Origin of the sequence: Winogradskyella immobilis, assembly GCF_021887715.1 — a bacterium.
GTDB classification, from domain to species: Bacteria; Bacteroidota; Bacteroidia; order Flavobacteriales; family Flavobacteriaceae; genus Winogradskyella; species Winogradskyella immobilis.
Genome location: NZ_JAIQXX010000001.1, coordinates 230,687 through 288,357, shown reverse-complemented (window position 1 = coordinate 288,357; position 57,671 = coordinate 230,687). Strand labels below are relative to the sequence as shown.

Below are 57,671 nucleotides of genomic sequence, written 5' to 3'. Positions count from 1 at the left end.
TATCTTCTTCTAAGGCATGAACTACTTTCTTGGCTTCAGTATTAGAAATTTCGTTTTGTTGATCAATATCAAAACCAGTGGCTATAATTGTTACAGAAATGGATTCTTGCAACGATTCATCCTCACCAACACCCATAATTATATTGGCTCCAAAACCTGCTTCAGTTTGTATATGATCATTAATTTCACCTATTTCATCAATAGTAATTTCTTGAGAACCAGAAACGATAAGCAACAATACGTTTTTGGCACCAGTAATTTTATTATCATTTAATAATGGTGAATCTAAGGCTTTCATAATAGCATCTTGTGCTCTAGCTTGCCCTGATGATGTCGCAGAACCCATAATTGCAGTACCACTATTACTTAATACTGTTTTTGCATCACGTAAATCAATATTTTGTGTATAATGATGCGTAATTACTTCTGCTATACCACGGGATGCTGTTGACAACACTTCATCGGCTTTAGAAAAACCTGCTTTAAAACCTAGATTACCATAAACTTCTCTAAGTTTATTATTATTGATTACGACTAACGAATCTACATGTTGACGCAAATTCTCCACTCCTTTTTGCGCTTGTTCATTACGCATTTTTCCTTCGAACTGAAAAGGCATAGTCACAATTCCAACAGTAAGTATATCTAACTCTCTTGCCATTTTAGCAATAATTGGAGCGGCACCAGTTCCTGTACCTCCACCCATACCAGCAGTGATAAAAATCATTTTGGTATTGGTATCTAGCATACGACGAATGTCTTCTAGACTTTCTACGGCAGATTGTTCGCCTACTTCTGGATTTGCACCAGCACCAAGCCCTTCTGTTAAGTGAACTCCTAATTGAATTTTATTAGGTACTCCGCTATTTTGAAGTGCTTGTGCATCTGTATTACAAATGACAAAGTCAACACCTTTAATGCCTTGTTGAAACATATGATTAATGGCATTACTTCCTCCACCTCCAACACCAATAACTTTAATAACATTGGATTGGTTTTTTGGCAAGTCGAAAGAAATGTTCCCAAATTCGTTGTTGTTGCTCATATTAACTTTATTATGGGGTTATATTTTTGGTTAATTAATTATTATTTATTCTGCGTTATCTAAAAAATCTTTAACTCGTTCCGTTAACTTATCTAAAAAGGAACGTCTCTCTTTTTGAGGAGGATTAACGATAGTTTCTGTCTCTGCATTTTCAGTTTCTACAGTTTTAATCTCTTCTTCCAATTCTTCTGCTTCAGCTGATTTTCTATCTTGTCGTTTTAACCCATCCATTACTAAACCTACAGCCGTAGCAAATAATGGACTCGCTATATCTTCATCACTTCCTCCAGCTAAATGCTCATTTGGATAACCTATTCTGGTATCCATACCTGTTATGTATTCTACTAATTGCTTTAAGTGTTTTAGTTGACTGCCTCCACCTGTTAAAACAATACCCGCAATTAATTTTTTCTTTTGTTCTTCATGTCCGTAGTTTTTGATCTCTACATAGACTTGTTCTATAATTTCTACAACACGTGCATGAATAATTTTAGACAGGTTTTTAAGTGTAATCTCTTTAGGATCTCTACCTCTTAATCCTGGTATGGATACAATCTCGTTATCTTTATTTTCTCCTGGCCAAGCTGAACCAAATTTCATTTTTAATAACTCAGCCTGCTTTTCAATAATAGAACAGCCTTCTTTAATATCTTCCGTAATTACATTTCCTCCAAAAGGAATCACAGCTGTATGACGAATAATACCATCTTTAAATACGGCTAAATCTGTGGTTCCACCACCAATATCTATCAATGCTACACCAGCTTCTTTCTCTTCTTGGCTTAATACTGCATTTGCAGATGCTAAAGGCTCTAACGTAATTCCTTCTAGATCTAAACCTGAGCTTTTGACACAACGCCCAATATTTCTAATTGAAGACACTTGACCAACTACAACATGAAAATTGGCTTCAAGCCGACCGCCATACATACCAATCGGTTCCTTTATTTCTGCTTGCCCATCGACTTTAAATTCTTGCGGAAGTACATGAATAATCTCTTCACCTGGCAACATAACTAATTTATGGACCTGGTTGATTAAGCGGTCTATATCGTTTTCATCAATAACTAATTCAGAGTTTTCTCTAGTGATATAATCACTATGCTGTAAACTTCTTATATGTTGACCTGCAATACCTACAGTAACATCTTCAATTTTTTCTGAAGCTTCTGTTTCTGCTTCTTGTACAGCTTGCTGTATAGATTGAATGGTTTGTGTAATATTGTTAACTACTCCACGATGTACACCAAGGCTTTTAGATTTACCAACACCTAAAATCTCTAGTTTTCCGTATTCGTTTTTACGACCGATCATAGCCACAATCTTTGTGGTTCCTATATCTAATCCTACCGAAATATTATGCTTTTCCATAATTTACTTTTTGGTGCATATCACTTGGTTATCAAACCTTAAGTTTACACTGCTATACGTGTTAATCGTTTTATCTTTTATGGCCTTTTGATAAAAAGCTTTAAAGTTGTTTATCTTTTTTTTAAGCTGATTTAAATGTCCTAATTGAACATTAAAATCATACTTTCTCAATTTCAATTCTATACTTCTATCATCATTTTGATGAATTTCTATAACATGTTTTTTTAAAAAGTCATCTTCATTAATAGTCTTAGCCATTTTAAATACAGTTTCTAATTTATTTTTATAAACTGTACCAGTTACCAGAGGCACTCTTGCCGAATAATTTGTTGACAAAGGCATAAACGAACCTTCATCATCAATATAATACGATGCATTAGTATGTACTCTTGCTATAGGTTTTTTTTGTTCAATTTCTGCTGAAAGCGTACCATCTATTGACATGTAGACTTCAGCCTTCTTCACCATTGCATTAGAATTCAGGGCAGATTCTAATAAACTCAAATCTATAATATCTTTGTTCTTATTTTTAAGACCTTCTTGATTTTGTATTAACAATTTACTAACATTCTCATGTGTTATAAATAAATTGTCTGTCCCCATAAATTTTACATTAGGGTCGCCTATAAGTCTTCGCTTGTTTTTTGTATTTGTAAACGCATACAAAAACACGACTAACATTAGTAAAACAACTACTTTTATATATCCGTAATTAACTTGCAATACTTAACGCTTTTTTGATTTTTTTAGCTTCTTCTCCTATGTCTCCGGCACCTATAGTGATTATAATTTTAGTATCGATTTCTTTTAATTTAGTTATTAATTCCGTTTTACTTACTAATTGTTTATTTTCATTAGAAATTTTATCTAATAACCACTGAGAATTCACTCCTTCAATCGGTAGTTCTCTAGCTGGGTAGATGTCTAATAGCATAACTTCATCGAATTGCGAAAGTGCTTCAGCAAATCCTTCAACAAAATCTTTCGTTCTTGTAAATAAATGTGGCTGAAAAATAGCCAAGACTTTATCATTAGGATACATTTCTCTTACAGCTTGATGCACTGCATTAATTTCCTCTGGATGATGCGCATAGTCATCAATAAAAATCAATTCATCTGTTTTAATTTGGTAAGTAAATCGTCGTTTAACACCTTTATAAGATGCTAAAGCGTTGGCGAGCTGCGGCTGAGGGAGACCATATTCTACAGACATCGCCAAGGCTATTAATGCATTCGACAAATTATGTCTACCAGGCAGGTTAAATTGAAAGTTTTTAAGAATAGTTTTTGGTGTTTTTACATCGAAAATATAAGTACCATTTTCTATTCTAATATTTTTAGCAGTATAGTCTGAATCGTCTTCTATACCGTAAGTTATTCCCTGTATTGGCAAACCATTTTTAACAAATAGTTTCCCGTTAGGTTTTATTTTTTTTGAAAATTCTTCAAAAGTTTTAATTAATTCTGAAGCATCTCCATAGATATCTAAATGATCTGCATCCATAGATGTAATGCAAGCAAAATCTGGAGATAAGGTTAAAAATGAGCGATCAAATTCGTCAGCTTCAACAACGGAAACTTCAGTGCCATTGATAATTAAATTAGAATTGTAATTCTCACTAATTCCTCCTAAAAATGCTGTCATATCTACATTACATTTATTAAGAAGATGCCCTAATATACTTGTTGTTGTTGTTTTTCCGTGCGTACCAGCAATGGCAAAACAAAAAGTATCTTGTGTAATATCTCCAAGAATTTCTGATCGTTTTTGTATTTTAAAATTGTGGGTTTTAAAATAATTTAACTGTATGTGTGATTCGGGAATTGCTGGTGTATAAACAACTGTAGTCGTTTCAACATTTTTATACAACTCAGGAATAGTATCTATAGTATCTTCATAACAGATCGCAATCCCTAAGTCTTCTAATACATTTGTAATACCTGAAGGTGTTTTATCATAACCTGCTATTGTATTTCCTTTAGCCACAAAATAACGCGCTAATGCACTCATACCGATACCACCGATACCTATAAAGTAAATATTATTTTTTGTGTCAGTCATTTATTTTTAAAAGTTTTTCAACTTCGTCTACGATATCTTTTGTTGCATTAATTAATGCTAATTTCTTTATGTTTTTACGCAGTGTGCTTTGTTTTTCTTCAGATTCTAATACTTCTAAAAAAGTGGCATCAAATACTGTATCTAAATCTTTTTCTTTTATAAGTACCGCTGCACCTTTATCTACTATCGCTTGAGCATTTTTAGTTTGATGATCTTCAGCTACATTTGGTGATGGTATAAAAAACACAGGTTTACCAACAACACATAACTCAGAAACTGAACTTGCACCTGCTCTAGATATTATAAAATCTGCAGATGCATACGCCATGTCCATAGTGTTTAAAAATGCATGTACTTGAACATTTTCTAGAGCATTGTACTGCTTGTATTGATCGTAATAAAGTTTTCCACATTGCCATATAAGCTGCACATTATTTGCTTTAAAAAAATCAAGTTTTTCTTCTATTAGCATATTAATGCGTCTTGCTCCTAAACTACCGCCTAAAACTAAAAGTGTATGCTTACTATGTATAAGTCCAAATGTATCTTTAGCTTCAATATGTTTATTCTCTGTTTCTAATAGATCTTTACGAATTGGGTTACCCGTTAAAACAATTTTCTCTTTTGGGAAGAAACGCTCTAAACCTTCATACGCTACACAAATAGTATCTGCTTTTTTACTCAATAATTTATTAGTAATACCAGGGTAAGAGTTCTGTTCTTGTATAAGTGTTGGCACTTTTTTTGAATTTGCCACTTGTAACAATGGACCACTAGCAAAACCACCTGTACCTATCACCACATTAGGCTTAAAGGTTTTAATAATCTTTTGAGAGCGCATTAAACTCATAATAAGCTTAAACGGAAACATCATGTTTTTTAACGTCAATTTCCTTTGAAATCCTGAAATCCAAAGTCCTTCTATTTTATAACCTGCTTCAGGAACTTTGTCCATTTCCATACGATCATTAGCGCCAACAAAAAGAAAATCTGAACCCGGATAGCGTAATTTAATCTCATTGGCTATAGCAATAGCTGGATAAATATGACCTCCTGTTCCACCACCTGATAATATAATTTTATAGTTACTCATTATTGGGCTTCAGATAAAATTTCTAGAGGACTATCTTCCTCAAATTCTCTTCCTTTTATTTCTTCGCGCTTAGCGCTGACACTTAAAATAATTCCTATAGCAAGACATGTCATCCAAATAGAGGTTCCTCCGCTACTAATTAAAGGCAATGTTTGCCCTGTAACAGGAAACAGCTCTACCGCAACTGCCATATTAATTAAAGCTTGAAAAACAATTGGCAAACCTACTCCTAACACTAATAATTTTCCGAAAATAGTATCTGATTTTTGAGATACAATGACCAATCTAAATAGCAACCAAGAATACATAATCAGCAAAAACAAACCGCCAATAAGCCCATACTCTTCTACTATAATTGCAAAAATAAAATCCGAGGAAGATTGTGGTAATGCATTTTTCTGCATACTCTTTCCTGGCCCTAAACCATTGACTCCTCCTGAAGCTATTGCAATTTTTGCTAACTCTATTTGGTAATCTTCTTCTGAATCCTCACCATTAGAGAAATTTAAAATTCTATTTTCCCAAGTCGTTACTTTAACGTTTAATGCTCCTGTAGTAGATTTAGCGATTAAAACGAAAAACACCAAACCGACAATACCCATAAGAATTATTAAACCTAAATACCTCACTGGGTAACCTCCTATAAAAGCTAACATCATTACCATTGAAAAGATAATAGCTGTTGTTGAAAAATTTGACGGAAGAATAAGACCTAATACAATAAATACTGGAATCCAAAGTGGTAATATGGTTTCTTTAAAACTAACCTGTTTATCTTTAATCTTTGATAAATACCTCGCTACATAAACCATTATAACTACTGAAGCTAGAGTCGAAGTTTGAAAAGACATATTAACCAACGGAATTCTAATCCAACGGTTAGCATTTGCACCACCAATTGTATTCCCCTGAAGTGCTGTTAGTATAAGCAATACAAATACAATTGGTAACATTACCATTGATAAACCTCTAAAATATTTATAGGGTACTTTATGTACTCCATACATAATTGAGAAGCCAAGAAATAAATGCATAAAGTGTTTTACAAAATAAGTGAATGTATTACCTGAACCGCCAGTATATGCCAAATTACTAGCTGCAGAATACACAGGTAAAAATGAAAAAATAGCCAATAACGCTGCTATTGCCCATATTAACCGATCCCCTTTTATTTGTTGAAACAATGTTTGCACTTACTTAACTATATGTATTATAAATTGCGTACTGCATCTTTAAATTGACGTCCTCTATCTTCATAATTCTCAAACAAATCAAAACTTGCACATGCTGGCGACAACAACACATTGTCACCTGCCGAAGCTACCTTATATGCTACTTTAACTGCTTCGCTCATAAACTGAGTTTCAATAATAACATCAACCATATTACCAAAAGCATTCATTAATTTTTCATTATTAACACCCAGACAAATAATCGCTTTTACTTTTTCATTTACAAAAGGAAATAATTCTTTATAATCATTGCCTTTATCTTCACCTCCTACAATCCAAACAGTAGGTGCATCCATGCTTTCTAAAGCAAAATAAGTTGCGTTAACATTAGTAGCTTTTGAATCGTTTATGTATTGCACTTTATTAATACGAAGTACATTTTCTAATCGATGTTCTACTCCTTGAAAGTTTTCTAAACTTTCCCGGATGGTTTGCTTTCTAATTTTAAGCAAATGCGCAACGGTAGATGCCGCCATGGCATTCTTTATATTGTGTTTTCCGTCTAGTGCGAGTTTTTTTATTGGCATAGTTATTTGATTATTATCAATTGTTATTATTATTGTTTCTTTATTTATATAAGCTCCATTCTCAATACGTTTAGTTAATGAAAATGGTAGTTTTTTTGATTGAATAGGATGCGTATTCATCCTATTTTCTATAACAGGATCATCGGCATCATAGATGAAATAATCATCCTTTGTTTGATTCTCTACGATTCTGAATTTTGAAGCTATATAATTGTCAAAGTTGTAATCGTAGCGATCTAAATGATCTGGTGTAATATTGGTTAAAACAGCAATATGTGGTTGAAAATTTTTAATACCATCTAATTGAAAACTGCTAATCTCCAATACATAGTTTTGGTGGTTATGATCTAGCATTTGTTTTGCAAAACTGTCTCCGATATTACCTGCCAATCCAACATCTAAATCTTGTTTAAGTAAATGATGTGTTAAACTTGCTGTAGTTGTTTTACCATTGCTTCCTGTTATTCCTATAAGTGTTGCATTAGTATACTTTGATGCAAATTCAATTTCTGAAATAACCGAAATACCTTTTTCTATTAATTTCTTAACTAGTGTTACATAATCTGGTATTCCTGGACTTTTCATCACCAAATCGGCATTCAGAATTTTTGATTCTGTATGTTTTTCGTCTTCCCATTCAATCTCATTATGTATAAGAACGTCCTTGTAATTTTGCTTTATGTTCCCATTATCAGAAACAAAAACTTCAAATCCTTTTGCTTTTCCTAAAAGCGCTGTACCGATTCCACTTTCTCCACCTCCTAAAATGACTAATCGTTTCATGTGTTTCTACCTATTGTTCTTTATTTTTCACATGTAACATCCACATAATCATTTCCTTATATAATTATATTTTAGTCATGAATGTTTCACTTTATCTCTTTATTTTATACCTACAAGGTTTTTAAAACCTCGCAGGAAAACATTATCTAATTTTCAATGTCACAATGGTTAAGATGGCCAACAGAATTCCTACAATCCAGAATCGTGTTACTATTTTACTCTCGTGATATCCTGATTTTTGATAATGATGATGCAATGGAGACATCTTAAATATGCGTCTGCCTTCACCGAATTTTTTTCGTGTATATTTAAAATAACTCACCTGCATAATCACAGATAAATTCTCTGCTAAGAAAATGCCGCATAGAATTGGTATTAACCATTCTTTACGGACTGCAATAGCTATTACTGCTATAATGCCTCCTATAGTTAAACTTCCTGTATCACCCATAAAAACTTGAGCTGGATATGTATTGTACCATAAAAATCCGATTAAAGCTCCTACAAAGGCTGCGATATATATTGTGATTTCTTCTACACGTGGGATATACATAATATCTAAGTATTCAGAAAAAATGATATTACCTGAAACCCAAGCAAAAATCCCTAGCGTAAGCACTATTATAGCAGAAGTCCCAGCTGCGAGACCATCAATACCATCTGTTAAATTGGCACCGTTTGAAACTGCAGTAATGATGATTATGGCTGCTAAAATGAAAATAATCCAAGCGTACTTTTCTAAATCTGGACTAATCCACGTTACTAAGTCTGCATAATCAAACTCATTATTTTTAACAAAAGGAATCGTTGTTTTTGTAGATTTTTCTTCAGCCTTAAATAATTTTGAAGGAGCAATATTTGGGTCTTGAGCTAATAACACCTGTTGCTCTTCTATTGGTAATTTTTCTTTCATCGTTACATCTTGATGAAAAAATAAAGTTGTACCTATAATTACTCCCAAACCTACTTGTCCTAAAATTTTGAATCTTCCTTTTAAGCCTTCTTTATCATTTTTAAACTTTTTAATATAATCATCTATAAACCCAATAACTCCCATCCATAGGGTTGTTACAATAAGTAGGATGATATAAATATTTTCCAGCTTAGCTAATAAAACAACAGGAATCAACGTTGCTAAAATGATGATAATTCCACCCATAGTTGGCGTACCTGCTTTTTCTGCCTGACCTTCTAAACCTAAATCTCTAATGGTTTCACCAACTTGTTGTTTTTGCAAAAATCGTATAATACGTTTCCCATAGACTATAGAAATCAACAAAGACAAAATCATAGCTATAGCTGCCCTAAAAGTTAAGTAACCAAAAAGTGTTGCTCCAGGAAATTGGAACTGCTGCTCTAAATATTCAAATAGGTAGTATAGCATATTAATTCATCTGGTGTTTTATATTATTACTAATGGACAGATGTAATTCGCCATTAAACATTTTTGTTAATATGAGTATTCTGTAAATGCTCATTTCTGTAATTGTTTTAAAAATTCTTGTACAATTTTGTAATCATCAAAATCTGTTCGTTTTCCATTAACTTCCTGATAAGTTTCATGTCCTTTTCCTGCAATAAGAATAATGTCTTTAGGTTGCGCCATTTGACAAGCAGTTTTTATTGCTTGCTTACGATCAGTTATTGATACAACTTTTTTGAAATTTTGAGGTTCTACACCAGCTTCAATAGCTTCAATAATAGATTGCGGATCTTCACTACGTGGATTATCGCTAGTAAAAATAACTTTAGAGCTTAATGCCGAAGCTATATAACCCATCTTTGGACGCTTAGCAACATCTCTATCTCCTCCACATCCTACAACAGTAATCAATTCTTCATTCTTAGTACGAATGGTATTAATCGTTTCTAATACATTTTTTAAAGCATCTGGCGTATGCGCATAATCTACAATTGCTGTAATCTTTTCATCTGAAACTAAATACTCAAAACGACCATTTACACTTTCTAATTCACTAATTAATTTTAAACTTTCAACACGTTCTAAGCCTAACAATTCCGCAGTAGCGTATATTGCCAAAAGATTGTATGCATTAAAATTACCGATAAGTTTACTCCACAATTCATTATCATTTAACTTTAATAACAAACCACTAAATTGATTTTCTAAAATCTGAGCTTTGTAATCTGCATAAGTTTTTAATGCATAAGTGTATTTTTTGGCCTTGGTATTTTGCAACATTACCAAACCATTTTTATCGTCTACATTTACCAACGCAAAAGCTGTTTTAGATAACTGATCGAAGAATGTTTTTTTAACATCTCTATATTCTGCAAATGTGTTATGGTAATCTAAATGATCATGAGATAAATTGGTGAATATTCCACCTTCAAACTGCAAGCCTTCTGTTCTGCTTTGATGAATACCATGAGAACTCACTTCCATAAAGCAAAACTCTACACCTTCATCGTTCATTTCCTTTAAATACTTGTTTATCGTCAAGGAATCTGGTGTTGTATGTGTCGTTGTATAAAATTTATCATCTACCATGATTTTAACCGTGGATAATAAACCTACTTTATAACCTGCTTTTTTAAACAGTTTATATAATAATGAGCTTACTGTAGTTTTACCATTAGTACCGGTTGTGCCTACCAATCTTAAATTCTCAGAAGGATTTTCGTAATAATTAGCCGCTATAAAAGCCAAAGCTTTATTAGAATCATCAACCTTAACATAAGTGATATCATCAATTAATGCTTTGGGTAATTCTTCACAAATTATTGCTTTTGCACCATCTTCAATGGCTTTAGAAATATAGTTATGTCCATCACTAATCGAACCCACAATAGCTACAAAAACATCATTAGACTTTATTTTTCTAGAGTCGAATTCAACTTTATTAACATTAATACTAGTACTACCTACTACGGCATTAATAGTTACTCTATATAATATGTCTTTTAATACTATCATGAAGCTTCTAAAACAATTGTTTGATTAGATTTTAGCTTTATATTTTTTGCCACGGATTGTTTCTTTACTACTCCACTCCCATTTAATTTCACCTTAATATCAATCTCCATATTTTCGAGCATAGCCATAGCGTCCATTGCAGGCATACCTACTAGGTTTGGCATAATCGTTTTATATGTATTTGAAAACGTATTGAATTTTTCAAAATCTTCTTCAACAAGAGAATTCTCATAATCCAAAGATTCTAACTCATCAATTAATGGTGTGTCCGTAAATATTTTTTGTGCTATTCTTTTAAAAACTGGCCCTGAAACATCTGCTCCATAATACCCAACATCTAAGCTTGGTTTATGTATAACAACGATGCAAGAGTATTTTGGGTTTTCAGCAGGAAAATACCCCGAAAAAGAAGAAATATATTTCTTGTTTTTTTGCCATTCTTCATTGTTGGCATAATCGGTTCTTGCTGTACCTGTTTTTCCAGCCATTGAAAATGTTTTAGAATACAAACGTTCGCCTGTGCCACGCTCAACAATGTTTTTGAGTATAGCTTTCATTTCGCTTAACGTTTTATCTGAACAGATTTTATTGACTAAAACTTCTTTTTCAAAAACCTCAATATTTTCATCAAATTTTTTAACCGCTTTTAAAAAACGCGGTTTTATTAATTCGCCATCATTAGCAATGGCATTATAAAATGCTAATGTTTGTAATGGAGTTAATTGCATATTATACCCATAAGCCATAGACGGCAATGCATTTTTACTCCATATTTTATCTCCTGGTTTTGGAATTACAGGCTTGCCTTCACCTATAATAGAAACACCTAACGGTTGATCTAACTTCCATTGTCGTAAACGCTTTAAAAACTTCTCAGGATTTTTAGAATAATTATCATCAATTATAGTTGCTAAACCAATGTTTGAAGACACCTCCAAAGTACGAGCTGCAGAAATTTTACCATAGCCACCACGATGCGAATCATTAATTGGTCGCCCATAAAACATTTTACGTCCATTCTTAGTATCTATAACACTAGATGTATCTATAACCTTATCCTCTAAAGCAGCCATCATTGCCATAACCTTAAATGTAGAACCAGGCTCATGGCTTTCTCCTACAGCATAATTTAAACGCTCATAGTATTTACCATTTGTATTTCTCCCTAAATTAGAAATGGCTTTTATTTCTCCTGTTTTTACATCCATTACCACAACACAACCGTGTTCGGCCTCATACTTTTCTAATTGACCTAATAAAGAATGATGAGCTATGTCTTGAATGTTAACATCTATAGTTGTATATATATCTAAACCATCTTTTGGTTCTACTTCATTAACATCTCTAATGGGCTTCCACTTACCGTTTCCTATTTTTTGCTTTAAGCGTCTTCCACTTTCTCCTCTTAAATATTTTTTCCCAAAAGCCCCATCAATACCTACTCGTGTAGCATACTCGTTTTCATCAATCTTTTCGTAACCAATAGAGCGCTCTGCAATACCACCCATTGGATGCTCTCTTTTTGTAGTTTGCTCTACAATTAAGCCTCCTTTAATCGCTCCTTTTTCTATAATTGGAAAACTCCGTAAACGTATGTAATCTGAATAGCTAATATTACGCGCTAAAAGGAAATATCTATTTTTATTTTTACGTGCTTTTCTTATCGTTTGCTCATGAAAAGATGACGACTTACCCGTATAATTTGACAATGAATCTGCCAATGCTTTTATGTTAGACTGAAAAAATTGATCTCTAGGCTGGATTGCATCAATACGGATATCGTATTTTGGAATAGATGTCGCTAATAAACTTCCATCTGCAGAATATACATTACCACGATTAGCAGGAATTTCCATTTCTTTAATGGTTCTTTTTTGAGCCATTGCGCGATATTTATCTCCTTGCACAAACTGAATAGTGCATAATTTAAACACTACCGCAAGCACAAAGACAAACATACAGCCTGCTATAAAATACAATCGGTGCAATATGTTAGTTTCCGTTGTTGCCACAGTTTATTCTTGCGCTTTTACTTTTATTTTTTTTGGTGGAATCTCAGAGGTTTCTATTCCTTTACTCGATACTTTTTCTATAATCGTAGATTCCATTTTCAATCGCATTAACTTTGAACGTCCATCCACAAATGCGGATCTTAATTCTTTTACCTCATTAGTCATTCGTGCAATCTCATATACTTTTTGATCTGCACTATGCGCACTAGCAATCATAACTACAGCAAGACCTGATATAAAAAGAATGATTCGCCAATTTTTAAATGAATCATTACTGATTAAAAACGTTCCTCTTAATATGCCGTAAATTCCTTTTTTCATATTTTTTCAGCAATTCGCAATTTTGCACTGCGCGCTCTACTATTAACTTTTATTTCATTTTGCGACGGAACAATTAATCCTCCTACTTTTTTTAAAGGCACTTCAAAATTGCCAAACATGTCCCGTTCTGGTTCACCTTCAAAAAGACCATTACGGATAAATCGTTTAACCAATCGATCTTCTAATGAGTGATAGGATATAAAACTTAATCTCCCTCCTTGTTTTAAAACTTCTGGTGTTTGTTGTAATAATTCTTTAAGCACCTCTAGCTCTTGGTTAACTTCTATACGAATTGCTTGATAGATTTGTGCCAAAACCTTATTCTCTTTTTTATGTTGCAAAAACCGTTTTAAAACCAATTTTAATTGCTCGCTTGTTTTTATGTCTTGCTGCGTTCTAGCTTCTACAATAACCCTTGCCATTGCAGGTGCTTGCCTTAATTCGCCATATTGCAACAATACTTCCTTAAGCTGTTCTTCAGTATAATTATTAATAACCTCATATGCAGAAAGCAAACTATTCTGATTCATCCGCATATCTAGATCTGCTTCAAAACGTGTTGAAAATCCTCGTTCAGCAACATCAAATTGATGTGAAGACACTCCAAAATCTGCTAAAACTCCATCAACTTGTTTAACTCCATAAAATCTTAAAAATCGTTTTATGTATCTGAAATTTTCATTTATTAATGTAAAACGATCGTCATCTATTGCATTTGTTAACGCATCTGTATCTTGATCAAAAGCATAAAGCTTTCCTTCTGCACCTAATTGATTTAAGATTTCTCTACTATGGCCGCCGCCGCCAAAAGTGACATCAACATATATTCCATCTGGCTTTATTGCCAATCCATCAACTGTTTCTTTTAACAACACCGCATTATGATACTCCATCGTCTCCATCTTGTCCCATTACTTCTTCTGCTAAATCTGCAAAATCTAACGCCGCATCATCAATAGCTTGTTCGTATTTATCTTTATCCCAGATTTCTATAATATTTACCGCAGATGCCAAAACCGTTTGCTTTGTAATACCAGAGAAAGCCAATAAATCTTTCGGAACTAATAGGCGCCCTGTAGCATCAACTTCAACAACTTTTACACCAGCTGTAAAACGTCTTATAAAAGCATCGTTCTTTTTATTAAAACGATTTAACTTATTTACTTTTTGCATTAGCTTTTCCCACTCATGCATAGGATACAACTCTAAACAAGGTTGAAAAACAGCACGCTTTAACACAAACCCAGATTGCAAAACTGAAGACAGCTGTTTCTTTAAAATAGCAGGAAGCATCAACCTTCCTTTGGCATCTGCTTTAACTTCATATGTTCCTATTAGTGCGTTCAACTGTATTTAACTTGTTTATTTAACAAAATTTTAAATTCAAATATATTGAAAAATTACCCACATTTTACCACAAAATACCACTTTTGTTAATAAGTTTTAATTTTTTCGACAAAAGGTTACAAAATCGCTATTAACAATACTCTTAAAAGTTTAAGTAACAGAAGGCTAACTTTTCTGTATTTTACAGCATATTGTTATTAAAAAGAGGAGATTGAAATATTAAAGTTATAATCCCATGGATTTAGTTATATTTGTTTTTAACATTATTAAAGGACTAACTATTACATGGCGCACCTTTTAAGAAAAGAAAAGGATTATAGATATATAGAAGTAGGCGAAGGCACACCAATAATTGTACTACACGGACTCATGGGAGGCCTTAGTAACTTTGACTCTGTGACTTCTTTTTTCAGCACAAAAGGTTATAAGGTTATCATTCCGGAATTACCGATTTATAGCATGTCGCTTCTAAAAACCAATGTAAAAAGTTTTGCCAAGTATCTTAAAGATTTTATTGATTTTAAAGGTTTAGATAGCGTTATTTTATTAGGAAATTCGCTTGGCGGGCATATTGGCTTATATCACACCAAGTTATATCCCGAAAAAGTGAAAGCGCTAATCATTACTGGAAGTTCTGGTTTATACGAAAGTGCCATGGGCGGAAGTTACCCAAAACGAAGTGATTACGAGGTTATCAAGAAAAAAGCACAAGACGTATTTTACGATCCTGCAGTTGCCACTAAAGAAATTGTAGATGAAGTTTACGAAACTGTAAATGATAGAAACAAGCTAATAAAAACCTTAGCAATTGCCAAAAGTGCAATACGCCATAACATGGCAAAGGATTTACCTAATATGAACACTCCAACATGTATTATTTGGGGTAAAAATGATAATGTTACACCACCCGAAGTTGCCGATGAATTCCACGACCTATTGCCTGATTCTGACTTGTTTTGGATAGATAAATGTGGTCATGCAGCAATGATGGAACATCCTGATGAGTTTAATAGTATTTTGAATAAATGGCTTGAAAGTCGTAACTTTTAAGAGTTTAACCTTAATATTCCCGTTTTCACGGGAAGTATCATGAAAATAAAATCTGCTGAATTTGTAATGAGTAATTCTGATGTGGCTAAATGTCCAAAGCATCTCATTCCTGAATATGCGTTTATTGGACGAAGTAATGTTGGTAAATCTTCATTAATTAACATGTTAACCAGCAGAAAAAGTTTAGCTAAAACTTCTGGTCGCCCTGGAAAAACTCAGCTTATTAATCATTTTATTATTAATAAAAATTGGTTTTTAGTGGATTTACCCGGCTATGGTTATGCTTGTGTTTCTAAGTCTTCAAAAAAGACATTTCAAAAATTTATTACTAATTATTTTGAGCAACGTCAACAATTAGTTTCTGCTTTTGTTTTAGTAGACATACGTCACAAACCTCAGCCCATAGATTTAGAATTTATGCAGTATTTGGGAGAAAGTGAAATTCCGTTTTCAATAATTTTTACCAAAGCAGATAAATTAAAGCCTAAAGCAATTGAAAATTATGTTAATGACTATTGCCAAGAGTTGCTTGAGTTTTGGGAAGAGTTACCAAATTATTTTGTAACCTCGTCGAGTAAGACTATAGGAAAAGATGAGCTTTTAGATTTTATTGGGGATACAAATACTGAAATAGAAGGTTTACGAAATAACTAAAACTCAATTAATCCCATTCTAAATTTAACTCTTTTAACTTAGTATTTAAGTTTTTTAGTGAATCTTCATCTATAACTTTAGCATCAATTATTATTTCTGCCATTCCTGCCTTTAAAATATAATTGTTATTCGTTTTTATAGCTTCTTTAATTTCTGAGGTATGTATCTTTTTACCAAAGAATTTTCTTGTTGTAACAACTCCTTCTTTAAATCTTAAATAGTAAGTACGTTTTTCGAAAAAGAAATTTAAAAAATAAATAACACTAAGTATACTCACATAATCTTTCCAATTATGTTCGCCATCACTAAGCATTCCTAAAGCATACAAACCCCATGATATAGCTACTACTAGACTCAGATAATCTCTTTTCTTTTGATATGGAATTTTCATATATAAATTATTTAACTTTTTACATCCAAAGCATCTCTCAGTGCATTTCCTATAAGCATAAATGCCATAACTAATAGCATAATACAAAACCCAGGTATTAAAGCCAGATAAGGTTTACCAAGTATAATATAATTATAATGATCTTTAATCATAGCTCCCCAACTTGCCATTGGTGGCTGCGCACCAATACCTAAAAAGCTTAATCCACTTTCTATTAAAATAGCTGCAGCAAAATTAGCAGCAGATATTACAATCAATGGAGCTAGAATATTTGGTAATATATGTTTGGTGATAATTCTGAAGTCAGTAAATCCAAGCGCTCTTGCTGCAGTTACGTATTGCATCTCTTTAACACTAATTATTTGCCCTCGGACAACTCTCGCCACTTCCACCCACATGGTAAGGCCAACAGCGATAAAAACTTGCCAGAACCCTTTTCCTAAAGCAAGTGTAATAGCAATTACCAAAAGCAGTGTAGGAATGGACCATGTGATATTAATAATCCACATAATAAAAGCATCTATTTTTCCTCCATAATATCCTGCAATACTTCCCATAAAAATGCCAATTACAAGAGATATAAACACCGCTATAAAGCCAATAAAAAATGAAATTCTTGACCCGATTAAAATACGACTCAGATAATCTCTTCCGTATTTATCGGTTCCAAAAACAAAGTTTCGGTTTTCTATAAATGATTTGTAATCTTTATTTGGAAATCGATCTAATGCAATCTTCTTTTCTTGACCTATTAATCCATCTAAAGCATATTCCGTATACACTAAAAATTCATCTTCAATTTTATAAGATTGAACAGGTATTTCTGTAGATGTATTTACAGACCCAAAAAATATTTTGTTTAAAACGGATTGATCTTCTTCAATTGAAGATGGTAACACTAACATTTTTACATCAAACCCAGGCTTTTTAGAGTGGATAGACAAATGCATCTGGTTGGCATTCTTGGACGCATCAGGAGCAAAAAAATAAGCAAATACCGACATTAAACCAATACATACAATAACTCCTAAACTAAAAACGCCCCAAAAATTCTTTTTGAATTTTTGAAGCGCTAATTGTGTTAATGAATTATTATTAGGCATTCATATTAATTCTTAATGTTTGCCACATCATTTTTAATACTATACGACAACCTTAGATCTTTAAGTACATTAAGCGCTTCTTCTACATAAACGTCTTTACTTAAACTCACATGCCAACGTTCTCTTTTCTGTTTTAATACAGAGTCTATTGCTGTTAGTTCTAACTCATAAGGCAGTGATTTATAGGTTAAATCTGTTTTATAATCATTGATTTTCTCAAAGCGTTTGGCATCTTCTTCGTTAAGTTCTAAGCGTTTTCTATATGCATCATAATTTAAAGAATATTCATTATCTTCTCTTACATCATTAACCCACTTTGCATATTCATCGATAAGCTTTATTTGTTCATTATTTGCCATACGTTGCTTGCTCTTTTCAATTGCATTATCGTAATCGTAATAATTCTCCCAAACCTCATAATCGGCAGCGTCAATTTTATTCCATGGCAAAGGATTATCATAAGTTCGTTCTCCAAAACCTCTATATTTAAAACGATCCGGAACTACGATATCGCTCTTAACTCCTTCTAATTGTGTAGATCCACCATCTATTCTATAATACATGTCTGTTGTAAAATGTAGCGCTCCCAGCTCTCCGACAGAACTATTACGAACAAAACGATTTAAAGGCAATGCATTTTGAACTGTTCCTTTTCCATAGGTTTGTTCACTACCAATAATTATTGCACGTTTATAATCTTGCATTGCAGCAGCTAATATTTCAGACGCTGAAGCTGATAGTTCATTAACTAAAATAACTAAAGGACCATCCCAAATTAAAGAGCTATCCGTATCGGACAATACTTGTTTTGGCTGCCCAGTTGTTTTAACTTGTACTATAGGGCCATCTTTAATGAATAAGCCTGCTAAATCTACAACTGCAGCAAGAGATCCACCACCATTATTACGTAAATCAATAATTAAACCTTCTGCTTCTTCTTCTTTAAAACGTTCTATTTCTTTTTTAACATCAATAGCACAATTCTCTCTGTTATCTTTATTCCAATTATCATAAAAACGCGGTAAGTTGATAACCCCATAATTTTTACCATCTTTATTTACCGAAGCTGATTTTACATAAGATTCTTCAAGAACTACAACATCTCTAGTAATTTCTATATCCTCTATAGACCCGTCTTCTTTTTTTAAGGTTAGAATAACCTTTGTCCCTTTTGGACCTTTTATAAATTTAATAGCATCCTCTAGACGCATTCCTACAATATTAACAGCTTCTTCTTCATTCTCTTGTCTTACTTTAAGTATTTGATCTCCTGCTTGCAATTCATTTAACCTCCATGCTGGCCCACCACTTATGACTTCACTGACAGAAATGACATTCAATTGTTTTTGTAATCTCGCGCCTATACCTTCAAATTTACCTTCCATTTCTGTCGTAAAACGCTCTCTAGCTTCTGGTGCAAAATAAGAAGTATGCGGATCGTACTCGGCGAGTATGGCATTGATATATATAGAAAACCAATCTTTACGAATCATATCTCCAATATTAGAATACAACTGGTCGAAGCTAAGGCTTGTCGTTTCTCTCGCTTCTATTTCTAATTCTTTCTCCGTTTTATTTTCGTCTAGTGTTTCATTATTATCAATAGCTTCATCATAATTAGCAATGGTAGAAAACTTAAGCTGTTGTCTCCAACGCTCTTTTAATTCTCTTTTATTTTTAACAAAATCTATTTTATCATTATTAACCTCATAAGTTTCATCAATTGAATAATCAAATGGTTTTGATAAAATAGCTTCAATTACAGGTTTAGATTCTTCTATTCTCTGTAAATATCTTGCATTTGTTAAATCGAAAAATGTTAAGTCTGACGATTTAAATTGATCATCTAATTGTGTTCTGTATACTTCAAATTCTTTGATATCTGATTTATAGAAATAACGTTTTAATGGATCTAATTGCTCAATATAATCATCAAAAACACGTTTTGAAAAATCGTCATTTATATCTTGAGGAGCTATGTGTCCCTGACGTAAAATATTTGTTATTAATTCTATAAGAATTTTATCTTTTTGCGGATCTTCTTCAACTTTTTTAGTCGTAAAACTGCATGATGCAAATGCTATTAATAACGCTAACAGTAAAAATTTGTAATTCCCTTTCATTTGTATGAATTTATTTCTTTTTCAACCTTAATATGGTAGTTCATCATTTTTTTACTAAAATAGATGAAAAAATCGTGCCATAAAAAAGGCTGCTACTAATTTTTTGTTAAAGCCAAATATAATTGATTTCATTTATTACTAGCTATTATTTCATCTATAATATGTTACTATTTAATTAACTCATTTGTCTTAATGATAGAAATTATAACACATTCTTTTCATACGGATTTTAGTATTTTAGCTAAATCAAATTTCAACGTTTAAATATGTCTAATCGCCCTTTAATATTAGTTACAAATGATGATGGTATAACTGCACCTGGAATACGCACACTTATTGACGTTATGCGCAGCATTGGTGATGTTGTTGTTGTTGCACCGGACAGTCCACAAAGTGCCATGGGACATGCTATTACCATAAACTCTACATTATATGTTGAAAAAATTACTATAGATGATGGCTCACAATCTGAATACAGTTGTTCTGGAACACCTGCTGATTGTGTAAAATTAGCAGTCAATGAAGTTTTAGACCGTAAACCTGATCTTTGTGTTTCGGGGATTAATCATGGCTCTAACTCTTCAATCAATGTTATTTATTCTGGTACAATGAGTGCTGCCCTAGAAGCTGGCATAGAAGGCATCCCAGCCATTGGATTTTCGCTTTTAGATTACAATTGGAATGCTAATTTTGAACATTGTAAATCTTACATTAAAACCATAGCAGAAAATGTTTTAGAACATGGCTTACCTAATGGTGTTGTACTAAATGTTAATTTACCGAATTTAGCTCAGCAAGATATAAAAGGCATTAAAATATGTAGGCAAGCTAAAGCCAATTGGAAAGAGGAATTTGACAAACGTACTAATCCTATGGGAAGAGATTACTATTGGCTTACAGGAAAATTTGTAAATTTAGATCATGGTGAGGATACAGACGAATGGGCTTTAGAAAATGGTTATGTTTCTGTTGTTCCTGTTCAGTTCGATTTAACAGCGCATCATGCCATTCAGGATTTAAACACATGGGATTTAAAATAGATACTGAATTAAAAATTCAGCATAAATGAAAAAACAAATACTTATAGGCTTTATTACAGGTATTATTTCAGCTATAATTGGCATTTTACTTTTTGATATTATTATTGGTTTATATAATGGAGATGCTATTATGGATATTTTAGAGCGTTCACGTAGTGCACGATTTTTAGGAAAACGTGTAAGTATAGGTGCGTTAATAAATTTACCTGTTTTTTATTTCTTTTTAAATAAGAAAAAGGAATACCATGCACGTGGCGTATTAATAGCCACTATGATAATTGCGGTTATATTTATAGTCAATAAATTTTAAGTCGATATCTATCAAAATGATTATTGGCGAATTACATCTGAACTATAAAAGACAATAAAATTAAAAGATGAAATATTACATCATAGCAGGTGAAGCCTCTGGCGATTTACACGGTTCTAACTTAATGAAAGCATTGTATACAGAAGATGCAGATGCTGATATTAGATTTTGGGGCGGTGATTTAATGCAAGCTGTAGGAGGCACTTTAGTAAAACACTACAAAGAGCGTTCTTTTATGGGATTTGCCGAAGTGCTTATGAATTTGAATACTATTCTTGGATTTATAAAATTCTGTAAAAAAGATATTTTAAGTTTTAATCCAGATGTAATTATACTCATTGATAATTCAGGATTTAATTTACGTATTGCCAAGTGGGCAAAACTAGAGAATTATAAAACTCATTATTATATCTCCCCACAAGTTTGGGCATCTAGAGCTGGACGTGTAGAGAAAATAAAACGTGATGTAGATGCTATGTACGTCATTCTTCCTTTTGAAAAAGCATTTTATAAAACTTATAATTACGATGTGCATTTTGTAGGACATCCATTAATTGATGCCATTTCTGAAGAAAAAATAATTGATGAAACTGCTTTTAGAAAAACACATCATCTTAGTGATAAACCCATAATAGCATTATTGCCTGGAAGTCGTAAACAAGAAATTAAAAAAATGCTGAGCATAATGTTGAGTATGGTAGACCGTTTTCCTAATCATCAATTTGTTATTGCTGGTGCTCCAAGCCAAGATGAGAGTTTCTATCAATCTATCATACAATCTAAAGCCATCGCATTAATATCTAATAGAACCTACGATTTGCTCAATATTGCTACTGCTGCATTGGTAACTTCTGGGACTGCAACTTTAGAAACTGCATTATTTAAAGTTCCGCAAGTTGTGTGTTATAAAGCGAATGCTATTTCTTATCAAATTGCAAAACGCATTATCACATTAAAATATATTTCTTTAGTGAATTTAATTATGGATCGTGAAGTAGTTACAGAATTAATTCAGAATGATTTTAATAAAAAACGTTTGCAAAAAGAATTAGAACAGATTATAAATGGCCCAAAACGAGAACAATTGTTTTTGGATTATTATGAATTAGAAGAAAAGCTAGGAGGAAAAGGAGCTAGCGAAAACACAGCGCAACTTATTTATAGCGCTATTACAACTTAATTAATGAAAAAAATATTACGTGTACTTATTATTTTATTAGCATTAAGCAGTTGTAAATCTGCACGAAATAGATCTCAAATCTCTACAAAAAAAACAGAAACGAAAACAACAAGAGCTATTCCTCGAAAAACTGCTGCTATTATTGATTATGCCAAAACATTTAGAGGCACAAAATATAAATACGGAGGTGATTCTAAAAAAGGCATGGATTGCTCTGGCTTAATCTACACCAGTTTTAAAGCTCATGATATTAGTATGCCTAGAACTACAAAAGATTTAGTTATTACTGGTGATTGGGTTGATTTAAAAAAAGTAGTCCCTGGAGATTTAGTGTTCTTTGCTACTAAAAAAAACAGCCGAAAAGTAAACCATGTAGGCATTGTTACCAAATCTTATAATGGCGATGTTTCTTTTATACATGCGTCTTCTAGTAAAGGTGTTATTATCTCTAAATTATCTGAAAAATACTGGTACTTTGCTTTTGTACAAGCTCGGAGGTATCTCTAATTATTTTTTTTTAGTAACTTTCTGTAATGAAGTTACTTAACTTTACCATTATAAAGCTTACAGCTTGCCTTATTCTAGGCATATTAATTCAATACTATTTAAACTTTAGTTTTTATAGTATTTCAATTGTTCTTATTAACGTTTGCTTTATTTTAATTAGCAGTTATATTTATTCAAATTACACCTATAAATCATCTTCAGTTTTTGGAGTATTTGCACTCATTGCTTTTATTATTTTAGGAGCTTTTACCTATGCTATAAGTAATGATACATTAAATAAATATCATTATTCTCATTTAAATTTAAATGAAGATGAACCTCAAAATATCCATTTTAGTGTCAATAAGCGGTTAAAATCTGACTTGTATAATGATAAATATTTTATTGATATTATATCTATAAATGCTGAAAAAGTTGAAGGGAAGCTCTTATTAAACATCCCGAAAGATTCACTTCAACAGCATCTAGATGTAGGATCTGTTTATGGCATTTCTTCAAAGCTCGAAAATATACAGACTCCTTTAAATCCGTTTCAATTTAATTATAACAAGTATCTGAAAGATCGTCAAGTATATTATCAGATATATAAAAGGGCATCTCCACTTCTTAAAATCGAGGGCAAAGAGGTATCACTTAGCACTTATGCTGATGCATTCAGAAAAACGATAAATTCAAAATTAATTTATTATGGTTTTAAAGGAGATACACTTTCTATAATCAATGCTTTACTTTTAGGTCAACGCCAAGATATTGATCCCGATTTATATACAAACTATGTTAATGCAGGCACCATACATATTTTAGCCGTTTCGGGCTTACATGTTGGTATTATTTTACTGATTCTAAATTTTTTATTAAAACCACTTCATCGAACTAGATACGGTAGACATTATATAAAACCAATTGTTATTGTAATTGCATTGTGGGCTTTTGCTATTATAGCTGGTTTGTCACCATCTGTAACTAGAGCCGTAACTATGTTTAGTGTTATTGCTATTGCCATGCACTTAAAACGCCAAACAAGTATCTATAATACTATTGCTATTTCTGCCTTCTTTATACTTTTATTTAAACCTGTTTATGTCTTTGATGTTGGGTTTCAAATGAGTTATCTCGCAGTTATTTCTATAGTAAGTATTCAGCCGTTACTTTACAAACTATGGAGTCCTCGATTTTATGTTACAGATAAGTTTTGGCAAATATTTACCGTAACTATAGCTGCACAATGCGGTGTTGCTCCTATTAGTCTTTATTATTTCCATCAATTCCCAGGATTGTTTTTTATATCTAACCTCGTTATTATTCCTTTTTTAGGATTAATTTTAGGGCTTGGGCTTTTTATAATAGGTTTAGCACTAATTAACAAATTACCAGAGTTTTTAGTTGATTTTTACACGTTTATTATTGACACTTTAAATGGTTTTATAGCTTGGATTGCTCAGTTTGAAAACTTTTTATTTAGAGACATCTCTTTCAATTATCTTCAGGTTATTTCTGCTTACTTCTTTATATGTTCTGGTTTTTATTTGTGGAAAAACAAAAACACTAAAACTCTTTATTTACCTCTACTAAGTTTAGCTCTATATTCTGGAGTATTATTATATTCAAAATACAGAACTACTACTCATGAGTTTATAATCTTTAATAAGAGTAGATATTCTATTTTGGCCGAAAAGAAAAACAACAGCCTATCTGTTTATCACAACTTAGACACATTGTTATTTAAACAAGATAAAACACTTCAGAATTATAAAATTGGTAATTCTATAGATTTTATTAAAGAAGATAGCATTTCGTCTGTTTTTAGATTTAAAAATAAGATTGTATTCGTTATTGATAGTTTAAGTGCTTATAATATAAAATCTTTTAAACCCGACTATATTCTATTACGCAACTCGCCTCAGCTTAATCTTAAACGCGTTATCGACACATTAAAACCTAAAGTAATCATTGCTGATGCCAGCAATTACAAATCTTATGTTGAACGATGGAAATTAACTTGCGAAGCAAAAAAAATCCCTTTTCATAGCACGTATGAAAAGGGAGCTTATATTATAAAATAAATATTTTAATTAGAAGCCGTTTTTGTAGTTCCGAATGTTGGCTTAAACGCTTCGTAATATTTATTAAAATGTTCTTGAGACGTCATCTCCTTGTATTTATCCGTTTTAAACAATTTTAAATACAATTCTAATTGTTGTGGATTTTGATAACCTGTAACTGGTGTTATCATTCTTAAATCTTCATCAAAAAAAGCAATTGTTGGGTATGCTCTTACTTGTAAAAAACTTGAAAATTGATGAGGACTATTACGTCTATTTGCTTTAGTCTCATCATATCCAGGATTTGTAAATGTTTTATCCTTATATGTAATTGTAGAATTACCTTCTGCATTGAACTTTACCGCATAATAATTTTTATTAATATAATCGGCTACATCTTTATTCCCAAATGTGTTTTTATCTAATAATTTACATGGTCCACACCAATTGGTATAAACATCCATAATTATTTTTCTAGGTTCTTTCTTTTGAAGTGCTACAGCTTCTTCAAAAGTGACCCAATTGATTTCTTGTGCTGTGATGCTTATTACAAACATCAACATTATAGCACTTAAAATTATCTTTTTCATCATAATAACTTTGTCGTAATTATTAAACAAACATACAAAATAGTATATACTTCATTTATTTTTCACTGTTTTTAACGGAAAATTAGCGTATACCGTGCATTAGTTTCTTTAAAAGTGGATTTAAAATCCCTATTAAGATTCCAGCACTTATTGGCACAACTGTAAAAATTAAAAAGAAAGTAGCCAAACTATATTCTGCAGTTACTTTATCTATCATACCTCCTAATGATCCAGCAGCCTTTTGGCCAATTGCAATGGCTAAATACCATATACCAAACATAAACGCAATCATTCTTCCTGGTACAAGCTTACTTAAATATGAAAGCCCTACTGGAGATAAGCAAAGTTCTCCTAAAGTGTGAAAAAGATATGCAAAAATGAGCCAAACCATACTTATTGATGCTGTTTTTGCTCCTTGTGGAATACCCGAAGATCCATAAGCCAATAATGCAAACCCTATTCCTAATAGTATTAATCCGTAAGCATATTTAAAAGCAGCACTTGGATTATATTTACTTTCCCACCATTTTGAAAACAATGGAGCTAAAGCTATAATAAAAAATGAATTTAAAATACCAAACCATGTTGCACCTACTTCCTTAGCGTCTTCACTAAAATCGTTTTTCAACTTCCATATAACAATACCCCAAATAATTAAAAAACTTATAGATAGAATAATATTAGAGATTCCTATTTTGGAAAATGTTTTCTTGAACAGCATGTATAAAACATATGTAATTATACACAATGGCACAATAGTTAAAATTGTGTCTATTACTTTAAATACTATTGCTGACGATCCTGTTAAACTTCGTTCTGTATAATCTCTCGCAAAAATATTTAAAGAACCTGCGGCTTGCTCAAATGCTGCCCAAAAGAAAATTGTGAAAAAAGCAAAAATAGCAACTGCAATCATTCTATCCCTAACGATAGGAGTGTATCTTATAATTCTAGAGCTTATTAGATATAAAAATAATAGTACAGCCAATACAATAATAACAGTGGAACCCTCATAACCTAATAATGTAAAATCAAAAAGATTAATATCTTTAATCTTAGACATTGGGTCATTTATTAGCCAAGTAAGACCTGCTATAGATGTTATTATTATTAAAACTTTATCTAAAAATGTAAAATGATTAAGTTTTTCGCTTACAGCATCTACAAACTTTGAATTTGCTTTTTCATTAACATTTTGAGGCAATTCAACCTCATAAATTTTATTAGGTTTAGCTCCAATATCGCCAAACAATTTTTTCGCTAAAGCAAATTGAATTAATCCTAAAAACATAAAAATACCTGCCAATCCGAAACCTAGGGACCAACTATAATTTTCTCCTAAATATCCACAAAGCATGATACCAAAAAATGCTCCTGAATTTACACCCATATAAAAAATAGTATAAGCTCCATCTTTTTTTGCATCATTTCCTTTATACATCTCAGAAATAATAGATGTAATATTGGGTTTAAAAAAACCTGTTCCAATAACTAGAAATGCTAAACCTATATACAAACTAGATTCTGTTTCAAATGCCATAGACACATGACCCAAAGTCATAATTAAACAACCTAATACTACTGCATTTCTATAACCTATAAATTTATCTGCTATATAGCCACCTAATATTGGGGTTAAATATAGTAATGATGCATAAGTTCCAAATAGTGCCAAAGCATGTTCTCTTGGCCAATCAGCCCAACCCGGGTTATCTCCAAATAGCGGTGCTGTTAAAAAAATAACTAATAGAACACGCATTCCATAAAAAGAAAAACGCTCCCACATTTCGGTAAAAAACAACACAAACAAACCTGCTGGATGCCCTAGCACCTTATCTTTAAATAGATTTTCTATATCTGTATTCATAAAAATAAATTTTTATTAAAAGAAAAGCCTCACATTTTTAATTGTGAGGCTATAATATATTAATTATCGGCTAATTCAAAACCTTCGGTTTCTTTAGTATTAAAATCCGTTTCGTTATCCTCAGCACCATGCGTAAGAGCTTTTAGTTTTTTAAAGAACATAAACACTAAAAGAGCAAACACTACACAGAAAATTGCAATACCAGTAAACACCTTAAATTCACCAAACAATGAAGAGGACTCACCTAATAAACCTGCTGCCTTATTCCCCAGTCCAGTAGTAGCAAAATAAATACCCATCATTATTGAAGCATATTTAGCAGGAGCTAACTTTGTTACAAATGATAGTGAAACTGGAGATAAACATAATTCTCCAACCGTATGAAATAAATAAGCTAAAACTAACCAAATCATCATTGAACTTCCTGTACTATCGTACTCTGAAGAAGCTGCAGACATAAATAAGAATCCAATACCAACTAAACCTAATCCTATAATCATTTTATACAATGATGAAGCTTCTGTTCCTTTTAATTTGCGTTTAGCCCAAAATGCTGCTATTGCAACTCCAAGAGTTATTATAAAAAAAGAGTTTAAGGATTGAAACCAAGTAGCTGGAACTTCCCAACCCATTAAAATTCTATCTGTCTTTTCACTTGCATAAATATTCATCAAACCACCTGCTTGTTCAAATGCTGCGAAAAAAGCAATTATCAATAAAAAAGAAATAAGTAAAACAATAACTCTATCCTTTTCAATTTTAGTAAGTGGTTTTTTATAAGCTTCTTGATCTTCAACTTTATCTGATTTACCTAAATAATTACCAACATGCACTAGGTATTTTTGACCAGTTAAAAATTGTATTAATCCTAAAACCATAAGTATTCCTGCTAATCCAAATCCATAATGCCAACCATGAACTTCTCCAACATAGCCTACAACTAATCCAGATAAAAAAGCACCAATATTAATACCGATATAGAATATAGTAAAACCTTTGTCTCTTCTAACATCTCCTTTTTTATAAAGTCCACCTACCATTGTAGAAATATTAGGCTTTAAGCATCCTACACCAAGAATTATAAAAGCGAGTCCTGTATAAAAAGCCCACATAGCCTCAATAGCTAAAACACTATGTCCAATAACTAAAAGTATAGCACCTAGAATTACTGATTTCTTTTGTCCTAGAAACTTATCTGCTAAAATACCTCCCGGTATAGACATCACGTAAACTAACATTGTATACCATCCATATAGTGCTAATGCTTCACCTTGAGTCCATCCTACACCAGGATTTACATCTGTTGTCTTAGATGTTAAATACAGTACTAATAATGCACGCATTCCATAATATGAAAATCGCTCCCACATTTCTGTGAAAAATAAGACATACAAACCTACTGGATGCCCAAATAATTCTTTTTCGTGTGGTTGTTTTGTTATTGCTGACATATATATTTAATTTAGTTAGTTATCCTTTTATTTTAGATTGCATTTCTTTTTTCATTTCATCATTCTCACGTTTGTCTCCAAGTTTTTCGTTAATGAAATTGGTCATTTTACTATATAAATGCAACCTTGTATTTCCTCCAAAAATGCCGTGGTTTTTATCTGGATATATCATCCAATCAAATTGCTTATTGGCTTGCACCAAAGCTTCAACCATACGCATAGTGTTTTGTAAATGCACATTATCGTCACCTGAACCATGAATTAATAAAAAATCTCCTTTTAATTTATCGACATGGTTTATTGGTGAGTTTTCATCATAACCACTAGCATTTTCTTGTGGTGTTGTCATGTAGCGCTCAGTATAAATAGTATCGTAAAATCTCCAACTTGTTACTGGTGCTACTGCTATAGCCATTTTAAAAACATCATTCCCTTTAAACAAGGCATTACTACTCATAAAACCACCAAAACTCCAACCCCAAATACCAATACGCTCAGCATCTATGTATGAGCGTTCTCCTAGCTTTTTAGCCGCAGCGATTTGGTCTTCAACTTCATATTTCCCTAATTCATTCTGTGTTACTTTTTTAAACGCTGCTCCTTTTAAACCTGTTCCTCGTCCATCGACGCATGCTACAATATAGCCTTGCTGTGCTAAATGCTGATACCAATAATCATTAGCTGCATTCCAGCGATTAGCCACTTGTTGTGATCCTGGACCTGAATATTGATACATAAATAATGGATACTCTTTATTAGGATCGAAATTAGCAGGTTTAATCATCCACATGTTTAAATCGTTTCCATTAATATTAATTGTACTAAATTCTTTTTTAGACGTTACATAACCTGCTACTTTATTTGCTAGTTTGTCATTATCTATAATACTCTTAATTACACTACCACTTTTAGAATCGTTAAGTGTATATTCTTGTGGTGATGTTGCGCTTGAGTGCGTGTTTATAAAATATGTGAAATCTGCACTAAATGCAGCACTGTTTGTACCTTCAGTTTTAGATAATCGTTTTTTGTTTTTTCCGTTTAGTTTTACAGAATATACATCGCGATTAATAGAACCATTCTCTACAGATTGATAAAAAATAGTATTTGTTTTTTCATCTAAACCATAATAGTTAGTCACTTCCCAATCTCCTTGCGTTACTTGGCTTATTAAACTCCCATCTTTAGTATGGTGGTAGATATGATTAAATCCATCTTTTTCACTTGTCCAGATAAAACTATTATCTTTTAAAAATGTAAGATTAAAGGTTACATCTATATAGGCATTATCTTTCTCTGCTATGACAACTTTAGATGAATTTGCATCTACATCAATCATCCATAAATCGAGTTCATTTTGGTGTCTATTCATATATTGAACACTCAAAACATTGGCTTCATTTGTCCATTGTAGTCTCGGAATATAAAAATCATTATATGTCTTATTCACTTTCAGCTCTTCTAAATTCCCAGAGTTTAAATCGTACAAATGCAATGACACTTTAGAATTAGCTTCGCCCGCTTTAGGGTATTTAAACACTTGCTGTGTTTGATATAAATCGGTTCCGAATACGTCCATAGAAAATTGTGGTACTTCACTCTCATCAAAACGAATAAATGCAATTTTATCTCCAGATGCATTCCAATCAAAAGCACGAACAAAGCTAAATTCTTCTTCGTATACCCAATCCGTAATTCCGTTTATAATTCTATTCTTCTCACCATCTGAAGTCATTTGAGTAACAGCACCAGAGTTTAAATCTTTAACATACAAATTGTTTTGATAACCATAGGCAACCTTAGATGCATCTGGTGAAAATGTTGGCTCTTGTACTAAATCGTCTGAAAGTTTAGTCAATTTCTTAGATGCAATGTCATAAATGTAATATTCACCAAGTGTAGAACGTCTAAATACAGGTTTAGAATTTGTAGTTAGTAGCACCTTAGATTCGTCTTTACTAAAGCTATAATTAAAAAAACCTTGAATCTCAGATAAATCTGATGAATTCAAGATTGTGTTTACCTTTTCTAAAGTTTTATAATCGTAAATATCTATTGAAGCTGATCGATCTGATCTGCTAAAATTAAGCACGGAATATTGTTTTCCATTATTCATAGAATGTAAGGCTTGCATGCCTTCTGTTCTAAATGTTCCATTCCATATATCTTCTAAGCTAATTTGTTTATTCTGTGCAACTAAGACTGTTGTTGCAAAGAAGCCAATAACGGCTATTAATCGTGTAAATTTCATTAATAGTTTTTATTTAATAAAGTAATGTCAAGTTTACTAAAAATAATACAAAAAACCGCTATTATTAACAGTAAATCCGCAATAGTGTTAGATATGCAATATATTTTATACCAATCCTAGTATCTTTGCTTTTTAAATGATTAAAATAATGCAAAATACCATTTCGGGATTTTCTAAGCTTAAAAAAGCTGAAAAAATAGACTGGTTACTTTCCACCTATTTTAGTGACAATGTTAATTCTAGAACGACAATAACACAGTATTGGAATACAGATGAGAAGTTACAAAAACTTCATGATGAGTTTATAGAAAATACCATTTCTAACTTCTATCTTCCTCTTGGTGTTGCCCCTAATTTTTTAATCAACGACCAAGTCTATACCATACCAATGGCTATTGAGGAAAGTTCTGTTGTTGCAGCAGCCAGTAAATCTGCTAAGTTTTGGTTTGATCGTGGTGGCTTTAAAGCTAAAGTATTATCGACTACAAAAATCGGTCAGGTTCATTTTACTTATCATGGAGATACTGAACGGTTACGTCGCTTTTTTAATATTATTAAACCTAAATTAATCAATGAAACTTCTCACATTACCAAAAATATGGAACGTCGAGGAGGTGGCATTTTAGATATTGAATTAAAGGATAAAACGAATGAATTAGACAACTATTATCAATTGCATGTTACGTTTGAAACTTTAGATGCTATGGGTGCTAATTTTATTAACTCTTGTCTTGAACAATTTGCAAAAACGCTTACTAATGAAGCTCAAGAGTTTAAAACCTTTACTTCTGTAGAAAAAGATATTCATATTGTAATGAGCATTTTGTCTAATTACGTTCCTGATTGTATTGTTAGAGCAGAAGTTAGTTGTAAAATTGAAGATTTAAAAGATAAAGATATCCCTAATCCAAAGGCTTTTGTAGAGAAATTTAAACAGGCTGTTTCTATTGCTGAAGTAGAGCCTCATAGAGCTGTAACCCATAACAAAGGCATAATGAATGGTATCGATGCTGTTGTTTTAGCTACAGGAAATGATTTTAGAGCTGTAGAAGCTGGTGTACATGCTTATGCTTCAAAAAGCGGAAGATATAGCAGTTTAACACATTGTAAGCTTACTGAAGATACATTTACATTTTCGATGGAAATTCCTTTAGCTTTAGGAACCATTGGTGGTTTAACCACATTACATCCTTTAGTTAAATTTGCATTACAATTATTAGGAAATCCTTCCGCAAAGGATCTTATGAAAATTGTTGCTGTTGCAGGTTTAGCACAAAATTTTGCTGCACTAAAGTCTCTTACCACCACAGGAATTCAAAAAGGTCATATGAAAATGCATCTTATGAATATACTTAATCAATTTGAAGCTACTAATGCGGAAAAAGATGCTATAGTCAATCATTTTAAGACCAACACAGTAACTCATAGCGCTGTTGTTGAAGCTATAAAAGCATTAAGAAATCACTAATGCAACACTTTAAAAGCAACGGTAAATTATTATTAACTGCAGAGTATCTTGTGCTTGATGGTGCTAAAGCTCTAGCATTACCAACAAAACTTGGGCAAAGCTTAACTGTGGACGCAAACGATTCTAACCATTTACAGTGGAAAAGCTATGATGAGGCTAACCAACTATGGTATGAAGATCAGTTTTTTATTGATAAAATTAAAATTGCAAAACACGATGCATCGAATCCTATTTCTGAGCGGTTGCTTCAAATTTTTAATGCCGTTTTGGAATTGAATCCTAATGCTTTAGAGGAACATAAAGGTTATTCTTTCACTACACAACAAGATTTTAATAGGTTTTGGGGATTAGGCACATCTTCTACTCTAATCAATAATATGGCGCAATGGGCTAAAATTGATGCATACGCTTTATTAGAAAAAACATTTGGCGGTAGCGGTTACGATATTGCTTGCGCGCAACAGAGATCTGCAATTCTTTACCAACGGACTAATACTAAACCTTTAGTTTCTAATGTTGATTTTAATCCTGTTTTTAAAAACCATCTGTACTTTGTTTATCTAAACAAAAAACAGAATAGTAGAGAAGGTATTGCTAAATACAAAGCTCATAAAGGTGATTTATCTCATAGTATTGATGCTATTAATGCAATCACACAATCTATAATTACATGCAATTCTTTAGCTGATTTTAAAACTTTAATAAGCACCCATGAGGTTATTATTTCTAAAGTTATAGATCAGAAACCTGTAAAAGATTTACTTTTTAATGACTTTGATGGAGCTATAAAAAGTCTTGGCGCTTGGGGAGGTGATTTTATTTTAGTAGCATCTGACATAAACCCTGAAGCTTATTTTATATCTAAAGGGTATTCTACTGTAATCCCTTATTCTCAATTCATCTAAAAGAAAAAAGCTTTGCAAATGCAAAGCTTTAATTTATAACTTATGGGCTTACTATATTATTAGTAAACTGTTTTTGCTCTATTATCATCTATTTCAGCAGCAGCTTCAAGTGCAGTATACACTTTATTTTGCACAGTGTTTTTAAGTGCATTCCCTAAACGTGCAATAATTGCAGCATAGTTTTCTAATTTAGGTGCTTCTGTAATTTTATTGACTTGCAAAATATAAACTCCTCTTTCTCCATCTATAGGTTTTGATATTGCTCCTTGAGCTAAACCAAATGCAGCACCTACAACTTTAGGTTCTATACCAGCACCAGATAATGTTGTGTTTTTCTCAGTTAATGCAGCTGCTGTTCTTACAGTTTGACCTTGATTGTTAGCAATATCAGCTAAAGTTGATGCAGAAATTTTAGCACGTATCATTTCTGCCTTCTTTTCTTTTCTTACTTCCACTAAAACTGGAGTTGTTGCATTTTCAACACTCATTAAACCTTCTTTATTAATATCAACCAATTTAGCTACAATAAAACCAACTCCAGAAATTGGAAAACTTTTATAGTCACCAACTTTAATATCGTCCTCAAAAGCCCAACGTACTACTTGTCTTTGGCTTCCTAAACCAGGAATGTTTTCTTCTAACTCTTTAAACGTTGATGTTCTTACTGTTAATCCTTTTTCTTTAGCCAAATCGTTAAACTCAGTAGTTTCCGCTGCTATTTCAAACTTAGATTTTGCATTAAATACATCATCAATCGTTTTTTCAGAAGCTTCAATTTTACGAGCAATTGTAGCTACTTTAGCCGTATTATTAAACTCTGTTTGATCTAAAATTTCAACAATATGATACCCGAAAGATGTTTCCACAACACCCATATCTCCTTTCTTATTATCAAAAGAATACGATTTAAATTCTGGCGCAAAAGATTGATTATATGCAAATTCTATAACACCATCATTTTCATTACTCACTTTATCTGACGACAACTCTAATAAATTTTTAAACTTAGAACGGCTACGTCTTACCACGTTATAAATACTATCTGCTGTAACTTTTGCCTCATCAGCAGTTTGTATAATATCTGGACCAGCAGCTTGAGCACCTACATAAGGAATTAAAATATGACGCACTTTTACCGAATCTGGCAAACTTGCCTTAGCTAAAACCTTAGAGTACTTATAATAAATACCATCTTTGTATGGGCCATAATAAGAACCAACTTCTGCATTTAACAAACTATCTTTTGCAACACCTAATTGAGATGCTCTAGAAAATTCATCAGCATATTTTATATCAGAATAAGAGTTTACAAAAGCTTCTATGTTTTTAGTATTATCAAAACCTAAAATTGTATCAGCCTTTTTTGTATTTTCGTTAAACTCTACTTTATCATTTTTCAATGTCAAAAGCTCTTCTTTTATTGCATCTTCATCTTCTTTTGATGCATCTTCTCTAAACTCTACAAAAAGAATTTCTCTTGTAGCTTCTACTTTATATTCATCTTCATGCGCTTTCATATACGCTTCAATCTCAGATTTAGTTACCGTAACTAAACTATCAGCTATTGATGTATAAGGAATTTGAACGTAATTTATATCTAGAGTTTTTGCATCTGCTTCATATTCGTCTTCTGCTTCAGCAATAGTAGCACCAACTCCAGCTTTAATTAAATTATAATAAGATTGCGTCATCGCTGTATTAGCAAGAGACTGTTCATTATCTGTCCAACTTGCATAATTAACTAGCAAATTACCTAAAGGTGCGCTTTCTGGCTGTATATCTTTTAAATTAGATATAAATGCATTTAATCGATTAACATCGAAAATACTATCGCTATTTTGAAATTCTGGATACGATTCAAAGCTGTTTTTTAACAACTCACGCATCTGATCTTTTTCAACAGACAAACCAAGTTTATCTAACTCTGTATTTAAAATAATACGTCTTAGCTCATTACTATAAACGCTATTTTTAACTTGGGTTTCAGTTGTTGTAGGACCAACTCGTTGTTGCATGTTTTGTACACTAAACATAAACGCATCGCGTTTAATATCTTCTCCATTTACAGTTGCAATGATATCTTGCGGTGTTCCTGTTAAAGCGTCAGAATTTTTAAACAAATCTCCGATTACAAAAGAAAATAATGCTAATGCAATAACTAAGATTAAAACTAACGAACGCTGTCTGATTTTATTTAAAACTGCCATTTTAAGGTATTAAAGTCATTTTTATTAAGTGTGCGAAAATAGCGTTTTCTTATAAATAATAAAAGTAACACTCTAGTTTTTATAGCATTTAATACGATTATTCTACTTCTAAAATTTTAAGACGCACTGTATCTATTTTTGTAGAAGACACTTCTATGATTTTAAACATAAAATTATCTATTTTAATAGTGTCATCTAATTGAGGAATACCTTCTGTGTGGTTTACAATTAAACCACCTAAAGTTTCGTATTGATCACTTTCTGGCAAATTAAGTTTATACGTTTCATTTAAGTAATCAACTTCTAAACGTGCAGAAAATCTGTAGTTATTCTCTCCTATTTGCTCTTCTATTAGCGCAATAGAGTCGTGTTCATCTTCAATTTCGCCAAATAATTCTTCAATAATATCTTCTACAGACATAATACCTGAAGTGCCGCCGTATTCATCAATAACTACTGCTATACTTTTTCGTTTTTTAGTTAAAATATTTAAAACATCTTTAATAAGTATGGTTTCTGGCACAAAACCAACTGGTATTAAAATTGATTTTATAGTCTTTGGGTTGTTAAATAATTCAAATGAATGCACATAGCCTAAAATATCATCAATTGAGTTTTTATAGACTATGATTTTAGTATAACCCGTTTCTATAAATAATTTACTTAGGTTTTCAACAGAATCAGAGATGTCAATAGCAGTAATTTCTGTACGAGGTATCATTACTTCTCTTGCTTTTACCTCTGTAAACTCTAAAGCATTTTGAAAGATTTGTATTTCGCTATCCACTTCATCATCATCTTCTACAGACTCCATCTGCTCTGTAATAAAATTACCTAATTCTACTTTAGTTAATGCCAACTCCACCATATCTCCTTCTGTTTTAAAAAAGGTTTTTAAAACAAAATCTGAAATCCAGATTACAAAATTTGAAATGATTGAAAATAAAATATAGAATAGATATGTTGGTAATGCCAATACCTTTAAAAGTGTATTAGAATACATTTGAAAAAACACTTTAGGTAAAAACTCTGCCGTCAATAAAATAATTAGGGTAGAAATAACGGTTTGAGAAAACAACAAGAAGTCTCCCGTTATTAAATTTACAAATGTACTATCTGAAGGCAAAAAACTCTGTAGCCAATTGACTAACACATCTCCCATTTTAAAACCGTAAATTACTAAAGCTATATTATTACCAATAAGCATAGTGGCAATAAACTTAGAAGGTTTGGCGGTTAGTTTTGAAAGAATATTTCCTAAAAAACCTCCTTGCTTCTTTTCTAACTCAATATGGATTTTATTAGACGAAACATAAGCGATCTCCATCCCTGAGAAGAATGCCGATAAAAAAAGTGAAGTTATAATTATAACTACGTTTGTAACCATTGTTTAGTTACGATTTTCAAATTTTTTCCTAAAACGTTTACGAAAGAAAAACATAAATATAGCTAATGCAGTAAATAATAATGAGATATATGCGCGATTTCTATCTGTTGACCATTTTGTAATAGCATCCCAAAAGAATAAAGCTGCAAAAATTATGTAAGCGTATTGAAAGAATTTTAAAATTTTCATTTATTAAATATCTAATGGACTACAAAGGTAACTATTTCTCAATTATCGAATTCAAAATCGCCAGATTGTTCCAAAATTGTCCATTCATCGAAGTTACGATCTGAATCAAAAAACCTCCCAAAGCTTAAACTACCATCTAAAGAAAATTTTACATCACCATTAGTAAAAACCCATTCTGTTTTTTGGTCATAATACATTTGAGGAGCAAAGATAGAATCGCCTTTATGCGTTGCTAAAATAACATTACCTCTAAGATCTATAAGATCTGTTTTATTATATGCTATAGCATAATCTGCAAAGATTTTACTTTCGTTTCTATCTTTATCATATATAATAAGCTCTATACCTTTAGGAAATTCTGAAAATCCAAAAATACGATTAGAATAATCTAGCATTTTAGGACTTATAAGGTTAGCTGCTAATATACCTATAGAGTCTGAATACTTTAAATTAATGGTATCCGCAATGCCAATAGGTTCATTTTGTAAAACACCTATTTTTTGCACATCATCAAAATTGTTTTTACATGAAAAAAACATAGTCACAGCAAAAGCTATGACTATGTTTTTTATTGTATGTAAATACGTTGTATTCATTTTAGCTTTTAGGCACGGTTACAGAACTGCCTATCCAACAACCAACTTTTATGGTTTTACCTCCCATATCTGCACTAAATATATCACTTTTAGAAGGTGCTTTTGCTGAGTAACTTTCTGCATTTTGAGCTGCTACCTTCTTTAAACGAGTATCTGCTCTACCAGCTTTACGTGCTTCACTAGCTGCTAACCAAAATACAGCTCTTTGATTAAATGGAGAATCTCCACAATTTTTAGCACTATTGGCATACATAGAGGCTATTCTCAAATAAGGAGAACCATCTGAAGGATTTAACTTTAAAGCCTCTCTATAATATTGTCTTGCCTTACCGTAACTTCCTTTAGATTTAAATTCGTTAGCTAGGTTTTTATATAATTTAGCTTTTTTTAATGGATCTTTTTCTAAAGCGATTGTCTGATCCAAATACTTTTGCTCACCAGTAATAGTATACAGATAAAATGTTGTATTTGCTGTAGGCTCTATAGTATTCTTTTGCTCTACTAATTTCACAAATAATGGATCTTCTTTACAACCTTTATTAAACATACGATTCATAGCACGTTGTAACCATTGGGCATCATTTTTATTAGTATCAAAATCTTTTTGGTATAATGGAATTAAAACTTCACAAGTTGCTCTATTACCGATTTTTGTATCTATACTCCCTGAAACTTTATCATATGCAACTAAGTTTTGTTCAGAAAACCTTTTAAGGCTAGCTTCTCTTTTAGACAATGTAGTGCCTGCTTCTTCCTTAGCTACATATTTATTTAACTTACCTGTATGATTCTCAATCTCTAACTCTATTTTTTCTTTAACATCATCATACTTGTCAAATAATTGCTGTGCTTCTCTTTTACCTGCATCAAATAAATCTACTTCTATAGAAAAATAAATATATAGTGCTTGGGCATCAGTAAAATTTTTACGATCATTTTGAAAGGCATCATCAAAAAGTTTGTAAACATCATCATTAGTAGCGCCTAAATCTTTTTTGTATTTATAGGTCATCAATCCTTTATCTACTAACATTTTACCTTTAGATTCCTTAGAAGGGTAATATTGATTATACTGCTCATATAATTTTAGATGATCTTTGATAAATGTAACTTTTTCCGTACCGTTACTTTTAGTAATTTTATTTTTTAAAATAGCTTGTCCTCTACTTCTAGAGTATATAGCTTCATGAAATTTAGGGCATTTTTCTCTGACTTCCATCCAAGGACCATAAGCATCATCTAATTTTTTGCTTTTGACATTAGTATCAAAAATAGATAGGTTATTTGCGCAGTCTTCATTTTGACCGCCTTCTTCTTCCTGTCCATAACTCATAGTAAAGCTTGCACATAGTGCTAACAATAGTAAAGTAACTTTCGTCTTCATCGTTTTTAATTTTTGTTAGTTATATTTTCGTTTTTGAAACCATCTATCACTTAAAGATAGACTGACGTTGAAATTAAAAAATTTCTCTCTTATTAAATTCTGGTTTGTTGTACCACGTTCTCCATATTCAAATCCGAGATTTATCTCTGAGAATAATCCTCCCGTAGGCTTGCCAACCGGTAAACCTAAACCAAAAGATATGCCAAACTCGTCTATGGACTCATTATTTACAACTAAACCTGTGTTTTCTACTCTAAAACCCGCTCTATAAACTACTCTACTTAAGTATTTAGAGAAAGAATTATAATTTGGGATATAAAACCCTCCTATAGAAATTGAAGATGCATCTTCAAAAGAAGAATTCGTGGTACTAAAAATAGGGTTATCAAATTCGCTTGTGTTTTGCGCTATGTATTCAGCTCCAACAAACCAGTGTTTTGATTCTCCTATACCAGCTCCAAAAGACAAGCGAGATGGCAAAGTTAAATCTGTTTCTGCCAAATTTGTATTATTTAGGTTTAAATCTATAGTGTTTTGCACAACCTCAGCTCCTGTAAAACCGTTTATTACTATTGTAGATAGGGAGCGATCGTTTGTCGATGTTAAATTACTTTCTGGTGAGAAAGCTGCTGTAGCTGATAATTCTAGCTTTTCAGTAACTTTTTTATTGTACGCAATACCAAGGTTAAAATTAACCCCTGTTAAATCTGATCTATTATTCTCTCGAGTTTGAAATTGAACCAAATTCCCTTCATCATCATAAACAAATTCTATAGCACTGTTTTGAATATTTCCGAAGTTATAATTTACATCTACACCTACTCTTAAATTGTTATTAATTTGATAACCTGTACCCAAAAACACTTTGTTTAATCCACCTTCGCCTTCGTAACGAAATAGTAAATCGTTACTCACTGGGCTTAAATCTTCTAATTGATAACCAACAGATGTAAATGGCAATAATCCAAAACCAATACCAAATCGTCCTGCAGGTAATGTTAAAGCTATATAATCAAAAGCTGAAGCATTTGCGTTTTCGGAAGTACTAGCACTTTCTAATGAAAGATTGTTAAAACTACCTGCGACAGCAAATTTAACAGGGCGACTTTCATTATTATATGGTGATGCCTCAACATTTTTCCCTGTATAAAATGCAGGGTTTCTAAGATTAATATGTATACTGTCTGAATATACACTTATTCCTCCCATACTACGATTTTCAACAGTGCCTCTAAATTGAAGGCTGCCAATACCAAAAAAAGAATATGGAGAAGCAGTACCACCTTGCTGAGCAAATGTTTGGCTTCCTATAATTGCAATAAGAATTACAACAAGTCGTTTTATCATTATTTTGAATTAAATTCTAGAATAAAGTTCAAACCTTCTAACAGAAAATTCGAATTCGCAAATATGCTATTTTTTAATTGGTTTGACAAGAATTTAGCATCTCCACCTGTTAAAATAATTGTTAAATCTGAGTATTTATGACGATATTCATCTATTACACCATCAATTTCCTTAATTATTCCATTTACAATCCCAGAATGAATTGCAGATTCCGTTGTATTACCAATAATGTTTTCAGGCTGGCTAGTTTTTAATAACGGAAGATTTGCTGTTAAATTATGTAGCGTTTGATATCTTAATCTAATTCCTGGTGAAATAGCGCCTCCTAAATATTCGTTTTTATCCGTAATAAAATCATAAGTAACACATGTTCCCGCATCTATAATTAATACATTTTTTTTAGGAAATTCTTTTACTGATGCACTTACTAAAGCTATACGATCTACTCCTAATGTTTTTGGAGTTTTATAACTATTTATAAAAGGTAATTTTGTTTTAGCATCTAAGGTTATGAGGTCAATATTTTCGGTTGCTAACTCAATACAATCGGCTTTTAGGTTTCCAACAGAGGATATTATAGCGCGTTTTAAATTTGGATATGCTTCTTTTACAGCCTTAAATTCCGCAATAAAATGAGATGACTTAAAACGCACCTTATGCTCTAAGGTTTCTCTGCCAAAAACAGCAAATTTTATAAAGGTATTACCAACATCAATTACAAGGTTCATAGACTTTTTATAGAGTGCAAATTTATAAAATCAAATTTTAGCAATTTCTTTTTGGTAATACTAAAAATGAATATATATTTGCATCCGCTTAATTAAGCAATTGGTGCCTTAGCTCAGTTGGTAGAGCAAAGGACTGAAAATCCTTGTGTCCCTGGTTCGATTCCTGGAGGCACCACCACCATAACTCGTAACAATTTCATTTTGAAAACGTTGCGAGTTTTTTGGTTTTATATAAGACCACCAAATAAAGCATGGCAACCAATAAATGCAATTACCGACAAAATAATTCCTATTAAAAAAATATTAAACGATTTTCGAAGTAACTTAAATTTACGATCAATCGTTTTTCCTAAATGGTAAGTATCAGTAGCAATGGTTTTATAAAGCTCATCACCTTCATTCATTAAGTTGGTCACCTTACTGATATACTCATCTTCCTCCATATCTTGAAAGTTGCCATAAAACATTAAATTTTTAGCTTCTCTTTTTCCATGTACAAGTTCTGGGCGCGTAGCGAAAATAGCAAAAGCGATTGATGCTAAATTGGTAAATAACATCATTACAATTGGAAATATAAGATGAGGATCAGTACTCAATTGACTCATTACAGTTCCTAATATTAATGACAAAATCAATGCATTTATTGATATCAAAATATTTGATTTTGTATCTATCATTGTATTTAAAGTATACTGATTTTTAGATAACAATCTAAATAATGTTTCTACACCTCTTTCTGATCTTGGTGCTACTTTTGCTAATTTCTTTTTTAATTGTTTTAACGCATCTTTATCTACATTTAATCCTTCCATTAAATATTGATCTTCTGCCTTCTCTTTCCGTTTATCGCTCATAATAACGTTTTATATATTGTATGCTGAGAAGATTCTTTTAACGAACCTTTTTCTACATAATTATTAATTTGATCACAATCTATTATCCTTGATTTTGTAGTGTCATTTAATTGCAAGTCCAATAATTCTTTTAGTTTTAAATGAATATCTCGATCTAAAACAGGTGTTATCACTTCTATTCTATGATCTAAATTACGCGTCATCCAATCTGCAGAACCAAGATACATTTTTTCTTCTCCATTATTTCCGAAAATATACAATCTTCCATGTTCTAAAAATCGATCGACAATACTGGTTATGTATATGTTTTCACTTTGCCCTTCAACCCCAGGAATTAAGCAACAAATACCACGTATGAATAATCTGATTTTTACACCTGCATTACTGGCTTTATAGAGTAACTTAATCATTTTAGCATCTTGAAGACTATTTAATTTTAAAATTATATAGGCATCTTTACCTGCTTTTGCATTCTCAATTTCGACTTCTATTAACTCTCTAAATGTGCTTCGTGTTGTAAATGGTGATATTAAAAGCCGTTTAGATTTAGGAATTATAATATCTCGTTCTAATACCTGAAATACTTGTTTGAGTTCTTTTGTAATTTTAGAATTTGACGTCATCAAGCCATAATCTGTATATATTTTTGATGTTTTTTCATTAAAATTACCAGTACTTATATAACCATAAACACGTGATTTATTTTCTTCATTACGCTCTATATATAAAATTTTAGAATGTACTTTTATTCCCGGATAACTATAGACTACGTTAGCACCATTTTCTTCTAAAACTTTGCCCCATTTTATATTATTTTCTTCATCAAAACGTGCTTTAGTCTCAATAAAAACAAAAACATCTTTGCCATTTTTGGCTGCTTTTAAAAGGGCATTTGCAACAAGAGAATCTTTTGAAACTCTATATAATGTTATTTTAATTTTTGTAACATTTACATCCGTAGAAGCTTCTTCTATTAACTGAATAACAGGTTGATACGATTGGTATGGGAAATGCAAAAGCCTATCTTTAGATTTTATTGCACTAAATATACTCGTGTAATCATCAAATGCTTTGTTATGTAATGGCGGTAAATCTACAAAGGATAGGTTTTTGGAAGTCGGGTTTGGGAAACCAAAAAAGTCTTTAAAATTATGATAGGTTCCACCTTTTATAATATCTGTATCATTAATATCTAAAGCTTCGTTTATCTTTAATTGTAATTTTTCTGGTATTAACTCATCAAATAAAGCCCTAGTTACTTGACCACTAACTCTATTAGGCAATGCGTTTTTAATTTTGTCTAGCAAATTACCCGAATACTCATTCTCTATATATAACTCTGCATCTCTCGATATTTTTATACTATAAAAATCTAGCTTATAATATGCGTTTAAATTGTGTTTTATAATATCATCAACAAATGTGATATAGTGCTTATTGTCTGTAGAAGGGAGCTCTATAAACCGAGGCGTATCTTCATTTATTTTTACCCAAATCAGTGAGTTATCTACCATTTGAGCAACGAGATACAAGGCTTCGTTTTCAATAAATGGTTTATTTTCACTAATGCTTAAAGATTGTGATGGTTGAATTTTTTCTTTATAATAGGTTTCGCTAAACTTCTGTTGCTCTTTGTTAAATTCTTTATAGGGTAAGAGATGAATATCTTCACTTTCTAATGCTGGAATAATCTCATCAAAAAAGATACGTCCAAATTCCTTTTGCTGACTATCAACTTGTTTCTTAATTTCTTTTAATAACTTATTTGGCTTTGTTATTAGTCGTTTTCGAAGTGGTTTATCTAACTGTTTTATTTTTCTAATATCTGAAACACGTACTTTAAAAAACTCGTCTAAATTAGAAGAAAAAATGGCCAAAAACTTAATACGCTCATATAACGGATTTCTTTTATCTGCAGCTTCTTGAAGTACGCGATGATTAAATCTTAACCACGATAAATCTCTATTGTAATATTCTTTAGTATTTAATGACATCTCATTTTATTTTGTGTTAATATATTTCCCCACAAAAACACCAATAACAATCGCAAGGTAGAACTGTCCTATGATATTCATAACAAGCGTAAGCGATTGTGCAGGAGCAGTAAGTGGAGTAATATCTCCATAACCAACAGTAGTAATGCTTATAAAACTGAAGTAATAAAAACTGTAACCAGAGTAACCATCTATTAATTGAAATGAATTAGAGTTCATTAAATGAATAGATTCAAAGAGAATTCCTCCAATAATTCCTAAGTATAGAAATCCTAATAACGGGCCTAGAATAAACTGTAGATTTACCTCTTTTATTTTTAATAATTGTTTTATAAGAACGATACAGAAACAAGCAAACAATAAAAATGAAAATGTTAACCTATAAATTAAAATAGGCCTAGAGCTAGGATCAGAAAATTCTAACCAAATGGCTATTAATGTTAGAAACCCTATAATGTATGTCGTCCATTTCGCTATTTTTTTAGATGCAATTAATGAACTACCTAAAATTACTAGTGTATAATTTACAACGATAACATAAGCTGGATTAAAATCACTCAGACCAATATGAATAGGAGTTAACAAAAAATTAAAGACACTTAAAAGAGCAATTAAGTATTTATGCTTTTTTATATAATTCAAAATAAATTGGTTCATATTTAATACATCTTACTCACAATGTCTCATTTATTTGAAGCGTTCATTATTCTGATATCTGTAAGGTTCCTTTTTACTTATGAGTCGTTTTTTCATTTCAACTTTAAGAGTATCTAAATGTGTGCTTACATCTCAATAGTAAACATAAATTACCCACTAGTTTTAATTCTATTTTACTATAAAAATTTAGCTTCAAGAGTTAATACTTTTCCTTTTCTCAAAACTTCAATAAGAACTTGGTCTCCAGCTTTGAGATTCTCAATCTGTTTTTTAATATTACCTAAATCGTGAGGTGCATTACAACTTAATCCTTGAATGCTTAAAATAATATCACCTCCTAACCATATTTTTTGACCTAGTATTTCTGCTTGAATAACTCCAGGCCTTAATCCTATTTTATCAGCAAATGAATTTGATGTTACGCGTTGAATTAAGACTCCAGATTTTTGCGGAGTATTAAAAACACCTGCTAATCCTTCGCTTAAAAAAACACCATCAAAACCCGTCCAAAAACTATTGACATCAAACAATACTTTTTTTGCCGTATCAATATCTACTGCAAAACCAAGACCTTCAAATCCTCCACTATTAGTAAGTATAAAACTGACAACACCTATAACTTCGCCTTTTAAATTAAACATTGGTCCGCCAGAATTCCCTTGATTTATAGAAGCATCTGTCTGTATAAAACCTGCCATTTCACCATTAGAAATCATATTTTTATTCATCTTACGACTTATATGCCCAACAGACAAAGAATGTTCAAGACCACGCGGAGCACCAATAATAAGTATCTGCTCCCCAATCTTTGAATTATTAGAATTTCCTAAAGTTGCAGGTTTTAGGTTTTGCGGAACCTTTCTTAGCTTAAGAAGCGCTACATCTGCCGCAGTTGAACTTGACACTACATCTGCTGGAAATGAAGTACCATTCTGTAATTTAACAGATATTTCATTTGCGGATTCAACGACGTGCGCAGCTGTAAGAATTAGACCTTCCTTATCAATGATTACACCAGAGCCTAAACCTCCAGAACTTGTTACTTGTCGGTCTTTAACTTTATACTCTACAACCTCAATGGTTACGACTGACAAATCAAGCTGTTCAAACAATACAGATAAATCTTGAGCATTAAGGTTTGTTGTAATAAATAATAAAAACAAATAACTTATTATGTTCCTAATTTTACTCATCATAATCTACATAGGCTTGTTTTACAGCTTCAGCTACCTTAGATGCGATTTCTTTATTTAAACTTTTTGGTATAATATTTTCCTTGTCAGGATTCATTACACAATCTGCAATAGCATAAGCAGCGGCAATTTTCATTTTAGGCGTAATACGTTTTGCTCTGCAATCTAATGCGCCTCTAAAAATACCTGGAAATGCTAATACATTATTAACTTGATTAGGATAATCACTTCTTCCTGTTGCAATAATTGCTGCGCCTCCTTTATATGCTTCTTCTGGCATAATCTCTGGGTCAGGGTTTGCTAATGCAAAAATCACAGGGTTTTTAGCCATTGTTTTTATATCCTCTGCTGTCAATATATTAGCAACACTTACACCAATAAATACATCTGCACCTTTAATAGCATCTTTCAATGTTCCTTCAATACTCTCAGGGTTAGAATAGCTAAGTAATTCTTTTTTAACAGGGTTTAAATTGGTTCTGTTTTTATGAATAATACCTTTACTATCACATACTAGTACTTGCTTTACAGGAATACAAACATTAGGATCAATACTGATACATCGTAATAAACGCGAAATTGCAATTCCTGCTGCGCCAGCACCATTAATTACAATTTTTAAATCTGAAATATCTTTACCTAATACTTTGCAACTATTTAATATTCCAGCAAGAGCAACAATTGCTGTTCCGTGTTGGTCATCATGAAATACTGGAATACCAATGTCTTGTAAAGCAGATTCAACTTCAAAACTACGAGGTGCCGAAATGTCTTCTAGATTTACACCACCAAATACAGGTGCAATTCGTTTTACAGTTTCAATAATTTCAGAAGCGACAGTTGTGTTTAAACAAATAGGAAATGCATCAACATTTGCGAATTTTTTAAATAACATGGCTTTACCTTCCATAACAGGAATTGCAGCTTCTGGTCCAATATTCCCTAAGCCTAAAACTGCTGTTCCATCAGAAACCACTGCAATTGTATTTCCTTTTATAGTTAAGTTATATGCTTCATCTACATTTTCTGCAATTGCTAAGCATGGTGCTGCTACTCCAGGTGAGTATACGCGAGAAAGATCGTCTGTAGTATTTACTTCAATCTTTGATACTACTTCAATCTTTCCCTTGTGCTTTTTGTGAAGTTCTAGGGATTCTTTATTAAAATCGTGTTGTGCCATTATGCGTTCATTTTAGACCAAGCTTTATCTGCTAAATCTCTTAACTCTTCAGGTTTTTTAACCCATTGTCTTTTAGCATCAATAATTCCGAAAAGCATTCTTGTGAAAAAATATAATTTTCCATCTCTAATTTCCCAACTTTTAGGGTTTGGGTCAACTTCTTTCTCTTCAGACATTGCAATAGCGCAAAAGCCACCATATTCTGGCGCATAACTTTCTGGCGATGCTTCAAACTTTTTTTGATTTTCGGCAGAAGCAAAAACATATTTTGCGTCATTATAATTAGCTGAATGGCTTGTTTGACCTTTTAAAGGTGTTCCATTAAAGAATGACACAACATCATAACCTTGTGCTGCAACTCCGTTTTTTAAATTTTGTAACATTTTTATTCTATTTAGTATTAAATTAAATTTACATCTGTAATGACCTCCAAAAGTGCAGGACCATTATGTTCATTAAGTTTTTTCATTGCAGGAATTAAGTCTTCTAGTTTTTCAACACGAATTCCTAAAGCACCACAATTTTCAGCATATTGAGCAAAACTTGGATTTGTTAATGACGTTTGCCATACATCTACTTCTGCTGCACGTTGTTCTTTTGATATTTTACCGAGTTCAGAATTGTTTAATACAATATGCTTAATATTCATATTGTATTTAACAATCGTATTTATTTCAGCTAAATATTGGCCCAATCCAGCATCACCAGAAACAGACCATATTGGTCTTTTATCTCCTTCTGCTGCCCAAGCTCCCATTGCTGCTGGTAAAGCAAAACCAATGGATCCTAGATAACCCGACATTAATACTGATTGATTTTTTGGCTCAAAATATCTTCCAAAAGAGTAGGTGTTATTACCAACATCTACAGCAATTACAGCATTGTCTGGCGTTACCTTATTCATAGCATTAAATACAGCAATTGAACTTAAAGCACTACCGCAATCTTTAAGACGACTTTCTTTTTCTTCTTTCCAATATTGCCATCTATCAGCTATTTCTTTTCGCTGATTTGTGGTGTTGGTATTCCCTTTTGTCTGTGCTGTTAAAAGGGTTAAAGTTTCGGATATTTCTCCCCATAAAGCAACATCAACTTTATGATGCTTACTCAATGCTAATGGATCAAAATCTACTTGAATAATTGGTTTCTTTGGTGTTATACCAGTATGGTTTGAAAAAGAAGCACCAAATACTAACAATAAATCACTTTCATTCATAAACCAAGAGGCTATAGGTGTACCACTTCTTCCTAGTACACCACAGCCTAACGGGTGATTATCTGCTATTAATCCTTTTCCTTTAAAAGTTGTAATTACTGGACAGTCTAAACTTTCCGCGTAAGCGATAATAGATTCCATTTGAAAACGCGCACCGTGACCTACAATAATGACTGGTCTTTTTGAAGCTTTAAGCAAATCAACTGCTTGTTGCGTCATCTCTTTTGGTGGCGAAATATTAAAAGGTGTTATTCTGTTCTCAGGTGTTTGAGCTACAGAATTTTCAGGTTTTTTAGTGAATGCTACTTCATCCGGAAACGTTAAGTGAACCACATCTCTTTTTATTAAAGCTGTCTTTACAGCAAGTGACATTAACTCACTATGATTAGAATTTAAATGCACAGCGTGATTAAATTCTGAAACGCTATCAAACGCATTAACTAAATCTACTTCTTGAAATGCTCCAGTACCAATAACCTGTGTGTTTACCTGACCAGAAAGTGCTAACATAGGCGCTCTATCTACTTTGGCATCCCACATTCCTGTATACATATTGGTAGCACCTGGACCAGCTATACCAAAGCAAGCTGCGGGTTTTCCTGTTAATTTTGCATAACCTGATGCAGCAAAAGAGGCAGCACCTTCATGACGAATTCCAAAAAATTGCAGTTTTCCTTTTTCTTCTTGTCTTCGCATAGCATCTGCAACAGCAAGGTTACTATGGCCTACCATTCCAAAAACGGTATCAACACCCCAATTTACCATGGTTTGGATCATCACATCTGATATGGTCTCTTCGTGAGGTGCTTCTTCTTCAAGTCCAACATATATAGCATCACCTTCTTCTTTAACTTCAAAGGTTTTAATACTATCATCATGACCTCCTGGTGATTGCCCATTGCAAGGATCAAAATCCCAACCGTGCCAAGGGCAACGCAACATACCATTTTCAATAGAACCTTCTCCTAAAGGACCACCTTGATGTGGACAGGCATTATCTAATGCCGAGAATTTTCCTTTATAATGTGTTAGACAAATACCTTGGTGGCCAGCAGTTACTGTTTTTACACGACCTTCTGGTAACGTTTTTCTATTATCTAAAACTTTATACCACTTTTTATTTTTTGTACTCATTTTTTTAAATTAATGTATATAACATAAAAGCTCCAACTAATATAAATAAGAATGAAATGCCTACTTTCATCTTATCTGCTGGTATTACCTTTTGTAATTTAGGTCCTATTTGACCTCCTATTATAACTCCAGGGATTGTAAATATGATTAGATTTACTACTTGGTTCATTACTTCTCCACCTTCTTGAGCAAATTCATAAAAATGACCTATTGAAGCAACTAAAACAGTAATAACAACTACAAAAATTGATGTTGCTACTGCTACTCGAGTAGGTACTTTACATTTTGCTACTAAATGATATTCTTGTAATTCTGCAAGTCCTACCGAAATCATTCCTAGAAAAGCACCTCCAATGGCTGCAAACATTCTTCCCATATTTTTATTACAAATGGTGTAATTATATACATTTCCATCTGCATCTGTTAATGTGCTTTCATAGTTAGTTTCAAACTCTTTTTTATGAGCTGCTTCTAATTTTTCTTTTTCTTCTTGTCTCCAAGACACATAAAGTTGATAACCTATAAAAATGATTCCTATACCAAAAATAGCTTTTAATATAAGCGGTGGCACTAAGTCTCCATAAACGGTTCCTATTATAGCAAAAGGTATTGAAATGAGTAAAAGGTTTAATCCTAATTTAAAGTCAATTAGCTTTGCTTTCCAATAGGCCATTAAACCAGAACTAAATCCGAATAATTCTGTTGCAAGAGCAGTACCTATAGCTATTTTTGGATCTAAACCAAGACCGATCATAAAAAGCGGTGAAAAAAATACAGCGCCACCAATTCCTGATGACATAGCTATTGTTGCAATTGCGATTGATATTGGTAATAGGTACCAAAATTCCATTGTAAGTTCCATGATATTTATGTTTAGTTATTTAAAAAATTGACGGATTCCGTAACTGGCTAAAACACCTTCACCTGTTGCTGCGGCTACTTGTGCTATAGCACCTTCTCTACAATCTCCTGCAGCAAAAACACCTCTTACATTTGTTTCTCCTAAACCTGTTGTTGTAATAAACCCACGTTTGTTTAAGTCTATAAAACCTTTTACATCTGCTGTGTTTGGGATAAGACCAATAAAAATGAATGAACCATCTGCATAGAGTTCATTTTCTTCATTTGTACTTTTGTCTTTAACTTTTAAGCCTTTGAAGTTATCGTTCTCATCTTTTAAAAATGCAACAGATTCTTTATTCATATGCACCTCAATATTTTTAATTGAAGGTAATTTTTCTACATAAGTTTCAGAAGCTGAAAAAGTATTTCCACGATTTACAATAATCACTTTTTTACAGAAAGATGCGAGAAAAATACCTTCTTCTAAGGCACTATTTCCTCCACCTACTACAATAACTTCTCTGTCTCTATAAAACGCTCCATCACAGGTAGCGCAAAAGTGAATACCTGCACCTATTAAATCCTCTTCATTTTCTATTCCTAGTTTTCTATACGTAGAGCCTAATGCTAAAACAACTGTTTTACTTGAGTAATCTCCCATATTGGTGCCTAAAGTAAATGTTTCTCCTTCTTTTTTAATAGACTGTACAGTGACTCCCGTTTCTATTTTGGCTCCATACGTTTTAGCTTGTTCTGCCATTCTTTGTGTAAGCTCTGAACCAGAAATGGTTGTAAAACCTGGATAATTTTCAATTTTTTCTGTTAAAAAAGCATTACCTCCTACATTTTTCTTTTCAAGAATTAAAGAATTAAAACGATCTCGTTGAATATAAATTGAAGCTGTAAGGCCTGCAGCGCCAGCTCCTACAACAATGCTATCGTACACTTTTTGTTCTGCTTCATTACCTATGGCTAAAACATCTTTTAAAACAGCATTATCTGGATTGGTATAAGATTTACCATCTATAAATAGAGTTGGTATAATACGTTTACCATTATTGGTTTGTTCTACTAATTGTGTTGCCCAATCGTGTTTGTCAACTTCAATAAACTGAAAATTTATACCATTATCTTGAAGGTATGATTTTGCGCGTTGACAATCTGGACACCAATTTGCTCCATATAAAATGACACGTCCTTGTTTGTTTATTCCTAAAGTAGAAGCTAATATTGCATTATCTGGATTAGTAAAAGATTTACCGTTAATAATAAGTGTTGGTATAATCCGTTTCCCTTTATTTATAGATTCTACGCGAGCAGTTGCATCTTTATCTAAATCTACATCGATAAAATTAAAATCTACATCATTTTCCTTTAAATATGCTTTTGCTCTCTGGCAATCAGGACACCAATCCGCCCCATAAAATTCTATTGTATTCATTTCGTTTTAATTTAAACCTGCGTAATTTATTCCTGTTAAAAAATGGATGTCTCTATCAAATGTTGAAAGGTCGTCGTGATTAAATTTTGTTATGTCATCATAACCACAAGAACGTGCTACAACTTTTATAAGATTATTGGTTGCGTCAAAATAGTTATGTAACTGTTTTGCAGATTCATTAATAATAATTCTACTACGTAACGATTCTTTTTGCGTTGCAATACCTACCGGGCAGTTATTGCTTCCGCAAGCACGCATCCCTAAACATCCAATGGCTTGTAATGCAGAATTAGATACTGCAATAGCATCTGCTCCCAACATCATTGCTTTTGCAAAATCTTCAGCAACACGTAAACCTCCAGTAATTACTATGGTCACATCGGTTGCTCCAACTTTATCCATATATGCTCTTGCTCTTGCTAATGCAGGAATCGTTGGTACATTAATATGATCTCTTAAAATGGTAGGAGCAGAACCGGTACCACCACCACGACCATCTAATATGATATAATCAACACCAACATCAAGCGCAAATTGAATGTCTTTTTCAATATGACTTGCTGCAATTTTAAACCCTATTGGTATCCCTCCTGTATGCTCACGCACTTTATCTGCAAATACTTTAAAATCTTCAACCGTATGAAAATTTGGATTTGCAGCTGGCGAAATAGCAGTTTCACCTTCATTTAATCCTCTTACTTCAGCAATTTCTTTACTTACTTTATTTCCTGGCAAATGGCCACCTGTTCCTGTTTTAGCACCTTGGCCTGCTTTAAAATGAAAAGCTTGTACATGGTCTAGTTTGTCCCAAGTAAAACCGAATTGAGCTGAAGCTAATTCATAAAAATATTTTGAATTATTGGCTTGTTCTTCAGGAAGCATGCCTCCTTCACCAGAACAAATTCCTGTACCAGCTAGTTCTGCGCCTTTACTTAAAGCAATTTTAGCTTCGCGAGATAAGGCTCCAAAACTCATATCACTTACAAAAAGAGGCATATCTAATTCTAAAGGTTTTTTAGCGTTAGGCCCAATAACAACTTTAGTTGCTACATCTTCGTGATCTAATAGCGGACGAGATGCTAATTGTGCTGGTAAAAACTGAATATCATTCCATTTAGGGAGTGTATTTCTATCCACTCCCATGGATGCAGAAAAGCCGTGATGCCCAATATTTTTTAATCCATTTTGGGCTAATTCTTTTATGTAATTTGTATAAGGCTCTGTGTCTTCAGGATGCGTATCGGCATAAGCTCCAAGGTATTGTTCTCTGTTGAAAGGTTGCGGATGATTTTCTAAATAAGCATCAATTTCAAATTCATCGACCATTAAATCATCGCCTTCTATTTTAGTAGAAAACTTATGAAGCACCTCTTTATTATTATACTCTGAAACTCCAGAATCAACTCTATAATCCCAACCATGAACTCCGCAAATAAGATTATGGCCATCTACATGACCATCGGACATTAATGCTCCTCTATGCAAACATCTACCGTAAAGAACAGAAATATCATCATCAAATTTTACGATGACTAGATCCAATCCATTTACAAGTGCGTGCACTGGTTGCTTGTTTTCTAATTTACTTACTTGAGCTATTGCAACTGGTTTTTTCATTTATGTAACCTTATGATGTTTATTATTAAATTATTCTATTTTAGAAAGCAAATCCTAATACAAATGAAATTCTTCCGCCATCACTACTACCGTAATAGCCTAAATTTGCTGTAAATGTTTCTAAACCACTAATCCAGAAAGAACCACCAGCACTGCTATGCCATTTGTCTGAATTATCATCATCTAACCATACTCTTCCATAATCGACACCACCGGTAATACCGTATTTGAGAGGAATGAAACTACTTTTAAACTTCCCTAATCGTAATCTTAAATCTGTAGTATGAAATACAGAATACTTACCTGTAAAACGTTCTCTTCTAAATCCTCTTAGGTCTTTACCTCCACCTAATTGTGCTGCATGATATAACTCAAAATCATCACCAAGAATAGCTTCTCCGCCTATTTTTGTTGCTAATACTAAACTGGCACTTTTGTTTAATCTATGATCTATTGCAAAATACGGTTTTACATAACCAAAATTATTATCGATATCTTCTCCATTTACATCGCCATCTATAGTCGTTTTATAACCAGCTGTAATACCTACATCTAAACCTAATGTTGGGTATGAGACATTATCTTTATTTTTATAACTATAATTTACCTCTGCACCCGCATAAATTTGTCTTTCGAAAAGAGTTGCGTCTGCAGGAAAGAAAGTATTTATAAATCTATCCGTATCATTTTCTACGTCAAAAGATTCTATAAGAGGTTTAAAATAAAAAGAGCCTCCATCTCTACCTCTCCACACTAAAGAAATTGCTGCGCTCCATTCTCTTATACTTACACGGTTAAAATCTAGGTCTGATTCATCAGCGGCTGTTGCAGGATCATCAAAATCTTTATCATATTCAGTGTCATTACCAAAACCGAAGAAGTTTTGTGCAAAGTTTGGACTTGTGTATTTTCCTTCTACAGCAAAATTCCAATTATGGAAGATATTTGAAAACTCTCCTCTATAAGACAAATCATAACCTGAATTACCAGTATAGTATGTTGCACCTATAGTGTGTCTTGTGGTAAATGGGTTACGTTGTAAGCCATAGGTTGTAAAGTTATTTATAAGACCAATACCTAGTCCATCATCTGGATTTGCCCCTATTACTGGTAATATTTGATTAACACTATGCTTTCGTTTTTTATAATCGTAGTTGTTGATTTCATAATCATCTACTAACCATTTTTTAGAACTTTTATTTACAATAGTGTTATTTTTTCCTTTATAGTCGTATAGCTTTACTTTTTTTGTATTCTCAAAATTGTAAGTGTCATTCTTTTTTCCACCCATAATTTTAATCGTAATTAAGTCATTTCCTTTTCCAGTGACATTAAAAGTATCTTTTCCATCAAGACCATAAATCCATATTTCTTTGGTTTCATCTTTAGTAAATGTTCTATTAAATACCCCAATATCTTTTCTATGGATATCAATAGTTGTTTTACCATCAGGGTGTCTTGTTATTTCAAACGTATCAGATTTTTGAGTACCAGTAATAACTTCATGTTTGTTTATATATTCGTAATATGTACGCGCTATATCTACAATATTTCCTCGTCTCCCTTTTAATTTTCTTTTAATATCATCAATGGTTTGATCTTTCATTTCTGCTGGAAGATTCTCAAATGCAATTTCTATAACATCATCTGTTAAACCCGTTTGTAGCGCTTTTGCTTCTTTTTCCCAGTCTTCCCAGTTAGATTGATTGATAAAAGTCATATCTAAAGGATAAGGCTCAAAACTAAACCATTTAGGACTTGGTAATTCTTCATCAAAAGATTGCATCATACGCATAGCTGGCACGGCGCAACGCAGAAAACCTAATATACTTCCATCATAAATTGAAAATGCTTGATCTCTATCTCTTGGAATAGGTTTACATATTTCTGAACCATCTTCCTTTTTGTATAATGCCCAACGCCATTGGTCTTCGTGTCTGTCCCAATCACCTATAAGCATATCAAACAAACGTGCTCTTATATAAGAAGGTTCATCTACAATTTCTCTTCCTGTTTTATGAATTTCTTGCAAAACATCGTTTGTGCTTAATATTTTGTCTGGTTTTCCGAAACTTTCTAAATCATTATGGTTAGATTCTACACGTTCTTCTATAATATAGAGTTCGTCTCCATATTCATCATTAAAGACTCCTAAACCTTCTTGTTTTGGGATATAATATAATTCTGGATTTGTATGAAAAACATCTACAGCATCAGCAAGAGTTCCTATAGTTGTAGTTGTATATGGATGTGCAGTTGTGTAAAAATCTAACAGAAAACTATCTGCAAAACTCCCTTCTAAATCCTCTTCTACATATTTGTCTTGAAATGCAGTAGACTGCAAGAATTTAATAGCACTTTTACGCAATGCTCGCATTACATATTGTTTACCATCTTTAGTCTCTAACCGTAGTGATTTAGATTGATGACCGCCACCACGTCTAATAGGTGTTAATCCACCTTTTAAAGTATCTATAAAAGCTACTTTTGCATTTACAGCTTTGCTATATAAATCTCTATAGTGTTTGCCCCATAAACCTTTATAGGTTTTACTTTTTTCTGTTTCATCTGATGAATATACAGAAGAACTAAATGTTGAGCCAAAACTATTTTTATCTTTAAAATTAGTAGGGATTTCTTTTTGAACTGGTACTACAACTTGAGTTGTAAAAGGCGTTGATATGCCTTGAAAAGTTACACTTACTCCACCGCCTTTAAAAAGGTCTATACGAGCATAGCCATTTTCTTTAGACCCAAAATCGCTTTCACTTTTTGGAGATGCTTTTTTTGTATCTCCTGCTGCGCCACTAATAATTTGTGGGATTCCATATTTGTTGATATACTGTAAATTTTTGTCGTGTCCAGAAACAAAAAATATGTTTTCAGTTTGCCTAGCTAAAGTAATAAGGCGATTTCTAAATTTTGAATTTTGTTTATTTTGAAAATCATGCAAAGATGTTCCTCCTGTTCTAGAGATAAGTCCTTCTTTAGTATTAGAAAAAATAGGATGATGCATTGCTACCATTATGGTTTTTCCTTGCGATTTTTTAAGCATACTTTCAAATTCTAAGAAAAACTGTGTTCTGTTTTTAATATCACAATCTTCATTAAGATATATATGATTATTCCAATCTTCGAGATACCATTGAGAATCAATAGTAATTAAAACGACATCATCAGTTAAATCCTTCTTTTTAATAGGACAACCTTCATCTGGATAAAATTTGGCGTCACTATTTTTTTGGATAAATTTCTCTAGATCTCGTACATCTCTGTGGCCATTAATAGCCCACTCATGATGTCCTGGAGTAAAAATCACTTTACCATTATACGCTTTTAACAAATCTAACTGAGATGATATTTTAGCTTTTGCATTTTCAGAAAAACCTTCTTTCGAAACAATATTACCTAATATTAGTAAATTTGAATTGTTTAGAGTTTTGGCTTCGCTACTAATTTTGGATAGCACAGAATTATCATCTGTTGTCCCTGTATTTGCAGTTACAAAAACAGAAGTTTCTAGTTGTTGTCCTGACACAATACATGTTGCTAGTAACAGTATACTTAAGACACTAATTTTTGTTAATTTAAAATGTTTCATTTTATTTTTGGTTGTTGAGTTTTAGATAATAAATTTTTAAAATAATTAAACTGCTAAAAAGCAATAAAGAGTAGTAACACATAGGTGTACCTGAATCTGTTTTTGGGCATTCGGCATTTCCTGAAAACTGCATAATTGATGCTACTAAAGCAATAGCGCCTGCTAATGCTGTAAATAAAAAATACACAATATTCCATTTCTTTAACAAATGTGCTATAAAAGGAACAGCAAAACAGATTAAAACAACAAGACACATTGGTATCTGCATTATTTTTGGACAACCTTCACCTGTTTTAAATTCTTCTACAACTAATCCGCCAGCTCCATATAGCCCTATTAATAGGATGACTAGAATGGTATAATATATAGTTGTTTTTAACATTAATTTTTTAATATTCAGTATTTTACAATAAATTCATTTAGCTTATCAAATTGATAAA

General features: G+C 32.2%; 48 protein-coding genes and 1 tRNA gene (1 of these 49 cut by a window edge). 10 read left to right on the top strand and 39 right to left on the bottom strand.

Annotation, left to right across the window (positions count from 1 at the left end; all coding sequences use genetic code 11):
* From ftsZ to mraZ, 13 genes are all read right to left on the bottom strand, one after another.
* On the bottom strand, window positions 1-1,045 hold the 5' portion of the coding sequence (ftsZ, locus tag K8Z87_RS01280; RefSeq protein WP_227475638.1) for a cell division protein FtsZ. Its footprint begins 869 nt before the window's first position; only the first 1,045 of its 1,914 coding nucleotides appear in the window; the start codon lies at window positions 1,043-1,045; its stop codon lies off the left edge, out of view.
* 45 nt (window positions 1,046-1,090) lie between these two features.
* Window positions 1,091-2,416 (bottom strand): cell division protein FtsA, encoded by a 1,326-nt coding sequence (gene ftsA / locus K8Z87_RS01275; RefSeq protein WP_227475636.1) that lies wholly within the window; start codon window positions 2,414-2,416, stop codon window positions 1,091-1,093.
* 3 nt (window positions 2,417-2,419) lie between these two features.
* Window positions 2,420-3,139 carry a cell division protein FtsQ/DivIB gene (locus tag K8Z87_RS01270; RefSeq protein ID WP_227475635.1) on the bottom strand — a complete coding sequence of 240 codons (720 nt, stop codon included), beginning with the start codon at window positions 3,137-3,139 and terminating at the stop codon, window positions 2,420-2,422.
* The gene (murC, locus tag K8Z87_RS01265; protein WP_227475633.1) at window positions 3,129-4,478 is read right to left on the bottom strand and encodes a UDP-N-acetylmuramate--L-alanine ligase; all 1,350 of its coding nucleotides are present in this window, start codon (window positions 4,476-4,478) and stop codon (window positions 3,129-3,131) included. Before murC ends, K8Z87_RS01270 begins: the two co-directional genes overlap by 11 nt.
* Entirely contained in the window at window positions 4,471-5,571 is a 1,101-nt protein-coding gene (gene murG, locus K8Z87_RS01260; RefSeq protein WP_227475631.1) for an undecaprenyldiphospho-muramoylpentapeptide beta-N-acetylglucosaminyltransferase, read from the bottom strand. Before murG ends, murC begins: the two co-directional genes overlap by 8 nt.
* Window positions 5,571-6,764 (bottom strand): FtsW/RodA/SpoVE family cell cycle protein, encoded by a 1,194-nt coding sequence (locus K8Z87_RS01255; RefSeq protein ID WP_227475629.1) that lies wholly within the window; start codon window positions 6,762-6,764, stop codon window positions 5,571-5,573. Before K8Z87_RS01255 ends, murG begins: the two co-directional genes overlap by 1 nt.
* Before the next feature lie 17 nt (window positions 6,765-6,781).
* Window positions 6,782-8,113, bottom strand: a complete 1,332-nt coding sequence (gene murD / locus K8Z87_RS01250; RefSeq protein WP_227475628.1) for a UDP-N-acetylmuramoyl-L-alanine--D-glutamate ligase — start codon at window positions 8,111-8,113, stop codon at window positions 6,782-6,784.
* Between the two features lie 142 nt (window positions 8,114-8,255).
* Window positions 8,256-9,497 carry a phospho-N-acetylmuramoyl-pentapeptide-transferase gene (gene mraY / locus K8Z87_RS01245; RefSeq protein WP_227475627.1) on the bottom strand — a complete coding sequence of 414 codons (1,242 nt, stop codon included), beginning with the start codon at window positions 9,495-9,497 and terminating at the stop codon, window positions 8,256-8,258.
* Window positions 9,498-9,587: 90 nt separating this feature from the next.
* On the bottom strand, window positions 9,588-11,051 hold the full coding sequence (locus K8Z87_RS01240) for a UDP-N-acetylmuramoyl-L-alanyl-D-glutamate--2,6-diaminopimelate ligase (protein WP_227475625.1): 1,464 nt from the start codon (window positions 11,049-11,051) through the stop codon (window positions 9,588-9,590).
* On the bottom strand, window positions 11,048-13,009 hold the full coding sequence (locus tag K8Z87_RS01235; protein WP_227475710.1) for a penicillin-binding protein: 1,962 nt from the start codon (window positions 13,007-13,009) through the stop codon (window positions 11,048-11,050). Before K8Z87_RS01235 ends, K8Z87_RS01240 begins: the two co-directional genes overlap by 4 nt.
* 57 nt (window positions 13,010-13,066) lie before the next feature.
* On the bottom strand, window positions 13,067-13,384 hold the full coding sequence (locus K8Z87_RS01230) for an FtsL-like putative cell division protein (RefSeq protein WP_227475623.1): 318 nt from the start codon (window positions 13,382-13,384) through the stop codon (window positions 13,067-13,069).
* A complete protein-coding gene (gene rsmH, locus K8Z87_RS01225) occupies window positions 13,381-14,277 on the bottom strand; it encodes a 16S rRNA (cytosine(1402)-N(4))-methyltransferase RsmH (RefSeq protein ID WP_227475622.1) in 897 nt (298 codons plus the stop codon). Before rsmH ends, K8Z87_RS01230 begins: the two co-directional genes overlap by 4 nt.
* Entirely contained in the window at window positions 14,264-14,731 is a 468-nt protein-coding gene (mraZ, locus tag K8Z87_RS01220; RefSeq protein ID WP_227475621.1) for a division/cell wall cluster transcriptional repressor MraZ, read from the bottom strand. The genes rsmH and mraZ overlap by 14 nt, the downstream gene beginning before the upstream one ends.
* Window positions 14,732-15,016: 285 nt before the next feature.
* On the opposite strand from mraZ, the gene K8Z87_RS01215 reads away from it, so the two are divergent.
* Both K8Z87_RS01215 and yihA read left to right on the top strand, forming a co-directional pair.
* Window positions 15,017-15,781 (top strand): alpha/beta fold hydrolase, encoded by a 765-nt coding sequence (locus K8Z87_RS01215; protein WP_227475619.1) that lies wholly within the window; start codon window positions 15,017-15,019, stop codon window positions 15,779-15,781.
* A 39-nt stretch (window positions 15,782-15,820) separates the two neighbouring features.
* On the top strand, window positions 15,821-16,435 hold the full coding sequence (yihA, locus tag K8Z87_RS01210; protein ID WP_227475618.1) for a ribosome biogenesis GTP-binding protein YihA/YsxC: 615 nt from the start codon (window positions 15,821-15,823) through the stop codon (window positions 16,433-16,435).
* Window positions 16,436-16,442: 7 nt separating this feature from the next.
* Here the strand turns inward: yihA and K8Z87_RS01205 are convergent, their stop codons facing one another.
* The 3 genes from K8Z87_RS01205 to K8Z87_RS01195 are packed head-to-tail and all read right to left on the bottom strand — an operon-like array spanning window position 16,443 to window position 20,052.
* Window positions 16,443-16,826, bottom strand: coding sequence for a hypothetical protein (locus K8Z87_RS01205; RefSeq protein ID WP_227475616.1), 384 nt, complete (start codon window positions 16,824-16,826; stop codon window positions 16,443-16,445).
* An 11-nt stretch (window positions 16,827-16,837) separates the two neighbouring features.
* The gene (locus tag K8Z87_RS01200) at window positions 16,838-17,929 is read right to left on the bottom strand and encodes an ABC transporter permease (protein ID WP_227475615.1); all 1,092 of its coding nucleotides are present in this window, start codon (window positions 17,927-17,929) and stop codon (window positions 16,838-16,840) included.
* Between the two features lie 5 nt (window positions 17,930-17,934).
* Window positions 17,935-20,052, bottom strand: a complete 2,118-nt coding sequence (locus K8Z87_RS01195; RefSeq protein WP_227475614.1) for a carboxy terminal-processing peptidase — start codon at window positions 20,050-20,052, stop codon at window positions 17,935-17,937.
* A 266-nt stretch (window positions 20,053-20,318) separates the two neighbouring features.
* Between K8Z87_RS01195 and surE the strand changes: the two genes are divergently transcribed.
* From surE to K8Z87_RS01170, 5 genes are all read left to right on the top strand, one after another.
* The gene (gene surE, locus K8Z87_RS01190) at window positions 20,319-21,092 is read left to right on the top strand and encodes a 5'/3'-nucleotidase SurE (protein ID WP_227475612.1); all 774 of its coding nucleotides are present in this window, start codon (window positions 20,319-20,321) and stop codon (window positions 21,090-21,092) included.
* A 25-nt stretch (window positions 21,093-21,117) separates the two neighbouring features.
* The gene (locus tag K8Z87_RS01185; protein WP_227475611.1) at window positions 21,118-21,402 is read left to right on the top strand and encodes a hypothetical protein; all 285 of its coding nucleotides are present in this window, start codon (window positions 21,118-21,120) and stop codon (window positions 21,400-21,402) included.
* A 67-nt stretch (window positions 21,403-21,469) separates the two neighbouring features.
* Complete coding sequence (lpxB, locus tag K8Z87_RS01180) at window positions 21,470-22,582, top strand: lipid-A-disaccharide synthase (protein ID WP_227475610.1); 1,113 nt, start codon at window positions 21,470-21,472, stop codon at window positions 22,580-22,582.
* A gap of 3 nt (window positions 22,583-22,585) precedes the next feature.
* Complete coding sequence (locus K8Z87_RS01175; RefSeq protein ID WP_227475608.1) at window positions 22,586-23,089, top strand: C40 family peptidase; 504 nt, start codon at window positions 22,586-22,588, stop codon at window positions 23,087-23,089.
* Window positions 23,090-23,115: 26 nt separating this feature from the next.
* Window positions 23,116-25,152: a ComEC/Rec2 family competence protein gene (locus K8Z87_RS01170; protein WP_227475607.1), complete on the top strand. Its 2,037-nt coding sequence runs from the start codon at window positions 23,116-23,118 to the stop codon at window positions 25,150-25,152.
* A gap of 5 nt (window positions 25,153-25,157) precedes the next feature.
* Here the strand turns inward: K8Z87_RS01170 and K8Z87_RS01165 are convergent, their stop codons facing one another.
* From K8Z87_RS01165 to K8Z87_RS01150, 4 genes are all read right to left on the bottom strand, one after another.
* Window positions 25,158-25,724, bottom strand: a complete 567-nt coding sequence (locus tag K8Z87_RS01165; protein ID WP_407704191.1) for a thioredoxin family protein — start codon at window positions 25,722-25,724, stop codon at window positions 25,158-25,160.
* Between the two features lie 79 nt (window positions 25,725-25,803).
* The gene (locus K8Z87_RS01160; RefSeq protein ID WP_227475606.1) at window positions 25,804-27,588 is read right to left on the bottom strand and encodes a peptide MFS transporter; all 1,785 of its coding nucleotides are present in this window, start codon (window positions 27,586-27,588) and stop codon (window positions 25,804-25,806) included.
* Window positions 27,589-27,647: 59 nt separating this feature from the next.
* Window positions 27,648-29,039: a peptide MFS transporter gene (locus tag K8Z87_RS01155; RefSeq protein ID WP_227475605.1), complete on the bottom strand. Its 1,392-nt coding sequence runs from the start codon at window positions 29,037-29,039 to the stop codon at window positions 27,648-27,650.
* A gap of 19 nt (window positions 29,040-29,058) precedes the next feature.
* Window positions 29,059-31,290: a S9 family peptidase gene (locus tag K8Z87_RS01150; protein ID WP_227475604.1), complete on the bottom strand. Its 2,232-nt coding sequence runs from the start codon at window positions 31,288-31,290 to the stop codon at window positions 29,059-29,061.
* Between the two features lie 148 nt (window positions 31,291-31,438).
* On the opposite strand from K8Z87_RS01150, the gene K8Z87_RS01145 reads away from it, so the two are divergent.
* Both K8Z87_RS01145 and K8Z87_RS01140 read left to right on the top strand, forming a co-directional pair.
* Complete coding sequence (locus K8Z87_RS01145; RefSeq protein WP_227475603.1) at window positions 31,439-32,758, top strand: hydroxymethylglutaryl-CoA reductase, degradative; 1,320 nt, start codon at window positions 31,439-31,441, stop codon at window positions 32,756-32,758.
* Window positions 32,758-33,663 (top strand): GYDIA family GHMP kinase, encoded by a 906-nt coding sequence (locus tag K8Z87_RS01140; protein ID WP_227475601.1) that lies wholly within the window; start codon window positions 32,758-32,760, stop codon window positions 33,661-33,663. The genes K8Z87_RS01145 and K8Z87_RS01140 overlap by 1 nt, the downstream gene beginning before the upstream one ends.
* Before the next feature lie 59 nt (window positions 33,664-33,722).
* On the opposite strand, the gene K8Z87_RS01135 is transcribed toward K8Z87_RS01140, so the two are convergent.
* From K8Z87_RS01135 to K8Z87_RS01105, 7 genes are all read right to left on the bottom strand, one after another.
* The gene (locus tag K8Z87_RS01135) at window positions 33,723-35,870 is read right to left on the bottom strand and encodes a SurA N-terminal domain-containing protein (RefSeq protein WP_227475600.1); all 2,148 of its coding nucleotides are present in this window, start codon (window positions 35,868-35,870) and stop codon (window positions 33,723-33,725) included.
* A 97-nt stretch (window positions 35,871-35,967) separates the two neighbouring features.
* Entirely contained in the window at window positions 35,968-37,257 is a 1,290-nt protein-coding gene (locus tag K8Z87_RS01130; protein ID WP_227475599.1) for a hemolysin family protein, read from the bottom strand.
* 3 nt (window positions 37,258-37,260) lie between these two features.
* A complete protein-coding gene (locus K8Z87_RS01125) occupies window positions 37,261-37,446 on the bottom strand; it encodes a hypothetical protein (RefSeq protein ID WP_227475598.1) in 186 nt (61 codons plus the stop codon).
* 38 nt (window positions 37,447-37,484) lie between these two features.
* Window positions 37,485-38,042, bottom strand: coding sequence for an LPS export ABC transporter periplasmic protein LptC (lptC, locus tag K8Z87_RS01120; protein ID WP_227475596.1), 558 nt, complete (start codon window positions 38,040-38,042; stop codon window positions 37,485-37,487).
* Window position 38,043: 1 nt separating this feature from the next.
* Entirely contained in the window at window positions 38,044-39,426 is a 1,383-nt protein-coding gene (locus K8Z87_RS01115; RefSeq protein ID WP_227475595.1) for a tetratricopeptide repeat protein, read from the bottom strand.
* A 15-nt stretch (window positions 39,427-39,441) separates the two neighbouring features.
* Entirely contained in the window at window positions 39,442-40,773 is a 1,332-nt protein-coding gene (locus tag K8Z87_RS01110; RefSeq protein WP_227475594.1) for a hypothetical protein, read from the bottom strand.
* Window positions 40,773-41,501, bottom strand: coding sequence for a type III pantothenate kinase (locus K8Z87_RS01105; RefSeq protein ID WP_227475592.1), 729 nt, complete (start codon window positions 41,499-41,501; stop codon window positions 40,773-40,775). The genes K8Z87_RS01110 and K8Z87_RS01105 overlap by 1 nt, the downstream gene beginning before the upstream one ends.
* Before the next feature lie 102 nt (window positions 41,502-41,603).
* Between K8Z87_RS01105 and K8Z87_RS01100 the strand changes: the two genes are divergently transcribed.
* Window positions 41,604-41,679: transfer RNA gene (locus K8Z87_RS01100), tRNA-Phe, on the top strand.
* 49 nt (window positions 41,680-41,728) lie between these two features.
* Here K8Z87_RS01100 and K8Z87_RS01095 read toward each other — a convergent pair.
* The 12 genes from K8Z87_RS01095 to K8Z87_RS01040 all read right to left on the bottom strand — a co-directional run bounded on the left by K8Z87_RS01095 (window position 41,729) and on the right by K8Z87_RS01040 (window position 57,613).
* Window positions 41,729-42,355: a Pycsar system effector family protein gene (locus tag K8Z87_RS01095; protein ID WP_227475591.1), complete on the bottom strand. Its 627-nt coding sequence runs from the start codon at window positions 42,353-42,355 to the stop codon at window positions 41,729-41,731.
* Window positions 42,352-44,349, bottom strand: a complete 1,998-nt coding sequence (gene ppk1 / locus K8Z87_RS01090) for a polyphosphate kinase 1 (RefSeq protein WP_227475590.1) — start codon at window positions 44,347-44,349, stop codon at window positions 42,352-42,354. Before ppk1 ends, K8Z87_RS01095 begins: the two co-directional genes overlap by 4 nt.
* Before the next feature lie 6 nt (window positions 44,350-44,355).
* Window positions 44,356-45,006, bottom strand: a complete 651-nt coding sequence (locus K8Z87_RS01085) for an ion channel (RefSeq protein ID WP_227475589.1) — start codon at window positions 45,004-45,006, stop codon at window positions 44,356-44,358.
* Window positions 45,007-45,182: 176 nt separating this feature from the next.
* Window positions 45,183-46,202: a S1C family serine protease gene (locus K8Z87_RS01080; RefSeq protein WP_227475588.1), complete on the bottom strand. Its 1,020-nt coding sequence runs from the start codon at window positions 46,200-46,202 to the stop codon at window positions 45,183-45,185.
* Window positions 46,192-47,379, bottom strand: coding sequence for an NAD(P)-dependent malic enzyme (locus K8Z87_RS01075; RefSeq protein WP_227475587.1), 1,188 nt, complete (start codon window positions 47,377-47,379; stop codon window positions 46,192-46,194). Before K8Z87_RS01075 ends, K8Z87_RS01080 begins: the two co-directional genes overlap by 11 nt.
* Window positions 47,379-47,762 carry a YHS domain-containing (seleno)protein gene (locus K8Z87_RS01070; RefSeq protein WP_227475586.1) on the bottom strand — a complete coding sequence of 128 codons (384 nt, stop codon included), beginning with the start codon at window positions 47,760-47,762 and terminating at the stop codon, window positions 47,379-47,381. Before K8Z87_RS01070 ends, K8Z87_RS01075 begins: the two co-directional genes overlap by 1 nt.
* Window positions 47,763-47,779: 17 nt before the next feature.
* Complete coding sequence (locus tag K8Z87_RS01065) at window positions 47,780-49,729, bottom strand: thiamine pyrophosphate-binding protein (protein WP_227475585.1); 1,950 nt, start codon at window positions 49,727-49,729, stop codon at window positions 47,780-47,782.
* Between the two features lie 4 nt (window positions 49,730-49,733).
* Window positions 49,734-50,591 (bottom strand): sulfite exporter TauE/SafE family protein, encoded by an 858-nt coding sequence (locus K8Z87_RS01060; protein WP_227475584.1) that lies wholly within the window; start codon window positions 50,589-50,591, stop codon window positions 49,734-49,736.
* A 15-nt stretch (window positions 50,592-50,606) separates the two neighbouring features.
* Complete coding sequence (locus tag K8Z87_RS01055; RefSeq protein ID WP_227475583.1) at window positions 50,607-52,013, bottom strand: FAD-dependent oxidoreductase; 1,407 nt, start codon at window positions 52,011-52,013, stop codon at window positions 50,607-50,609.
* A 6-nt stretch (window positions 52,014-52,019) separates the two neighbouring features.
* Window positions 52,020-53,630 (bottom strand): glutamate synthase-related protein, encoded by a 1,611-nt coding sequence (locus K8Z87_RS01050; RefSeq protein WP_227475582.1) that lies wholly within the window; start codon window positions 53,628-53,630, stop codon window positions 52,020-52,022.
* Between the two features lie 40 nt (window positions 53,631-53,670).
* Window positions 53,671-57,231, bottom strand: coding sequence for a metallophosphoesterase family protein (locus K8Z87_RS01045; RefSeq protein WP_227475581.1), 3,561 nt, complete (start codon window positions 57,229-57,231; stop codon window positions 53,671-53,673).
* 1 nt (window position 57,232) lies between these two features.
* Window positions 57,233-57,613 (bottom strand): hypothetical protein, encoded by a 381-nt coding sequence (locus tag K8Z87_RS01040; protein ID WP_227475580.1) that lies wholly within the window; start codon window positions 57,611-57,613, stop codon window positions 57,233-57,235.
* Window positions 57,614-57,671 lie beyond the last annotated feature (58 nt).

Bases quoted from the DNA above. Each gene is read 5' to 3' on its own strand.
- K8Z87_RS01070 (WP_227475586.1), bottom strand. From the start codon at position 47,762: ATGTTACAAAATTTAAAAAACGGAGTTGCAGCACAAGGTTATGATGTT.
- K8Z87_RS01115 (WP_227475595.1), bottom strand. From the start codon at position 39,426: ATGAAGACGAAAGTTACTTTACTATTGTTAGCACTATGTGCAAGCTTT.
- ppk1 (WP_227475590.1), bottom strand. From the start codon at position 44,349: ATGTCATTAAATACTAAAGAATATTACAATAGAGATTTATCGTGGTTA.
- K8Z87_RS01155 (WP_227475605.1), bottom strand. From the start codon at position 29,039: ATGTCAGCAATAACAAAACAACCACACGAAAAAGAATTATTTGGGCAT.
- K8Z87_RS01135 (WP_227475600.1), bottom strand. From the start codon at position 35,870: ATGGCAGTTTTAAATAAAATCAGACAGCGTTCGTTAGTTTTAATCTTA.
- K8Z87_RS01215 (WP_227475619.1), top strand. From the start codon at position 15,017: ATGGCGCACCTTTTAAGAAAAGAAAAGGATTATAGATATATAGAAGTA.
- ftsA (WP_227475636.1), bottom strand. From the start codon at position 2,416: ATGGAAAAGCATAATATTTCGGTAGGATTAGATATAGGAACCACAAAG.
- K8Z87_RS01160 (WP_227475606.1), bottom strand. From the start codon at position 27,588: ATGAATACAGATATAGAAAATCTATTTAAAGATAAGGTGCTAGGGCAT.
- K8Z87_RS01185 (WP_227475611.1), top strand. From the start codon at position 21,118: ATGAAAAAACAAATACTTATAGGCTTTATTACAGGTATTATTTCAGCT.
- yihA (WP_227475618.1), top strand. From the start codon at position 15,821: ATGAAAATAAAATCTGCTGAATTTGTAATGAGTAATTCTGATGTGGCT.
- lptC (WP_227475596.1), bottom strand. From the start codon at position 38,042: ATGAATACAACGTATTTACATACAATAAAAAACATAGTCATAGCTTTT.
- murC (WP_227475633.1), bottom strand. From the start codon at position 4,478: ATGACTGACACAAAAAATAATATTTACTTTATAGGTATCGGTGGTATC.
- K8Z87_RS01085 (WP_227475589.1), bottom strand. From the start codon at position 45,006: ATGAACCAATTTATTTTGAATTATATAAAAAAGCATAAATACTTAATT.
- K8Z87_RS01125 (WP_227475598.1), bottom strand. From the start codon at position 37,446: ATGAAAATTTTAAAATTCTTTCAATACGCTTACATAATTTTTGCAGCT.
- K8Z87_RS01105 (WP_227475592.1), bottom strand. From the start codon at position 41,501: ATGAACCTTGTAATTGATGTTGGTAATACCTTTATAAAATTTGCTGTT.
- mraY (WP_227475627.1), bottom strand. From the start codon at position 9,497: ATGCTATACTACCTATTTGAATATTTAGAGCAGCAGTTCCAATTTCCT.
- K8Z87_RS01240 (WP_227475625.1), bottom strand. From the start codon at position 11,051: ATGATAGTATTAAAAGACATATTATATAGAGTAACTATTAATGCCGTA.
- K8Z87_RS01055 (WP_227475583.1), bottom strand. From the start codon at position 52,013: ATGAATACAATAGAATTTTATGGGGCGGATTGGTGTCCTGATTGCCAG.
- K8Z87_RS01170 (WP_227475607.1), top strand. From the start codon at position 23,116: ATGAAGTTACTTAACTTTACCATTATAAAGCTTACAGCTTGCCTTATT.
- rsmH (WP_227475622.1), bottom strand. From the start codon at position 14,277: ATGGAGTATCATAATGCGGTGTTGTTAAAAGAAACAGTTGATGGATTG.
- K8Z87_RS01145 (WP_227475603.1), top strand. From the start codon at position 31,439: ATGCAAAATACCATTTCGGGATTTTCTAAGCTTAAAAAAGCTGAAAAA.
- K8Z87_RS01060 (WP_227475584.1), bottom strand. From the start codon at position 50,591: ATGGAACTTACAATGGAATTTTGGTACCTATTACCAATATCAATCGCA.
- K8Z87_RS01045 (WP_227475581.1), bottom strand. From the start codon at position 57,231: ATGAAACATTTTAAATTAACAAAAATTAGTGTCTTAAGTATACTGTTA.
- K8Z87_RS01110 (WP_227475594.1), bottom strand. From the start codon at position 40,773: ATGATAAAACGACTTGTTGTAATTCTTATTGCAATTATAGGAAGCCAA.
- K8Z87_RS01080 (WP_227475588.1), bottom strand. From the start codon at position 46,202: ATGATGAGTAAAATTAGGAACATAATAAGTTATTTGTTTTTATTATTT.
- K8Z87_RS01040 (WP_227475580.1), bottom strand. From the start codon at position 57,613: ATGTTAAAAACAACTATATATTATACCATTCTAGTCATCCTATTAATA.
- K8Z87_RS01150 (WP_227475604.1), bottom strand. From the start codon at position 31,290: ATGAAATTTACACGATTAATAGCCGTTATTGGCTTCTTTGCAACAACA.
- K8Z87_RS01050 (WP_227475582.1), bottom strand. From the start codon at position 53,630: ATGAAAAAACCAGTTGCAATAGCTCAAGTAAGTAAATTAGAAAACAAG.
- K8Z87_RS01205 (WP_227475616.1), bottom strand. From the start codon at position 16,826: ATGAAAATTCCATATCAAAAGAAAAGAGATTATCTGAGTCTAGTAGTA.
- K8Z87_RS01075 (WP_227475587.1), bottom strand. From the start codon at position 47,379: ATGGCACAACACGATTTTAATAAAGAATCCCTAGAACTTCACAAAAAG.
- K8Z87_RS01195 (WP_227475614.1), bottom strand. From the start codon at position 20,052: ATGAAAGGGAATTACAAATTTTTACTGTTAGCGTTATTAATAGCATTT.
- murG (WP_227475631.1), bottom strand. From the start codon at position 5,571: ATGAGTAACTATAAAATTATATTATCAGGTGGTGGAACAGGAGGTCAT.
- K8Z87_RS01165 (WP_407704191.1), bottom strand. From the start codon at position 25,724: ATGATGAAAAAGATAATTTTAAGTGCTATAATGTTGATGTTTGTAATA.
- K8Z87_RS01235 (WP_227475710.1), bottom strand. From the start codon at position 13,009: ATGTTTGTCTTTGTGCTTGCGGTAGTGTTTAAATTATGCACTATTCAG.
- K8Z87_RS01130 (WP_227475599.1), bottom strand. From the start codon at position 37,257: ATGGTTACAAACGTAGTTATAATTATAACTTCACTTTTTTTATCGGCA.
- K8Z87_RS01230 (WP_227475623.1), bottom strand. From the start codon at position 13,384: ATGAAAAAAGGAATTTACGGCATATTAAGAGGAACGTTTTTAATCAGT.
- K8Z87_RS01140 (WP_227475601.1), top strand. From the start codon at position 32,758: ATGCAACACTTTAAAAGCAACGGTAAATTATTATTAACTGCAGAGTAT.
- lpxB (WP_227475610.1), top strand. From the start codon at position 21,470: ATGAAATATTACATCATAGCAGGTGAAGCCTCTGGCGATTTACACGGT.
- K8Z87_RS01065 (WP_227475585.1), bottom strand. From the start codon at position 49,729: ATGAGTACAAAAAATAAAAAGTGGTATAAAGTTTTAGATAATAGAAAA.
- K8Z87_RS01200 (WP_227475615.1), bottom strand. From the start codon at position 17,929: ATGCCTAATAATAATTCATTAACACAATTAGCGCTTCAAAAATTCAAA.
- surE (WP_227475612.1), top strand. From the start codon at position 20,319: ATGTCTAATCGCCCTTTAATATTAGTTACAAATGATGATGGTATAACT.
- K8Z87_RS01175 (WP_227475608.1), top strand. From the start codon at position 22,586: ATGAAAAAAATATTACGTGTACTTATTATTTTATTAGCATTAAGCAGT.
- K8Z87_RS01095 (WP_227475591.1), bottom strand. From the start codon at position 42,355: ATGAGCGATAAACGGAAAGAGAAGGCAGAAGATCAATATTTAATGGAA.
- murD (WP_227475628.1), bottom strand. From the start codon at position 8,113: ATGAAACGATTAGTCATTTTAGGAGGTGGAGAAAGTGGAATCGGTACA.